Consider the following 46198-nt stretch of genomic DNA (forward strand, 5'->3'; position numbering starts at 1 on the left):
ATGAGGCTGGCATCGCGATCAAAGAAATCACCTCTGCAATCTCCGACATTAATGAGAGAAACATGCTGATTGCCACGGCGTCAGAGCAGCAGGCGCAAGTCGCGCGCTCGGTTGACCAGAACCTGGTGAGCATCCGCGATCTGTCTTCACAAAGCTCATCAGCGGCCAGCCAGACCTCATTGGCCAGTAATGAGCTGTCGCAATTGGCCGTAGGCCTTAATCGCCTGGTAGCGAGGTTCTCGGTGTAGCAACTGCAAGAAAAGCCCGATCAGCTCCGAATGCGCTGATCGTGAAATTCAGCCATAACAAAAGCGAGTCATTATCGTGCTGAAACATATCTCTGTGACCGAGCTGCGGCTTGGCATGTACGTACACGAATTCTGTGGCTCAGGGATAGAGCAGTCATTCTGGAAACACGGGTTCATGCTCTCTAACGAGCATGATCTACAACGCATCCTTGATGCCAGAGTCGCTGAACTCTGGATTGATGACAGCCGAGGCGCCAGCCCCATACCCGCCACCTCGTTCCAGCCGGACCCAGCGCTGCCCACCAGCCTGCGGAACATCGCCAGCCGACCGATTCCGCACCGTGTTGCACTCAATCAGGAAATCTCCAGATCTCTCAAGCTTTGCGCTCACTCCAGGGCGGCAGTCGAGAAGATGTTCAGCGATTTGCGCATGGGCCGGGTCATTGAAATGGAGCAAGTCAGCGAACTGGTCGAGGAAATCTCCGACTCGATTTCTCGGCATCCTGATGCTTTGATCAGCCTCGCCCGCCTGAAAACCTGCGACGAATACACCTACATGCACTCGGTCGCGGTCTGCGCACTAATGATCGCCCTTGCCCGCCAGCTTGGGCTACCGCCTGCACTGGTTCACGAGGCGGGTATCGCAGGCCTGATGCATGACATTGGCAAAGTGGTGATCCCGTTGACCATCCTGAACAAGCCAGGCGCGCTCAGCGATGAGGAATTCGCGACCATGCGCAGCCACTCCGAGTGTGGCGCCAATATGCTGATGCAGAGCCAGCACTTCAGCTCGCGCGTCATGGACGTCTGCCTGCATCACCATGAAAAGATCGATGGCACCGGTTACCCGCACAGACTGGCAGGCAGCCAGATCAGCCTGTTCGCCCGAATGGGCGCGGTATGCGATGTCTATGACGCCGTCACCTCGGACCGCCCCTACAAAGAAGCCTGGGGGCCTGCCGAAGCCATTCACCGCATGGCCCAATGGCAAGGTCACTTTGATGAAAAGGTCTTCCAGGCGTTCGTCAAATGCGTCGGCATTTATCCGGTCGGCGCGCTGGTTCGCCTGCAAAGCGGAAGAATTGGCGTGGTCACCGAGCAGCATGAGAAGTCGTTGCTCACACCCAAGGTCCGGGTGTTCTTTTGCGCCAACAGCCATGAGTACATCGCGCAGACCACCCTCAACCTCGCAGCGTTAGTGGGTCAGGACCGCATCGTGGGCCGTGAATCAGCGAAGGAATGGGGATTCAGCAATCTGGACGAACTGTGGTTAGAGACGAGCGTGAGGACTCAGTCGAGTTGTGGCTAGCGCACAGAGCTTGTAGGCGCTGACAAAGGCTGCGAAGCCATTTTCCTGAATCGCGCCAGTCCTGTGGGACCGGATTCATCCGGGAAAAGGCCAGTACAGCCGACACATTCGCATCGTCATGAACGTCGCTTTCCCGGATGAATCCGGTCCCACAGGATTTATGTCGCACATCAACTCAAGGGCAGCCTAAAAGCTCCATTGGGTTTTGCATTCACATCAGAACTTGAACGCCTGACGTCCGATCAGCAGCCATTTCCCGCCCTGCTTCTGCCAGATCTGGAAATTCTCGATTTCGGTAGGGACAACCTTGCCACTGTTCACTGCATCGGCGGAAAAGTGGTTGCGAACCAGCGCGGTATCACCCGACAGGGTGACGTGCTGCTTCTGCATCTCAAGCCTGTTGAAAGCGCTCTTGCCGGTTTCGATATCGGCAATAAAAGCTTTCTTGTCCTGGATGTTTCCACTGGAGTGCCCATAAGTGAGGTTCTCAGCGGTCAACGCCTGCAGTTGCGCAATATCTTTGTGCCACATGGCTTGGGTAAGTTGATCGACAGCCTTTTCTACATCAGCCTGATCCGACGCCTGGGCAGTTGCAATGTAGCCACTGAACAGGCAGAGAAATGCAGCGAGCAGTTTGAAACTCTTGGTCATGGTTGTTCCTTGTTATTGTTTATTGGTGACGCGTACAAGATCGAATTATCTTATACGACGTCTTACAACATAGCTTATTTATCAAGCCAGGCAAACGTGATTTTCAAGCCTGAGGTTTTAGTCGATTAAACCCATACTTATATGTGGTTATTAAGCAGTCGCTTTTTTAAAAACCTCGGGACCTGAAACGCAAAAACCCGGCAATGCCATTAAGGCAGTGCCGGGTTTCTGGTTCGGGTTTCAAGTGGCCATTGCTGACCGCTTTACCCGGTACCTCTCAAGATAAGGCGTGTTACAGCGCCATATCAGCAGCAGGGTTGCTTGGCTGCGGTTTGGCCGGTTTGGCCGGTGCAGCGCTGGCAGCAGGATACGCCGCAGGGTCGATTACCGGCGGCTTGGTCAGCTGCAGGACTTCAGCGGTGTAATCCCACGACTGCTGAACGCGCTCAGGCGAGCCATTCAGCTTGGTGCCGTAGCTCGGAACGATCTGGCGCATACGGGCTTGCCACTCTGGAGTAGCAACCTTGTCCTTGAAAGCCTTCTCAAGCACGTCGATCATGATCGGAGGAGCAGTCGATGCACCTGGGGAAGCGCCCAGCAGGCCTGCAATAGAGCGGTCCTGAGAGAAAACAACCTCGGTACCCAGCTTCAACACACCGCCTTTTTCAGCATCGCGCTTGATGATCTGCACGCGCTGACCGGCTTGCCACAAGCGCCAGTCTTCTTTCTTGGCGTGTGGGAAGTACTCTTTCAGTGCGTTGAAGCGATCGTCATCCGACATCATCAACTGACCAGCCAGATACTCGATCAGCGGATATTGCTCAACACCAACCTTGGTCATCGGCCACACGTTATGAGTCGTGGTGGTCGACAGCAGGTCGAGGTAAGAACCTTCCTTGAGGAACTTGGTGGAGAAGGTCGCGAATGGTCCAAACAGGATCATGCGCTTGCCGTCCAGCACACGGGTGTCCAGGTGCGGCACGGACATGGGTGGCGCGCCAGTCGAGGCGATACCATAGGCCTTGGCCATGTGCTGAAGAGCGAGGTCTTGATTCTCGGTCACCAGGAACGAGCCGCCGACCGGGAAGCCGCCGTATTCGCGAGCCTCTGGGATGTCAGCTTTTTGCAGCAGCTTCAACGCACCGCCACCCGCACCGACAAACACGAATTTCGCATCTGTGCCGTGCGTGGTGCCGTCTTTCAGATTTTTGTACTCGACGTGCCAGCTGCCGTCTTTGTTACGCGTAATCGCGTTGACTTCGCTCGACAACTTCAGGTCGAAGTTGGGCTTGGTCTGCAGATTGGCAACGTATTGACGAGTCACTTCGCCCCAGTTCGCATCGGTACCGAGCGGCGACCAGGTGGCAGCGATTTTCTGGCTTGGATCACGGCCTTCCATCATCAGTGGAACCCACTGCTTGATTTGTGCCTGATCTTCGCTGTACTGCATGCCGGCGAACAGTGGGCTGGTTTTCAGCGCCTCGTAGCGGGCCTTGAGGAATTTGACGTTATCGTCACCCCACATGAAGCTCATGTGCGGGGTAGAGTTGATGAACGAATGCGGATTCTTCAAAACGCCGTTCTTGACCTGCCACGCCATGAACTGACGGGTGACCTGGAACGCTTCGTTGATCTCGATGGCCTTGGCGATCTCGATCTTGCCGTCTTTACCGTACGGGGTGTAGTTCGACTCGGCCAGGGCAGAGTGACCGGTACCGGCATTGTTCCAGCCGTTGGAGCTTTCTTCGGCAACCTTGTCGAGACGCTCGACCATTTCCATGGTCCAGGTCGGCTCCAGCTCGTTGAGCCATGTGCCGAGCGTGGCGCTCATGATGCCGCCGCCGATCAACAACACATCGACTTTCTTGGCTTCTTCTGCATGCAAAGGCGTAAGTCCCATCGACAGCGCCAGGCCCAGAAGGGCTGTGTTCACTTTTTTTAACATACTGTGATTTCCAGGATAGAACGTCATCCCTCCGTCAATCTACGCATCTGATAACCGGTTACACGCATGCGACGTGGCATCGTGAACATCGGCAATCGGCAGGACCGACGGCTGGACATACAAGGCTGATTTACTGCTATCAACCTCACTCTCTTGTCTCTCCTGAGCTGACTTCTTGTTTGCCATTGTTTTCAGCTGCTGAGTGACATTGAATCTCTTGGTACATCGTCGGAATAAACAGCCCCGACAACCTTGTTACAACCAGCACCCAGGCCTTTCACGGAACAACATCTGATATTTGTCACACCAGAAGATCATGCGATGTTAAGCACATATGTACACGTGTTTCGGGAACCGCGAACGGTAATTGTAATCGGATACAGGTTGCGGAGCGAACTTTTACCGATAATCAAACGTGCGTATTAATCAATAGTGTCATTGGACGCTGGTCTTTGACGCGCCTCAACAAGGGCTTTGGCTTGTCGCGTCAGTTGATCCAGATGCCGATCACGCTGTTTCTCAGCCTCTATCATCGGCCGTTTTCCGTGCTGCTGAAGTAGATAGGCGTGAATTTGCCGAATCTCCAGCGAATTGTAGATCGGCGCAACGTCCAGCACTGCCACCAACCCCTCAGTGCCGTGATCCCAAGTGTTCATCAGGACCTGTGGACCGCGCGCGGCCAGAACCTGAAACCCCATTGCTTCGAAGCGCGGCACGGCGGCGGCGCGACAGGCTAGTTCGGCGTGCGGGTAGCGTCCGGTCATCTCCTTGAGCATGCCGCGCGCCACGCCTTTGCGGCGCTCGCTGGCTTGCACGACCATAAACGCTACCGCGCACGCATCCGGATCATCCTTGACGGGCAAATACAGCAGAAAGCCGATAACTGTGTCCGGCTCATCAGCGTCCAGCGCGACGATCAACTCCACAGGAATCCCTTTGGCCCCGTCCATGGCCTCGATATAAAGGTGAACCTCGAAGCCGACGCCATATTGATAGAGGCTGTACAACGGATTGCTGGGCGCGATGTTGACCATGCTGATGTCAGTGACGTAATCCACCACCATCTGCATGATCTGGCTTTTGATGGACTCGGGTGGCGGGTTTTCAAAGCGGGTAACGGTGAACATCGAGATGGTGGCTCCAGACTTTAAGGCATCCCCGGACCGACGTCATCGGTCCGAGGTGGCGCCATCATACCCGCTATTGGTATCAGAACAGAGCGCGCAACGCCGCACTGCTCTGTAGCGGTCAAAGGCACTGAATAGACAGGATTTTCATGTGGGAGCGGTGCTTGCCCGCGATAGAGGCGACGCGTTCTGAAGTACAAACCGCGGTGTTCTTATCGCGAGCAAGCACCGCTCCCACACGAAATCGAGTTTGATCCGCGATAGCGGTGTGCCAAGGACAGTTCCCCAATGCCCATTTGCCTCACCGGTAAAGACTGCTTTAATCAGCCGACTGACCGAAGAAGGAGCGAATAGATGGAGCGTCTTACCGCGAAAGATTTTTCCCCGGAACTGCTTGAGTTGTACGACTACTACGCCCACGGCAAGATCAACAGACGCGAATTTCTTGATCGCGCCGCTGCCTTTACCGTATTCGGCCTGACGGCGAGCGCAGTGCTCGCCTCGTTAAGCCCCAACTACGCGCTGGCCCAGCAGGTGGAATTCACCGACCCGGACATCGTCGCCGAATACGTCACCTACCCCTCGCCAAAAGGTCATGGGCAGGTCCGTGCTTATCTGGTGCGCCCGGCAAAGGCCACCGGCAAGCTACCTGCAGTGGTTGTTGCACATGAAAATCGCGGACTCAACCCCTATATCGAAGACGTCGCTCGCCGCGTGGCGAAAGCCGGTTTCATCGCCCTCGCCCCCGATGGCCTGACCTCAGTGGGCGGCTACCCGGGTAACGATGACAAAGGTCGCGAGCTGCAGCAGACCGTCAACCCGGAAAAACTGATGAACGACTTCTTCGCTGCCATCGAGTGGATGATGAAGCACGACGCGACCACCGGCAAAGTTGGCATCACCGGCTTCTGTTATGGCGGCGGTGTTGCCAACGCGGCAGCCGTTGCATACCCCGAACTGGCTGCCGCCGTCCCCTTCTACGGACGTCAGGCCAACACCGCAGACGTGCCACGAATCAAGGCACCGCTATTGATCCACTACGGCGAACTGGACACCCGCATCAATGAAGGCGCAGCGGCTTATGAGCAGGCATTGAAAGCGGCTGGCAAAACGTATCAGGCATACGTTTATCCGGGCGCCAACCATGGTTTCCATAATGACTCCACTCCGCGCTACGACGAAGCGGCCGCCAAACTGGCCTGGGACCGGACGCTGGAGTGGTTTAACAAATACCTGGTTTGAGATAAATCGCTGTAGTCAGTCGGTCGATCTCCGGCTTGAATGCCTGGGAATCTGGCCGACTGCCAGCCAGTCAGAATGACAGCAGACCGCAGGTGTCAGTAATAACGGTCTTCAGCCTTCAAAATTCCGATGCGTCTGATCGTCCACAGCGAGATCAATAGCGTCAGCAACGCTAGCGATAAGCAGCCAATCATGATGAAAAAACCAGGCCGATGACTGTTGAGTTTGCCTGAAAAAGAGTTTTTCGACGGGAACCAGCGCGAGTACAGAACCGGCACCGTCTGCCCCACTTCATACGATTCGCTCTTCTCGGGCCAGTCACGAACGTAAGCGTCATCATGGGTTTGCTCGTTCTGATCGACGTACCGGTAGTGGATCAGCTTCATGTCGGAGGTTCTCGAAATGTCCTCCACTTGCGTCACGGTCGCGTTGACTTCAACCGCGCCTGTCTTGATCGCGCCGTAAATCAAACCGCTGCTTCGCGCCATGGCGGCGAGCACCAACATCACGCAACAAGCGATGATCAACAGAATGACCCGATTGTAGAGATGGTCTTTTTCAGCCTCACGCGGGTAATACATTTAACGGTCCTTCGTATAGAAACAGTGATGGGTCTGACAGCGGACGGCACCGTAACAGCGGGCAGAATACGTGTCAAAAAGCCATCAATGCAGCAGGCATCTGACGAGAGCCCGGCCCTTCTGCGTTGCGAAAAAAGCAACAGAGCTATCACCCCATGAGGATTGATAGCGCCCCCTATGCCTGCCCATACTCGGTCGACCCCAAAAAGGAGAAGGCCATGGATTCCCTTTGGCAGCGCCTGCAGGATCAAGCCCGTCAGTTAGCCGAGCGCAATCCCGTATTGAGCCAATATGTGCAGCAAGGGATTGTGTCGCAGCCCTCCTTCGAAACAGCGCTGGCAGCGAATCTTGCCCGGCAGCTCAAAGGCCAGGCCAACAATGCCGACCTGACGGACTGGTTCACCGACATCATTCGCGCCCATCCCGATATCGCATCAGCCGCAGCGGCAGACATCAATCATCTGGTGATCGTCAATCCGGCCTGCCCCGATCACTTGACCGCATTTCTGACCTTCCGGGGTATCCAGGCGGTGCAGGCCTATCGTATTGGCCACGCCTTGTGGAATGAAGGTGATATCCAGAGCGCAGTGCTGGTCCAGAACTGGGCAGCCAACACCTGGAGCATTGATATTCACCCGGCGGCCAGATTGGGCAAAGCGCTGTTCGTGGATCACGGCATTGGCCTGGTCATTGGCGAGACTGCTGTGGTTGAAGACGAAGTCAGCCTCTGGCATGGCGTAACACTGGGCAGCACGCTCGCGGAAGTTGGCGACCGTCATCCCAAGATCCGCCGAGGCGCATTGATCTGTGCGGGTGCCACCGTACTGGGCAACATAGAAGTCGGCGCCAAGGCCATCGTGGCTGCCAATGCGGTGGTGCTCAAGCCGGTACCCGCGGGCGCAGTAGTCGCGGGCACACCGGCAAAAATCGTGGGTAGCGCACCGCATTCGCTGGCGACCCTGACCTCGAAAACCATCACCGAACGGGAGCAATGATCATGGCCGCAGCCGCTCAATCCCCACAAGGCGTTGACCACCCGTTGGTTACCGTACGCAATCACCCGCAAGCCCTGGAGCTGTACCGCAAGATGGGTTTTGCGCCCTCGCCCGTCAGCTATCACCCATGGGGCACCGTCACCACTTTAGTGATGTTCCCGAGCAACTTCATCGAGATCATCGCCGTGGATGACGCCTCGAAATTTGGCACTAATTCGGTGAACGGCTTCTGCTTCGGTCGCCAGTTGGGCACGTTTATTGATCGCGGCGAAGAAGGTGTTTCGCTGGTGGCGCTGCACAGCAAGGACGCAGATGCCGACTACTCACGGCTGACAAAAGCGGGTCTGGCGAGCCAGGGTCGTATCGACTTCCGACGCAAGATGACCTTGCCCGACGGCAGCCCGGATGAAGCTGTAGTGTCGCTAGGGCTGTTCATGGACGAAAAGCATCCTGACGTGTCCAACTTCATCTGCCATCAACACCGCCCGGAATTGATCTGGGTGCCGGAATGGCAAAATCATCCCAACGGTGCCGATGGCATCCTTGCAGTGACTTACCTTGCAGAACCTGCGCAACTGGAGCTCCGCTGGAAGGCACTGTATGGCGATGCCGTTCGCTATAACGGCGATGTACTGGAGGCTGACACCGGCTGTGGCGTATTACGCGCCATGTCGCTGAGCACGGCGAAAACCGAGTTTGCCGGTGTCAACTTGCCTGAAGCCGCGAACGAGCGACCTCACGCGATTGCCCTGCAGATCAATAGCAAAAATCTGCACGCCGCGCGGGCGATTATCGAAAGCAACGAGGTGCCCCATCATGCTGACTCAACACGCCTGTTGATTGAGCCATCGGCCGCCGGAAACGTGATTCTGGAGCTGGTTCAGACACGTTGAGGGCGGCGCAAGCAGCCCTCAGGCGTCTTCGCTAGCCGGAACGTCCAGCGCCTCACCAATCGCATAAAAATGCCCGCCCGCGATGTAGTGCAAGCTGCGCCACGCGGGATCGGCACTTTCGAAATGCCAGTGCCCGTCATTGAACACACGCGTATCGGCCCATGCCCCAACAACTTCACCGATGAACAAGTCGTAGCTCGACTGGTTATGCGGTTCGGGGATCAGGCGGCACGCCAGCCAGGCTGAACATCCAGCCACAAATGGCTGATCATGGCCGGGAACCTCAAACAGTTCCACGCCGGAGCGCTGAAGTTTGTCCGCCTCATCGAACAAGCTTCGCGTGCCCACTTCATGGGTCAGTCGCAATTGCGCGGCCGTCGGCACCTGAATCACGAACAGCCCGCTTTTCTCAACCAGCTCACGGGTTTTGGCAATTTTGTCCAGGACCACGGTGAGCTTGGCAGGCATGAAATCCAGCGCACAGGCCCAAGCGGCCGCCATGACGTTGTCGACCCCTTCGTGCCTGGCAGAGACAAGCACTGTAGGGCCGTGATTGAGCAAGCGGTAGGCCTTGGCCGGATCAACGGGGGCAATAAATTCGTTCACGGAAATACCTTATTCAAGACTTGTCGAGCGTCGTCACGAACGACTTGATTCGCACACAAGCGCGGGCCAGTTGCTCATCGCTTACGGTGAACGACAACCGCACAAAACCCTGCGCGGGCTCCCCGAATGCGGCGGCGTCCAGCACCGACACACCCGCCTCGCGGAACAGGCGCCAGGCAAAGTCCAGCGAGCTCAGGCCCGTATCACGCACGTCCAACAGGACGAACATGCCGGCGTCGGGGCTGCGTACCTCAATACCGGGGCACTCACTCAAACCGCTGACCACCAGATCGCGTCTGCGTTGATAGATATCGCGCATGCCCACCGTCACTTCTTCGTGGGCAAGCACCGCTGCCAGCGCCCCCGCCATGACGAAACCGGGCAAGCCGTAAAGCATGCTCAACGAAAGATTTTCCGCGTGCCTCACTAACTGCGGGTCGGCGATGATCCAGCCAAACCGCCAGCCGGTCATTGCATGGGATTTGGACAAGCTGCCAACAATCACGCAGCGCTCAGCCATGCCCGGCAAACTGGCCAGACTGGTGTGTTCACGCTCGTAGCAGAGGCTTTCGTAAACTTCATCGACGACGACCCATAGATCATGGGCGATGGCCAGCTCGGCAATGCCCTGCAGCTCTTCGGCAGTGAGCACAACGCCGGTTGGATTATTGGGATTGGAAAAAAAAATAGCGCGAGTACACGGGGTAATAGCCGCCTTGAGACGCGCGATATCCGGGCGAAAACCAGCATCGGCCTCACACTTGACACGCACCGGCGTTGCCCCACTCGCCTTGAGGGTTGCCTCATAAGTGACGTACATCGGGTCAAGGACAATGACTTCGTCACCCGCTTGCAACAAGCACATGGCGCTTACAAACAAAGCATTTTGCGCACCGGCCAACGTGATCACGTTTTCCGCCTGTACAGACCGTCCAAGACGATTGGAATAGCGCTCGGCAATGGCCTCACGCAATGCAGGACGGCCAGCGATATCGGTGTAATGGGTGTCCCCGGCGTGCAGTGCGCCGACGGCTGCCTCGGTAATGAAGTCCGGGGTCGCGAAATCAGGGTCACCGACACTGAGAATGATCACATCCTCCCCATTACGCTGGGCTTGCCAGGCAGCGAAGTGAATATCCCAGGCGGCAACGCCCTGCCCGGCTATCCGTTCGACAAAGGGGGAAAAGCGCATACCACGGCCTCTTGAATACGAATTGAATAAACCACCACCTTACCGCGACGCTCTTCACAAAGGCCAGTGTGGATCGAAGCAGAGGTCTACTGGCCAACCATCGCACAACTATCTGTCATGAATGGTTTCTATTGGAGCGAGGCTTGCCCGCGAACCAGGCGACTCGGTTGATCAGCAACCTGGCGTTATCGTTCTTCGCGGGCAAGCCTAGCTCCAACAGAATCGCCGTTTTCTCAAAGCGTCGAGCATCAGGCGGGCCCAGCAGAACGCTACGACTACGCCTTGGCAATCTCCGGCACCAGCAGCCACTCGGCGCTGTCATTCCAGACGTCCATATGAGTGATCTTGCCGTTGCGGACCTCGAAGCGATCCAGATAACGATTGCCCGAAAAACTACGACCGTCCGGCCATTCGCCGTAAAGCGTGCCGTTGGAATACACCACGGTATGATCACCGCGATCCATCCAGTCGAAGTTGCCCAACGCCTTTTTGACCCAGGCGTAGCGCGAGCCATTGAACGCAGTGATGTCCTGCGGGGTGGGCATCACGCGGCCCCCTGTGAAAGTGATCTTCACGTCCTCACTCATGAACGTTGCGGCCCGAACCGGATCAGGCGCCATGGACGCTTCCAGAAAATTGCTAACAATCTGTACATCTTTATTAACTTCCGACATCGCTTTATCTCCCGCCCTTGGACTTGGTTAAAATTGCCATCACGCATCCCCATGGTGCATGCCGCTTTAATTTGGCGCGTGATCGTTGAAGATCCACTGGAAAACCCAACGTTTTGCGGGCCGTTCCGACTGGCATCCTACTTGCTAGCAATAAATATGCAACTGCTAGCAATCAGGAGAACACACTATGGCCATCCGGCTTCCAAACCTGCAACGTCTGCTGTTTCCCGTGGCTGCGGCAGTCACGCTCAACATGGCTATGTTCGGTGGCGCGCAAGCCGCTGAGCCGCCGATCAAAGTCGGACTGGTGGCAGCCCTGTCAGGGCAGTCAGCCAAATCCGGCGAAGCCCTGACCCGCGGCCTGACCATGGCCATCAATGAAGTCAACGCCAAGGGCGGCGTACTCGGACGTCAACTGGAGCTGGTGCGCCGCGACGACGAAAGCAACCCGTCCAAAGGCATGCTGGCCGCTCGCGAACTGGTCCAGCGGGAAAAGGTCACCGTGTTGTTTGGCGGCCTGGATACACCGGTGTCTCTGGCCATTGTGCCGCTGGCCAATCAGATGAAAGTGCCGTTCATGGGCATCTGGGCAGCGGGTACCAAAATCACCGAGAACGGCGCTGCTGATAACTACGTGTTCCGGGTTTCGGCAGTCGACGAACTGGTGGACGAAGCGCTTGTGAAATACGGCGTCGATAACGGCATGAAAAAGCCGGGCATGATCCTGATCAACAACCCGTGGGGCGAGTCCAACGAAGCCGGATTCAAACGTGCGCTGGAAAAACGCGGCATGGCCAACGCCGGGGTTGAACGCATTCAGGACAGCGACCTCGACGTCGTACCGCAGCTGACCCGTCTGAAAGACGCTGGAGCTGACACCCTGCTGATGGTGGGCAACGTCGGCCCTTCGGCACAGGTCGTCAAATCCCTGGACCGCATGGGCTGGGATGTACCAGTGGTGTCCCACTGGGGTCCGGCGGGCGGTCGTTTCGGTGAGCTGGCCGGGCCGAATGCTTCCCGCGTGCACTTCATTCAGACCTACGTGTTCACCGAGCACAACAGCGCCAGGGGCGATGCCCTGCTGAGCGCGCTGAAAAGCGCTTATCCGCAAATCAAGACCCTGGCTGACGTTACGCCTGCCGTGGGTATCGCCAACGCCTACGACGCGCTGCATCTGGCCGCACTGGCCATCGAGAAAGCTGGCAGTACCGACGGCAAAGCGGTCCGCGACGGTTTCTACGCCATCAGTGAATACGACGGTTTGATCAAGCATTACAAACAGCCGTTCACCGTGCAGAAACACGATGCGCTGGGGCCGGACGACTATCTGTTCACGCACTTCGTCAACGACCAGATCGTACCGTTGAAGCCTTAAAGGAGTCGCCATGTTCACCGCCGCCACTATCACCGGCCTCGGCCTGGGCAGCATGTACGCGCTACTGGCGTTAGGTTTTCACCTGACCTACATCGTTTCGCGCACCGTCAACTTTGCCCAAGGCAGCGCCATGATGGTCGGCGCGGTGCTGGGCTACACCTTTTGCATCAACTGGGGCTGGTCGCTATGGCTGGCCTTGCCTCTGACGCTGATCCTCTGCGCGCTTTACGGCCTGGTGATCGAGCGCTGGCTGGTGCGACCATTCCACAGCCGGGGGTCACAAGCCTGGCTGATGGCGACGGTGGCAGGCGGCATTCTGGTGGACAATCTGGCGCTGTTCACATTCGGCAAGGAGCCGCGCCAGTTCGAGAGCAGCCTGATCAACCTCAACGTCGAGCTGTTTGGCAGCAGCGTTGGCGCGCTGCAGTTATTGATTCCGCTGGTCGGCGCAGCAATTGCCCTGGCCTTGTATCTGGTCCGGCGCTACACGCGGCTGGGCAAGGTGCTTGAAGCCTGCGTGCAAAACCCGCGTGCGGCGATGCTGATGGGGATCAACGTCAATCGGGTGGTGGCGATCGCTTTTGCGATTTCCACCGTGTTCGCGGCCGTGGCGGGCTTGTTGATTGCGCCGCTGTTCAGCGTCAACGCCGAGATGGGCATGTTGTTTGGCCTGAAGGCTTTTGCGGTGGCGATTCTGGGCGGCATCACCAGTGCCGGGGGCGTGTTTGCGGCCGGACTGCTGTTCGGTCTGGCTGAAGCGTTGATCACGCTGTATTTCGGCTCGGCGTTTACCCAGATATTCACCTTTGCGCTGGTCATTCTCGCCTTGGCGATTCGTCCCAACGGTCTGTTCGGCAGCAAGGCTCTGGTGAAAGTATGAAAGACATCAAAACCCTCGCAGCTCCGGTTTTCATCGGTTTGCTCGCAGTCGCGTGCGGCGTCATGGCCTTCACGCTGGACAGCTATTCCCTGCTGGTCTTCACCCTTTGCGCCCTGGCGGCCGTAGTCGGTGTCGGCCTGAATATCCTGATTGGTTTGAGTGGGCAAATCTCGTTTGGCCATATCGCGTTTTACGCCATTGGCGCTTATGTATCAGCACTGCTGACCATGGCGGGCTGGCCGTTATGGCTGGCGTTGCCGCTGGCGGGCATTGTTTGTGGCCTGATCGGCGCATTGCTGGCCATTCCTGCGTTGCGGGTCAGCGGCCCTTATCTGGCGATGATTACCATTGCGTTCGCTTTCGTGGTGCATCACAGCCTCATTGAATGGCGTGACGTAACCGGTGGTTCGAATGGCCTGATGGGTATTCCTCTGCCTGAGTTCGCAGGTCTTGATCCAGCCATTCTGCTCGCGCTACTGGCGGGTGCGCTGATGATCGGCGCATTGCTCTTCTATCAGCGCTTGAGCCACAGCACCTGGGGCAAAGCCATGCGTGCCGTGAAGGCATCTGAGATTGCCGCGCGTTCGCTGGGCTTCAATCCGGTCTTGAGCAAAACCCTGGCGTTCGCGCTGTCAGCAGCCTTGACGGGCCTGGCAGGCGGTCTGCTTGCGCCCCTGCTGATGTTTATCAACCCGGAGTCCTTTCCGTTTTCGCAGTCGATCCTGTTTGTGCTGGCGGTGATTGTCGGCGGCAGTGGCATGCTGTTCGGGCCGCTGATCGGTGCATTACTGATTGTACTGGTGCCGGAGTTGCTGTCGGACTTCGCCGAATACCGCCTGCTGATTTTCTCGGTGCTGTTGCTGCTGGTGCTGTGGGTCGCGCCGAACGGTTTGCTGGGCGCCCTCGCCCGTCGCTGGATCAAGCCAACCCGCCTGTTGCCGCCCACCACGATCAACACCCAACGTATCGCCGCGCACCTGCAAAGCCGTGGCCCGTCCACCGGTTTGCGGGTGACCGATATCGGTATTCGCTTCGGCGGTGTGCAGGCGGCGCAACACGTCAGCCTGCATGCACCTGCCGGAAGTATCACCAGCATCATCGGCCCCAATGGCGCGGGCAAAACCACGGTGCTGAACATGATCAGCGGGTTCTATGCCCCGGACAGCGGTCAGATAGAACTGCAACAGTCATTGGCTGGCCTGCCTGCGTGGAAAAGCGCCCGTGCCGGTATCGCCCGAACCTATCAGACCACCCTGTTATTCGGCGAGATGTCGGTGCTGGATAACCTCTTGGTGGCGATGCAGAAAGGTCGCCTCGGCTTGCCTTTCAACCTGTCGACCTCCGGGCAACGCAGCATCGCGCTGGACCTGTTGGCACTGGTGGGTTACCGCGGGGAAGTGAATATCGCCGCCGAAGACCTGCCCCACGTTGACCGTCGCCTGGTGGAAATCGCACGGGCGCTGGCCACCGCGCCTGCGGTATTGCTACTGGATGAACCAGCTGCCGGCCTGAGCCGCCGCGATACTGACGACCTGGCGGTGCTGCTGCGCAAGCTGGCGGACTTCGGCCTGACGGTAATCCTCGTCGAGCACGACATGTCGCTGGTGATGTCAGTGTCTGAGCACTTGCTGGTGCTGGATGCGGGCAAGCCCATCGCGTCGGGGCCTCCTGCCGAAATTCGCCAGAACCAGCAGGTGATCGCCGCGTATCTGGGCGGCACCGATTATCAGGCAACGCCACGCGATCAAGCCTGGGATGGAAGTCGCGATGCGCGGCTTTACGTCAAGGATCTGGTCATCGACTACGGCGCCGCAGCAGTGGTCAACAAAGTCAATTTACTGGTTAATCCCGGCGAGCTGGTGGCGATTCTGGGTGCCAATGGGGCGGGCAAATCCAGCATCCTGCAATGCCTGGCCGGCCTGCATCGCGCAACCGATGGCAGCATCCTGCTGGACAACGAAAGCATCGACCAGGCCAGCGCCAGCACCATCGCAGGCAAAGGTCTGGCATTGGTACCGGAAGGCCGTCAGGTGTTCCCGTACCTGAGCGTGCGCGACAACCTGTTACTGGGCAGTTACTCGCGACGCGAAGCCTTTGATGCCGAAGCTGAAATCGAGGCGATCCTCAAGCGCTTTCCGCGCCTTCGCGACCGTATCGATAACCCGGCGGGCATGCTCTCAGGTGGCGAGCAACAGATGGTCGCGGTAGGTCGTGGCTTGATGGCCAAACCGAAAATCCTGTTGCTGGATGAACCGTCGCTAGGCCTCTCGCCCGCCATGATCGGCGAACTTTACGATGCGCTGGCAGCGCTTCGCGACGAAGGCGTGACGATTTTGCTGGTGGATCAAATGGCCAACCTTGCCTTGCAAGTCGCTGACCGCGCCTACGTGCTGGAAACCGGTTGCATTGTGAAATCTGCCAGTGCCGCCGAGTTACGCGACGATAAAGAACTGGCGGCGGCTTATCTGGGTGAAAGCGCCAGTAGCGAAAACACCAACAGCATTCCAGGAATGAGCGTATGACCGCCCTGAAAATCATCAATGCCCGACTCGGCGACGGCGGCGCGCAAAGCGTGCTGTACGTGGAAGACGGCTATTTCGTCGAGCGCTTCAGCGAGGCGGCAGTCGACCGGCAGACTCTGGATCTTGAGGGCCGATTACTGTTGCCGGGGCTGATCGAGACCCACATCCATCTGGACAAGGCCTGCATCATGCAGCGTTGTCATCTGCATGAAGGCACTCTCGCGGAGGCGGTGGCGCAGACCCGCGCGGCCAAAGCTGAATTCACCGAAGCAGATGTCTATCGCCGCGGCGCGCTGGTGCTGGATAAAGCCATTCTTCAGGGCACAACGCACATGCGTACCCATGTGGAGCTTGACCCGCAGATCGGCCTGACTGGTTTCAATGCCATTCGCCGCTTGCAGGCGGATTATGCCTGGGCGATCAGTCTGGAAATCTGCGTGTTCCCCCAGGAAGGCTTGCTGAACAATCCGGGCACCGAAGCACTGCTATGTCAGGCGCTGGAAAACGGCGCAACAGTTCTGGGTGGCTGCCCTTACATGGACAGCGATCCGAACGGACAGATACAGCGCCTCTTCGAACTGGCCGTGAAATACGATTGTGACCTGGACCTGCATCTGGACTTCGACCTGAACCCGGAAGGCATGACGGTCATGGAGGTGGCGCGCTGCACGCAACTGCATGGCTGGTCGGGACGCGTGACAATCGGCCATGTGACCAAGCTGTCGACGTTACCCAAAGAGCAAATGACCGTGCTGGGCCTTCATCTGGCGAAAGTCGGTGTACAGGTGACCTGCCTGCCGTCTACCGATCTGTTTCTGATGGGCCGCGAGTCATTCCACAACAAGCCTCGCGGGCTCGCGCCGCTGGAGCACTTGCATGCCTGCGGCGTAACCTGCTCGGTGTCGACCAACAACATCGGCAACCCGTTTACGCCCTATGGCGATGCGTCGCTGATCCGGCAGGCCAACCTGTTCGCCAACGTCAGTCAGATGGGGACGGTGGCGCAATTACTGCAATGCCTGGCGTGGGTATCCAGCGAGTCTGCGCGAATGCTGCGCTTGCCCGACTACGGCCTGCTGCCCGGTTGCCGCGCCGACTTCATCGTCTTCGACGCGCCCTCACCTGCTGCAGTAGTCGCCGAGATCAGCGCGCCGTTGATGGGCTTCAAGGCAGGGAGACGAACCTTCAACCGCCCGGTTGGGAAGCTGTTGGGGCCAGATGATTAAGCACTGTGGAAACCTAGTGCATTGTCCCTGTGGGAGCAGAGCTTGCTCGCGATAAGGCTGGACGCGGTTCACTGCAGATCACGTCGTTCTTATCGCGAGCAAGCTCTGCTCCCACTGACTCTGTGAAGTCCCGCAGGACTGATGGGCTGCGGCCCTCTCAATCACTCAACGCCTGCCGCAAGTTGAACTCTTCCGGCGCGCTTTCTTCAAGGGCAAGCTGCGCTTCCAGCTCATCCAGATGTTCAAGCATGACCGCAACGGCACGTTCGTTGTTGCCGTTCTCCAGTGCCGTAATGATCTCCTGATGCTCGTCCGACGCACAGGACGGCACGTCATTACGCTGATACAACGCGACAATCAGCGAACTGCGCACCATCAGATTGGCAAGGATGTCACTGAGTACGGTGTTGCCACTGATCTGGCCGAGCATCAAATGAAACTCGCTCAGCTCACGCACGATGGCCCGACGATCAGTATCGCTGGTGGCTTTGCGCTCATTGTTCATGTGCGTTGCAATACGCTGGCGCTGTTTGCGCATGACCGCAGGCGTAATGCCTTCGACGATTGCCCGCTCAATGGCACGCCGGGCGCTGAAAATATCCCGGGCTTCCTTGGCGGTAGGCTGCGCAACCATAGCCCCGCGATTGGCCTCGATGGTCACCACTTTCTGCATTGCCAGGCGCTGCAAGGCCACCTGCACATGATTGCGATTGGCTTGCAGGGTTTCGACGATTTGCGCTTCGATCAGTCGCGTGCCGGGCGGCAAACGATGTTGGGCGATAGCCTTGAACAACGCATCGGCGATGCGCTGAACCTCAAGCTGTTTGGCAGTGACAGTGCTCAAGCCCATTCTTTCCTCTATTTTTCGTAAAGCCAGGTGCCGCCGCGCAAACGAACTGCGCACAGCGGACAATCGGCGGCATTATCCGCCAGCCGTCCGGCACCGGCAAACCCCCTGTACAAAGGCTTTTTCGATCAGTTCGGTTGCCCCAGTGCGAGACCTTCGCCGCGAGGATCATGCATGGCGCTGCGACGCTCGTCGGCATCGATGGCGATGATTCCAGCATGCCCGGTCATGGGGCTGCGTGCGGGAATGATTTCCACCTCATGCCCCATGGCAGCCAGCCCTTCGAGGGTCGCGGCGCTCATGTCAGCTTCAAGTTTGAGGTTGTCGGTGCTGTCGAAGAAACTGCGGCCCAGCAAAAAGCGCGGGGTTTCCAGCGCTACATCGATCGGCTGCTGATAGTCCACCAGTTGCGTAGCCAGCACCATCTGCGTCTGTGGCTGGCCATCGCCACCCTGGGTGCCGAAGAACCAGCGGCGGCCGTCATCGGCCAGATAGCAGGACGGATTCAAGGTGTGCGCAGGCCGCTTGCCGGGAGCCCAGCCATTAACGTGAGCAGGATCGGCATTGAAACCCGCAGCACGGTTCTGCCACAGCACGCCGGTATCACCCAGGATGCAGCCCGAGCCGAAATCGTGAAACAGGCTCTGGATCAGGCACGCCGTCCGACCTTGTGCATCGGTGGCCGCCATCCAGACAGTATCGGCAGGTCGACCCGGTTCATTCCAGGGCGCAGCTCGCTGATCGTCGATGGCATCGGCATAGGCCTTGATTTGCTCATCCTCCAGGCTGGCAGCGAAATCCCACGCTGACCTCAGCGGATCGCACAGCTGCGCATTACGCCGCAGCAACCCCTGCTTAATGGCTTCCACCAGGTAGTGGTAATACTGCGCGCTTCCGTTATCGACTTGCGCCAATGACTTGTGTTGCAGCGCGGCCATTGCCTGCAAGGTATAGAGACCCTGACACGGCGGCGCCACGTTGTAGAGTCGACCCTGACGATAACGCACCGAAATCGGCGCGATTTCAAGCGCACGAGTAGCCGCCAGATCGGCTGCGGTCAGGCCACAACCAAGGCGATCAAACGCCGCACCGAATGCCTCGGCCAACTCGCCACGATAGAAATCCTCAACACCGTGCCTGGCCAGATGCCGCAACGTATTGGCCAGCTCGGGCTGACGCAGCGTGTCGCCCTCGCCCAGCCAGCGCCCGTCGGTCTTGCACAGCCGATGCAGGTCAGGCAATTGCTCGATCAGCGGCTGACGCATCGTCTGCCAGAACAATTGCGACTGGGACACCGGCGCACCACGATCGGCCATCACAGCGGCGTCTTCCAGCAAGTCCCGCCAACCCAGCCTGGAGCCCCACTCAAGACGACTGATATTCGCTGCAGTCTGCCAACTGGCCAACGCACCCGCGGTGCTAGCAACCGAAGCAGGTCCGCGAATGGTGATTTTTCCACCCTCAGGCAAGCGCTGACCGGCGTGACCAATCCCCACGATGGTGCGTACCTTGCTGTCATGGATCATCCACAGGGCATCGCCGCCTAACCCGGTCATGTGCGGAAAAACCGCCGCAAGCATGGCGCTGGCGGCCAGCATCGCATCGATGGCCGTACCTCCTGCGTCGAGAATACGCAGGCCGGCGGCACTGGCTTCGGCATGAGGTGTGCAGATGACGGCGCGAGTGGAGGTAGCGATCATGATCAAAGGCTCTCTATTTTTGCTAGCTATCAATAGTTTTATTGTTAGCAGAGCAAGATATGTGCCTCTCGCCCTATTTGTAGCAAATGCCGAACATCATGCGAATCCAATGATTGAATCAGTCTTCTTGGAGGAGTGACCGAGCGTCACACCCGCTTCATTGCCTCAAATATCTGCGCGACCACTGCCGCACCCTCGCCTACTGCTGCAGCCACCCGCTTGGTCGACTGCGCCCGCACATCGCCGATGGCAAAGACACCCTTGCGGTTGGTCTCCAGGGGCAAAGGAATCCAGTCGTCCACCGCGACACTGCACACCGAGCGGCCAGTGATGACAAAGCCTTTAGCGTCGGTATCCACGCAATCACGCAACCAGTCGGTATTGGGATCGGCGCCAATGAACAGAAACAGATGCCGCAATGGGCGCGTGTCGCGTTGCAATGTGTCGCGATTCTGGAATACAGCGCTTTGCAAGCCGCTGACCTCATCACCTTGTAGCTCAACGATTTCAGTACGGGTATGGATCACTACGTTGGGTAACGAAGCAATGCGCTCGATCAGGTACTGAGACATCGACGCTTCCAGCCCTGCGCCGCGCACCACCAGGTGCAAACGCTTGACCTGCGGAGCCAGAAACGCCACTGCCTGCCCTGCGGAGTTTCCCGCGCCCACCAGAGCAACTTCCGCTCCCTGACAGATCTTCGCTTCTATGGGTGACGCCCAGTACGAAACGCCCTTGCCCTCGAACACATCAATATTGGCCACGGGTAACTTGCGATAACGCGCACCGGATGCAATCACCACCGCCTTTGCATGGATACTTGCGCCCGTGGTCAGTTCGACACGCGGCAGGTCGGGCAGCGTGCAATCGAGATGGGAAACCTGCAACGGGATGGCCATCTTCGCACCGAACTTCTGCGCCTGGGTGAACGCGCGACCGGCCAGTGCCTGGCCAGAAATCCCGGTCGGGAACCCCAGATAGTTTTCAATCCGCGCCGACGCGCCGGCCTGACCGCCATACGCCCGCTGATCCAGCACCAGCACCGACAAACCTTCAGACGCCGCATACACCGCAGTGGCCAATCCCGCAGGCCCGGCCCCCACGACAGCGATGTCGTAGATCACATCAGGGTCCAGCTGCGGGGTAATCCCCAGGCAAACCGCAGCCTCGGCGTTATCGGGATTTTTCAGAACGGTGCCGTTGGGACAGATCATCAGCGGCAGGTCGGCCTCGGCAACACCCAGACGAGCAATCAGCAGCTTTGTTTCTTCATCTTCCGAGGAGATGTCGAGCACCGTATTCGGGTAACCATTGCGAGTCAGAAAACCCTGCAATCCGGCCAGCCGCCCCTCTCCGGAATGGCCCACCAGAATCGAACCGACCCGGTCAGACTGGATCATCCCGACCCGACGCAAAATGAACGCACGCATGACCATTTCACCCAACTCTGCCGAGCCGATGATCAACGCCCGTATGTGCGCGACGTCGTAAGGCAGCGCCACACAGCCGTCCAGCCCGGCACGACCCTCCACCAGCGAAGCACGATCCCCTAAAAGGCCCGACTCGCCGGTGATCTCCCCCGGTCCCCCCTGAGTGATAACCGCCTCACGACCCAGCCCGTCACGCCGAATCAAGTCCACCGTACCTTCAAGCACCAGCCAGATGGCAATCCCGCGTTCGCCCACGTTGAACATGGTCGCTCCCGGCTCGAAGCGCTGCGCCGGACCACTCGCAAAGCGCCGGGCAAGCTCGATCTGGGCGGGAGTGAAAACAGGGAACATTTGCGGGCGACGGGTATCAAGCAAGCTCATGGCTAGTCCTTGGGCGGCCGTGCCGCACGCATGTGAAAGTCCTGGCCTTCTTGTTAGTCCTTTTTTACCCGGGCGGATAGCAGGTTTGTGCTGCGCACGACGAACTGACACGCCTTGACTCAAACTGCGCAGAGCAAAAAGCCCCGCATCGCGAGGCTTTTTTTGTTTTCCATGTCCTGTCAGACCGCCACAGCCTGTGCCCTTTTCATGCTCCACATCGCGACCACAGCGATCAGCGCAACAATAGCGCTGAACAACTCGCCCACATGGCGCAAGCCAAAGACCGGCACGCTGACGCCAACGGCAATCACCGGCAGTGACATGGAGAGATACAGCACCACGAACAACGCCGAGGCGACTGCAGCTTTCTGATGCGCAGGACTGGCAGCGGTCACAGCCCCCATGCCCGCGCGGAACACCATGCCCTGCCCTATGCCTGCCGTGATGCCGGCAATGATCAGCAGCAGGATTTGCTCGGTGGCAATGCTGAGCCCCAGGGTCAGCATGCCGATGATCAATGCGACACAGCCCAGGGTCATATGCTGGCGGGACGGCAGCCATTGCAGCAGCGCCTGGCCAACTACTGAAGCGGCGAAGAACGAACCAACCACCGCGCCGATGACGATACCGCTGGACTGCTCCATGACCTGACGCATGATCGACGGGACCATGCTGGTGAACAGCCCTGCGACGCTGAAACCTGCCAGACCGGCAATGGCCGCCGGTATGAACAGGCCGCGCACTTCAGCAGGGATGGAGGGACGCATGACTCGCAGACGTGGCACCGCAGGGCGCGTGACCGTTTCACGAGCGACCACGACGCCCACCAGTGCAATAGCCAGAAAACCCAGATGCAGCCAGAACACCAGTTGCAGAGGGTGCGGTAAATGCTGAGAAGTCAGCCCCGCGAGCAAAGGCCCCAGCCCAAGGCCAAACATATTGGCGGCCGTCGCGACAAGCGTTGACCGTTTACTCCAGGACTTTGGGGCCAGTTCGATAACGGCCACCGTCGCGGTGCCGGTCATGATCCCGGCGGAAAACCCGGAAAACAGTCTCCCCATCAACAGACCGCCGATGGAGTCGCAATACAGGAAAATCACTGCGCTGATCGCGCCCATGACCAGACCGGCACACAACATGGGACGACGGCCTACCTGATCCGACCAACTGCCAACTGCCAGCAACGCCGCAATAACCCCGGCCGCATAGATCGAGAAGATCAGCGTCACCCAGGTTTCACCGAAGCCCATTTGCTGTTGGTAATAGACATACAGCGGCGTCGGCAATGTCGTACCGACCATCACGATAAGCAGCGCGCAGGCCACCAGAATGAAATCTCTGCTGGAGGTTGAAACAGAATCGGTCATGCGGGGCACCCGGTGAGGAAATTCATGGTCATGCGCCCGGCGTCGAAAGCCGGGGTAGCCATACTACAGAGGGGTGGGATGGAGCGGCAGAGAAGGTTTCAAGAAATTTCAGGCAGGCAAATGAAATTACGCGGCAATTTTCTTCATGGAACGACACTACTCGGTAGGAGCGAACTTGTTAGCGAGGCGTCGGACCTGAACTACCGCGTCAACCTCTTCGCCAACAAGTTGCCTCCTACCAGACAGCGTACGCCACACGGTAGGAGCGAACTTGTTCGCGAGGCGTCGGACCTGAACTACCGCGTCAACCTCCTCGCCAACAAGTTGCCTCCTACCCGACAGCGCACGCCACACGGTAGGAGCGAACTTGTTCGCGAGCGTTAGACCTGAATCACCGCATCAAGCCTTCTCGCCAACAAGTTGCCTCCTACCCGACAGCGCACGCCACACGGTAGGAGCGAACTTGTTCGCGAGGCGTCGGACCTGAACTACCGCGTCAACCTCCTCGCCAACAAGTTGCCTCCTACCTGCTCTGCGTCTTCGCCCAATTATTCCTTACGAAAGAAAAACGTCACCTGCCCCAACTCCACACCTAACTTGCTCATGTACGAGCGATTGGCCAGGGTCTTGTCGTCGAGCAGCCACATCCAGTCATCGAAGTGCACTTTGTAGGTCGTGCCATCCACAGGCAGGTTCAGCACATAGCGCCAATGGAAGGCATTGCCGGAAACCTCGCCGAAAGCTTCGCCGTCAACGTCACCAGCCGTACCCTTCCAGCGGCCAGGGCCATCAGGGCGAAGCGTCCATACCCGGGTTTCTTTTTTACCGTCGCTGTAGGTGAAGTCCTCGTGCAGGATCAGCGCTTCGCCTTCGCTACGGCCGTTAATCACAACGTCCATGCGCTTGGTGACCTCTCCCGAGCGCTTCTGGAAGATGCCCTGCGCCACAACGCGTCCGTTGAAATACTCTCGCAGATCCAGCCTGGGGGTTTCCTGACTGTATTGCTTCACGTCTACGCCGCTGCAGGCAGTCAAACCGATACATGCAGCGATGATCAAGGCCTTCAACATGTGGCTGCTCCCAACAAAATAAATTACTTGGCGGTGCGTCCCATCAGTTGCTCACGCAGCTCGGGGTTGCGGGTTTTCGGGCTTAGCCAAATATCAAAGAACGCTTTTGCAAACTGCGGATCCTGTACAACGTGCTGCAGTTTGTCACCGACGTAAAAGCGCGCTTCGCGGCCCGGGAAATACACCCCGGTGATTTTCATGCCCTCTTCAACATCGACAAACGCCTGGGCCATTTGCTCACGCCAGCCGACCAACTGCTTCTCGGGGACCGCCTTCGGTGAAGTGCGCTTGATCTCGACAATGCTGGCTTCGACCAGATCATCCCTGGAAATTGTCCGGTGATAGGTCAGCTCCAGCGCAAACGGCTGATCGGCCTTCAAAGGCTTGCCAACACTCAGCAATCGCGCGGTATAGACACGGAAGCCGAACACGCGCAGATCGCCGCCGCCGATGACCTGAGCATTGGGCAACGCTTCCTGCCACGAGGCACTTGCCACTTGACCGAACACCTGACTAAACAGCAGAAAAACCACTAAACAAAGCCGTGCCATTCGACGCCTCCCGTCCGGGTCTTCAAAACCAGACCAAAAAAGGGTCAGCATCCAGGTGCAAGGTCAAAGACCACAACAACACCGGGATGCTGACCCTTCAGACTTAAAAGCTATACGACGAACAGGAGTTTGTACAATTTTTATCGAGGTTTTTATTCAAACACTCGATTGGCTGGAAAGCCGCGCCTACTCACCTTTGTAGACGGGTTCGCCAAGGTTGAGCATTAGACGATTGGCCCAGGCGAAAATCGAAATCGCGTGGATCAGGTCCAGAATCTGCGCGTCATCCAGGCCTTGCGCACGCAGTGGCTGAATGTGTTGAGCCCCCAGCGCTGCCGGATCAAGGGTCAGGTCGATGGAAAAACGCACGATGACTTTTTCCCTGTCGGTAGTCCCGGCTGTTTCAGGGTTCGTGAAGATCTCGGCAATCACGTCATTGCGCTTGGCCAGTTGCTCAAAACGCTGGGCATGCACCGAGGCGCAATACACACACTGATTGATACGGGAAACGACCGTGCTGGCCAGCTCGCGCTCAGCCCGTGACAAGCCGCCAGGAGCGTACATGATCGCGTTGAATGCAGCCGATCGCTGGCGCAAGACTTCTGGCTGGTGTGCCAGGGTCAGGTAGTAATCGGAGACCTTGGCCTGAGGATGACTCTCCTCCAGCACAGCCACTTGTGCAGGCGTCGCGTTCTCAAGCTTGATGGTCGGCAGCCAGGCCTTCCAGCCCAGCACTTCGCTGGTGAAACCATTAATGCGGATCGGCTCACTCATCATGCGGCTCCTGCGGCAGACAATGCGGCAATGCCGGCAGCCAGCCGGACCTGATAAGACAGATAGGCAATCAACTGCGCCAGCACGACGATTTCTGCCGTGGACAATCCGGCCTGCTGCAAGACTTGCAACGCTTGCTGATCACCTTCCACCGGGCGCTCGATCAAGGTCCGGGTAAAACCGAGAATAGCTTGCAGGCGTGCGTCTTCAAGCCGATCAAGCGAACCGGTTTCAAGCGCGGCAATCATCGCCGGGGCGACATCCAGCGCCTGTAATTGCTCAAGATAGTAATCCGCCAATAACTGATTGGGGGTCAGCCTGGTGGCGAAATACGCCACCAGCAGCCGCTCGCTCAACGACAGATTGTCTGCAAGCTGCGGATCGAAAAACTGCTCATGACTGCCCTGAGTAGCGGCCAGTACTTTGTCACGAGCGTGGCGAACCTGATGCAAATGAGTACCGGGCGCGAGGCCCAGCAACCCATCCAGCACATCAGGCGATTGAACGGTGGAATTCATCACACATCCTCTGAATACATCGTGCTGAGCCCGTCGCCAGCAAGGCGTCAGGCTCAGGGTTTAAGTCTTCAAAGCTCAAGGCAGTTTGGTAACCATGCTGGCGGCGGTACGGTCGCTGACCAGAGGTTCAACTTTCAGGTCTTTGCGCGCAGCCCAAATGTTCTGGTAATGGAACAGCGGGATGATGCCGACGTCGTCAGTCACCACTTTCGCGGACTCTTCCAGAATGGCCCGACGCTTGGCTTCGTCGAACTCGGCGGTGGCTTTGGTCAGCGCCTGATCCACCAACGGATTGCTGTAGTGGCCCCAGTTGGAAGCGCCCAGACCTTTGGTGCTGTCGACGGTGGTCAGAATGTTGGTCAGCGCATAAGCCGCTTCGCCAGTACCATTACCCCAACCGATCACGCTGATCGCCAGTTCGTTCTTGTTCGCCTTACCGGCGTAAACCGCCCACGGCAGGACTTCCAGCTGTACTTTGACGCCGATACGCGACCAGAACTGCGCCACTGCCTGCATGGTTTCCGGCGCTTGCGGGTAGCGGTCACCCGGGACGTGCACGGTCAGTTGGAAGCCATCCGGGAAGCCAGCTTCCTTGAGCAGCTCCTTGGCCTGTTTCGGGTCGTACGGGATGTTTTTCAGATTCGCGTTGTAGCCAAAGGTATTGGCTGGCATCCACTGGTTGGCCTCGGTCACGGTGCCTTGCATGATGCGCTCGACAATCGCCTGACGATTGATCGCCAGCGACAACGCTTTGCGCACCTTCACGTCACGCAACGGGTTTTGCTCCAGCGGTTTGCCCGCGTTATCGCGGATAAACTCGTTCGGGCCTTCGCGGAAGCTCGGCTGAACAATCAGCGCACGCAGCCCGGAGTAAGCGTAAACCTTCACGTTCGGGCTTTGACGCAGACGGGCCACGTCCGTCGGCGAAACCTTGTCGATCACGTCCACATCACCCGCCAGCAAGGCTGCGGTGCGGCTCGCGGCATTGGCGATGTAACGATAGTCAACGCTGTCCCACAGCGGCTTATCGCCCCAGTACTCGTTGTTGCGCTCGAAAATCGTGCGATCCCCTGGCACAAAGGAGACAAACCGATAAGGCCCGGTACCGACCATGGCTTTGCCGGAGTTGTAATCGGCACTCGCAGCACCTGCACCGACGTGGCGGCTGACGATGTAAATCGAATCGACGTCCGGCAGCAGGTTGGCGTTAGGCGTGCGGGTCTTGATGATCAGGGTGTGATCATCCTTTGCCTGGATCGACTCAACGGTACGCATGGCACCGGCGTAAGACGCTACGGAGCCTGGCACGGCGCGGGCGCGCTCGAAGGAGAACACGAAATCGTCAGCGGTCAGCGGTTTGCCGTCCTGCCATTTAACGTCATCGCGCAGGCTGAACTCCCAGGTCTTGTCGTCCAGCACTTTCCAGCTTTTGGCCAGACCCGGCAGGGTCTTGTCGTCGTGACGATTGACCAGCGATTCGAAGGCGTGCAGCGCTACCGAACGATCACCGGCATAGTTGTTCAGTTGCGGATCGAGGGACGAGACCGGGTCGGCGTAACCGATACGCAAGGCTTCAGCCGAGGCACTACCGCCAGCCAGAATCAGGGCCGAGGCCAACAGTGAACGAACAAGAGGTTTCATGTGTTGTTTCCTTGTACGCAATGGCAATAAGAAAGACGGACGATCAAGCGCCCGTTCAGGCTGTTTCGTTGAGGTGACAAGCGCTCAGGTGATTCGGCGAAACCTCCCTGAGCGGTGGAACTTCCACGCGACAGCGCGCCATGGCGTGCGGGCAACGAGGATGGAAATGACACCCGGCAGGCGGGTTCAGCGGGCTGGGGATTTCCCCTTTGATCGCGTCATAGCGGGCACTGCGAATATCGAAACGCGGGATCTGCGCCAGCAAGGCCTGGGTGTATGGATGATTGGCACGACTGAACAGATCGTCGACGTCGGCGCTCTCCACGACCCGCCCCAGGTACATGACAACCACGCGATCGCACAGATGCTCAACCACGCCAAGGTCATGGCTGATGAACAGATAGGTCAGGCCCAGCTCGTCGCGCAGGTCCATGAACAGGTTAAGAATCTGCGCCTGAATCGACACGTCCAGTGCCGCCACTGATTCATCGCACACCAGCAATTCAGGCTGTACCGCCAACGCACGAGCGATACCGATGCGCTGACGCTGACCGCCACTGAACTGATGCGGATAGCGCTGGCGCAGTTGCGGGCTGAGCCCGGCACGTTGCAGTTGGGCGCTGACGTAATCGTCGAACCCGGCTTTGTCGGTCAGGCCATGCAGCAGCGCGCCCTCCCCGACGATGCGGTCCACCCGAAGGCGCGGGTTGAGGCTCGCGGACGGGTCCTGAAAAATCATCTGAATTTTCAGTCGCGCAGCCTGACGCTCTTCATGGGTGAAATCCTCAATGGACTTGCCGTCAATGAAAGCCGTGCCGGAAGACACCGGCAGCAAGCCCGCGACCATTCGGCCAAGGGTCGACTTGCCACAGCCGGACTCGCCCACCAGCCCGACCACTTCGCCCCGCACGATGCGCAGGTCTACCCGGTCAACAGCGTGAGTCACCGAGGTCGGCCGAGTCAGTTGCAGACGCTGCAACATATGCTGCAGTCCGGTTTCAGGACTGGCTTTGCCGAACGTCTTGCTGACATCGCGCAGCTCAATGATTGGCGTCGATTCATTGCTCATCGGCGGCTCCCGGATGAAAACAGCGGACCAGTCGGCCCGGCTCTATCGCTTGACTGGGCGGTTCCTGTTCGCACACCGAAGTCGCTCGGGAGCAACGGGCAGCGAAGGCACAGCCCGCTGGCATCGACAGCAAGTCCGGCGCCATGCCCGGAATCTGCCGCAGACGCTGGCCGCGTTTGTTGCGGCTTGGCAGGCTGTCGATCAGGCCTTGGGTATAGGGATGTTGCGGGCGATCCAGCACGGCGGCGACACTGCCTTGCTCAACGATCCGTCCGGCATACATCACCGCAATATCGTCGGCCAGCCCGGCGACGACCGACAGGTCATGGGTTATCCAGATCAATGAAGTGCCCTGCTGGCGGACCAGCTTCTGCACTTCACTGAGAATCTGCGCCTGAATGGTCACGTCCAGCGCGGTGGTCGGCTCATCGGCAATAATCAAGTCCGGCGAGTGCAGCAACGCAATGGCAATCGCTACCCGCTGACGCATGCCGCCAGACAACTGGTGTGGGTAGGCGCGCAAACGCTCATCAGGGCTGGCAATGCCCAGCAGCCCCAAGGTGCGACTGGCATGCTCCCGAGCGTCGGCACGGCTGAGCGGCTGATGCGCTTGCACTGCCTCGATCATTTGCGTGTCGACCCGCAGCACCGGGTTGAGGGTCATCATCGGGTCCTGGAAGATCATCGCGATCCGGTTACCCTGCAGGTGACGCAGCTCTTTGGCCGACAGACGCGTCAGGTCACGGCCTTGAAACAGCACTTCCCCGCCGCTGATCCGCCCCGGTTCATCGACCAGCCCGAGGATGGAGAAACCAGTGACTGACTTACCGGAACCGGACTCGCCCACCAGGCCAAGGATGCGCCCCGGCTGAATGCTCAGGGATACATCACGCACTGCAGGCAAGACCCCGGCGCGGGTGTAGAAAGACGTGCACAGCCCACGCACATCCAGAGTCGGCTGCACGTTTGCCAACGGCTCGGCAGAGATGTCGGGCAGGCTCATCGTTGCAACCTCGGGTTCAGCACATCACGTAAACGGTCGCCCACCAGGTTGATGGCGACGATGGTTATCAGCAGCGCCAGCCCCGGGTAGAAACTGATCCAGTACTCATCACTGAGCATGTACTGAAAACCGTTGGCAATCAGCAGGCCCAGAGAAGGTTCGGTAATCGGCACACCCAGGCCCAGGAACGACAGCGTGGCTTCCAGGGTGATCGCCCGGGCGATCTGCAATGCGCCAATGACGATCAGCGGCGGCAGGCAGTTCGGCAGAATGTGCCCAACCACGATGCGCCACGAACCAATGCCCTGCCCGCGTGCGGCATCAACGTACTCGCGGCGACTTTCAGTCAGCGCCTGACCCCGGGCAGTCCGTGCGTAGTAGGCCCACTCCAGCACCACCAGCGTCAGCATCACATTACCGACGCCCTTGCCCAGCCAGGCAAGAATCATCAACGCCATGAGAATGACCGGGAACGACAGCAGCAGATCCACCAGACGCATCAACAAGGCATCGACCCAACCGCCCGCATAGGCAGAAAGCAAACCGAGCATGGTGCCGAGTACCGCCGCGATCAACGCAGAACCGATACCTACCCAGAGACTGATACGCAGACCATAGATAATCGCCGACAACAGATCGCGACCCTGACCATCAGTCCCCAGCCAATAGGTGTAGCCGCCGTCGACGTTCTCCGTGCCTGGCGGCAGGCGCGCATCAAGCACGTTGAGTTGCATGAGGTCATAAGGGTTCTGATAGACAATCCACGGCGCCAGCGCCGCAACCCCGACAATGAACAACAACACCAGCAAACCGAGCATGGCCGTAGTCGATGTTTTGAACTCCGACACACCGCGACGCCATGGAGACTGCGCCTTGAAGGTCGCTACAGGAGCCTGGCTCATCGTTTCGCCTCCACACGCACACGCGGGTCGAGGAAGTAATACAACGCATCGACAATCAGGTTGAGCACTACAAAAATCACCACGACCACCATCAGATAAGCCACCACCACCGGACGGTCGAGCATGTTGATGCTGTCCAGAATCAACTTGCCCGCACCAGGCCAGGCAAAAATACTTTCAGTCACCACGGCATAAGCGATGGTCGAACCCAGCTCCATGGCCAACACGGTGACCAGCGGGATCATGGTGTTGCGCATCACATGCATGCACATCACCCGCACCGGCGACAGGCCTTTGGCCCGGGCAAACTTCACGTACTCCTGCGGCAGCACTTCACGCACTCCAGCACGGGTCAGACGCAGCACCAGGGATATCTTGAATAACGCCAGATTCAGCGCAGGCAAGATCAAATGCTGCAGGCCATCCAGCGTCAGGAATGACCATTGAATGCCGAGCAGCTCGCGCGTTTCGCCACGGCCACTGGCAGGCAACCAGCCGAGCTTGATGGAGAACAGCATGATCATCATCAGCGCGACCCAGAAGGCGGGAAGCGAGAAACCGACGATGCTTGAGGCCATTAGCACGCGTGACAGAGGATGATCGGGATAGCGGCCCGCGAACATGCCCAGTGGCACGCCCAGTACGACCGCCAGAAACATCGCGCTGAACGCCAGTTCAAACGTTGCAGGCAGACGCTGCACGATCAGGCGCATGGCGTCTTCGTGATAGACAAAACTTTGCCCGAGATTGCCTTGCACCGCGCCTTTGAGAAACAGCAGGTATTGCTGCCACAAAGGCTTGTCCAACCCCAGATGCGCGATGGCCGCGAGCCGTTCGGCCTGATTCAGGTCTTCGCCGACCAGAATATCCATGGGGTTGCCTATGGCGTTCAGGCCAATGAACACCACCAGCGTCATCAGCAGCACCACCAGCAGCGACTGGCTCAGACGCCGCACCAGCCAGCCGATCATCCGCGCAACTCTTGAGCCGTAGGCTCGCTGGCAACCCATTCGTCACCGAGCAGTTCAGGCTCGGCATAATTTTGCATGGCCGCGAAATGCAGCTCGATATCTTCATTGAACAACTGCCCGGCGAGACCTTGAGCGAGACGCTTGGCGCCTTCGCTGATGGCCGGAATATCACCCGACACCGCGCCGTAGCTCAGGGCTGCGGGGTAATTGAAGCAGTGGATCTGACCGATGCCAGGGCATGCGCCAGGGGTCTTTTCCTGAAACTCGAAGCACAGGCCCAAGTCCGGTAAATCCTCCAGTTCGTTATCCGGCTCTCCCCCTGGCGGTGTGAAGCTGTCGCTCCAGGCACGGACATGTTGGGCGAAGCTGGCGAACTCGGGACGCAGCTGGAAATTAGTCCGGAATCCGGTGGCAAACACCAGGAAATCCACCTCGATCCGCGCTTTCGGCGTATCCAGCCACAGGCCACCCGCCGGGTTTTGCTGAACGGCAACCACCGGGCTGTTCAAGAGGAAGCGTGAGTTGGGTGAGCGCGAGACGCGCTGGGTGCTGCCGCGTGGCGGCGGGACTTGCTGAGTGTTCAGGTATTTGCGAATTCGCCATTTCCAGGCATCCGGCAGGCGCCAGTAACCGTGGGTCATGCCGGGATTGCCAGCGCCCTTGCCTTTGTTGACGCGCGGCAGTTCGGCCCGACGAATCAACAGATCGACACGCTGCGCACCGGCTTCCAGCGCCGTGGCGGCACTGTCCATCGCCGACGCACCACCACCGATCACGGCAACGCGCTTGCCGACGAACCAGTCATCCTGCAGGCCATCAGCCGAATGCGCCCAGACATGCCGGGGCAAGCCGTGCGCGAAATCAGGCACCCAAGGGCCGCCCAACCCGTCACGCCCGGTCGCCAAAACCACATGGCGAGCCAGCACGTGCTGAGTCTCCGTCGGGCTCTCAATGTCCAGTTCCACCAGCCCGTCAGCCCTAGGCTGTACGCGGCTGACGCGATGCTCGTTGCGCACGTCGAGATTCAATGCCTTGCGATACCAACGCAGGTAATCAGCCCATTGCAGACGCGGAATCTTGTCCAGAGCGTTCCAGGCCTCGAGGCCGAACTGGGCCTCGAACCAGGCACGGAAGGTCAGTGCGGGCAACCCCAGTGCAGGCCCGGTCAGCTGCTTGGGCGAGCGCAGGGTTTCCATGCGCGCCGTGGTCGCCCAAGGGCCTTCGAAGCCGGTGGGCGATTGGTCGTAGATGCGCGCGACCACGCCCATATTGCGCAGCTCGGCGGCCAGTGCCAGCCCTGCCATACCGCCGCCGATGATGGCCACGTCCAGTACCGCCTGGCCGTCATTGACCCGTGGTTTTACCCAGGGCGCTGCGGGCAGATCCAGCCATTGCAAATCCTGCTGCAGACGAGCTTCCAGCGCAGCAAGACCGCTGACGGTGTTTATATCGGACATTTTCAATACTCGGCGCTCGAGGAAAGGTGGTCACTTGCTATACAAGAAGCGTTCCACACTCATACATTTTCGAATTCATAAGCGGTATGAATTCATATAACGAATAGTAAAAGCCGCCGAATATTCCCACAATGATGATTATTGAATATTGATATTCCATAAAGGCATTAGAGCAATCAGAACCCTGTGGGAGCCGGGCTTGCCCGCGATAAGGTTCAGGTAATCTGCCTGGCAGACCGCGGTGTCTGTATCGCGGGCAAGCACCTACATAGAAGCGGCATTCCAGATCAGGATGGAGTGAGGCAGGCGCACCGCCACCGCTCAGAACCTTCGGCTACCCCGCATATATGCTCTGCAGCAAAGCGTCGTGTTCGCTGGGGTCATGCATGATCATGGTCGGCAGCAGCGCTTGAGCGGATCTGGCGAGTTCTCCTACCAGTGCCACCGACACCTCGGAAAGCGGGCTGGCAAAGGCAGAAATCAAGCCGAAGAAGAACGGGATGTTGCACTCGATAGGGCGTACTACAACACCACTGAGCGGCACGCCCAACGCGGTGAACGGATCCACCAGTGCGATTCCCAGCCCGACACGAGCCATCTGCATCGCGACCAGCGAGGTATTTGTATCGAGCATATGCGGAGCCTTGCCGCCAGCATCCTGAAAGGCCTTGTCGATGCGCCGACGGAAGCGGAACGGGTTGGACATTGTGATCAAAGGGTGCGCGGCCAGCACCTCCATGGGCAACACATCGTAACGGGCCAGTTCTGAGTCTGCGGGCAGCACAGCGACACACGGCGACTCACCAATCCAATGGATATCCAGACCACGATGTTCAAGCGGCAGGCTCACGGCCCCCAGATCCATGGTCTTGGAAAGTACCGCCTGGACTACATTTTCCGGAGACATGCTGTGCAACTGGATATGCTGCGGCTGCAGCGCTTGTGGCAACCGGGACAAAGCCAGCGGCAGCAAACCGGCAGCCAGCGCGGGGATCGCCACAAGTTTGATCTGACGGTTCTCGTCCTGAGCAATATGCTGAGCACGCTGGCGGATATTGCGTATGCCCAACAAGGCACTTTCTACCTCGGCATACATCATGAAAGCCTTCTGGGTAGGCGTGACCTTGGGTCCGCTGCGCTCGAACAACGCAAAGCCCAGCTCCTGCTCAAGCTCCTGAATGACCCGCGTCACCGAGGGTTGTGAACGACCAAGCATTTTGCCTGCCGCCGTAACACTGCCAGCCGACATAACCGCCGCGAACGCTTCCAGTTGCCGCAAATCCATACGAACGCCTTGTTATGAACGATGAAGATCAGATACCGCCCGGCGCTAACCCACACTGGGACGCGGCCAAGCCTAACCTATCGAACACAACACGCCTACTTGGGGAATGTGGATGCGAGAGATCCTTGTTGGGGAATGGCTTTATACAGACCCAAAAACAAACGGCCCTCTGAATACGTCCAGAGGGCCGTTGAAAACAACTTACGGATTAGCACTTCTTACGAGCACTCTTACAATAAAACACGTACGCCATTAATAATGGAGATGCTCTTTCTGTGGGAACTGCCGAAGGCTGCGACGCATTCTTCCTGACCTATCGCCATCGCAGCCTTCGGCAGCGCCTGCAGATCAATCATCCGGGATCACATCAACTTAATAAGAGCGCTCAACAACCCGAGCCTCCGGCTGACGCTCGGCCTGATTCCACGCATCGCGCAGTGTTTGCAGGACATCGCTCATGAACTGCTTGTCGGCAGCGGCCTTTTTGCCGACCCAGCCGTGACCACGACGGTACATCGACAACCGGGCGCGCAGGTTCGGATGGCGATGAACAAACTCTTCTTCAGGTACGCCTGATGCAAGAGGGTCAATACGCACCTCGCCCTCTTCGCAGACCCACAATATGTGGTTATCGAGGCTGTCTTTACGCGCAGCGAACAGCTCGGCAAGTTCATTAATCGTTGGTTGGTTATTCAAGTTCATGTGTAACTCCTTGACCGCTCGTCATCTGATTAATTAGTCAGCTCAAACACATCATCAAATCGGCCAATGGGTTCATGTCGCTGCAGATAAACGAAACACAGCATTCGTTCATACGTCTGCAGAGTCGGCCCTTGACTAGATGCATGTAGCCTTGATGAAAAGCCGCTACAGAGCAGCGTCACAACGAGAGGAGAGTTAGCGAATATCCGAGACCAACAGCGACTCTGACAGCAGTCAACCACAAGCCTCATGAGGACGTATCGCCAGCACCTTCACGTCAAATAACGCTCATGCCAGGTCAGCTTCATCAATCTGCCTTGTGGGCAGCACACATCCGGGAACATCACGACGGCTCGTCGTGCATGTCAAGAACACCCTTTCCAGTTCTCCCGATCAGGGAGACAGCTGCATAATGCAAGTCGAAACGGCATGCGTCAATGATTATGTAGTGATTATTTTAGAGCACTACATATTTCTGATTCTGACCGACCGGTCACCGAAACGTGCCGGTCTGTCAGGCTTCGCGGGGATTTGTCTCAAGCATCAAGTCGACTTTCTCAAGCAATGCACCCAGCTTGAAGGGTTTGATGATCATGTCCATGCCCTGCCCCAGGAAGCTTTGCCGGTTAACGGCATTCTCTGCGTACCCGGTCATGAACAGCACCGGCAGGCACGGTCGCCAGGCCCTGGCGCGATCTGCCAACTCGCGGCCATTCATATGTGGCAAACCGACGTCTGTGAGCAGCAGGTCGATCGATGGATCGTTTTCCAGTATCGAAAGCGCCGTAGGAACGTCCGATGCCTGGGTGCAGCGATAACCTGTATCGATCAATAACTCGTTGACGAACATTCGCACCGAGGCTGTGTCTTCCACGATGAGAATGTGTTGCCCTGCACCCTCTCGTGGCGCCGCGGCGGGTGGCAGCTCGACCGGCACAGAGTCGATTCCGGCAGGCAGCATCAGGGTGACTTCAGTCCCGTGCCCCGCAACACTACGGATCACGACATCGCCCCGCGACTGCCGGGCAAAACCGTAAATCGTTGAGAGTCCCAGCCCCGTGCCTTCACCGATGGGTTTGGTGGTGAAGAACGGGTCAAATACTTTATCGATGACGCTGTGTTCGATGCCAATCCCGTCGTCTTTAACGGATAGCGCGAGGTACGGACCGTCCGCCAGCCTCGCGTCGCCCTTGGAATGAGCAGCGAAAGTGGTCACACGGATCGTGCCGCCCTTAGGCAATGCGTCGCGGGCATTGATGACCAGATTCAGCAAAGCGCTTTCCAGCTGGCTGGAATCCACCAGCGCGATGGCCGACTGCGAAGTAAGGTCCAGTGTCAGCGCTATGCGTTTGCCGATGGTGCGCCGTAGCAAGTCTTCCAGGGACCGGATGTGTTGGTTGATATCAATCGGCCGGGCGTCCAGTGGCTGCTGACGGGCAAATGCCAGCAGGCGGTGAGTCAATGCAGCGGCACTTGACGCCGACGCCAGCGCTGCCTCGGCGTAACGCATGATTTTCTCGGGACGGTTTTCCTGGGTGCGCTTCTTGATCAACTCGATGCCGGTAATGATTCCGGTCAGCAAATTGTTGAAGTCGTGGGCGATGCCACCGGTCAACTTGCCAATCGCATCCATTTTTTGCGCCTGAAGCAACTGCGCCTCAGTGCGCGCCCGTTCGGCAACCTCGTGGGCAAGCCGGGTGTTGACGTTGTCGAGTTGCTTGAGGTGTGACTGCTCACGCTGCCGGTGCTCTGTCACGTCCTCGATAAACACCAGGCTCAACTGCGGCGTGCGATAAGGCGATATCTGCCACTCGGTCTCACGCAGCTCGCCTCTGACCAGCATGCGCAATGTGCCTTGCCAGCGTTCGCCCGCCAGCAAGCCAGCGCGCAGTTCCTGAATAATCTCATCCTGACCCTCAGCCAGGGAGCCGAGCATTGTTGGCTGTGCCACGCTTTGCTGAATCAGCACTGCGAAGGCGTGGTTGCACTCATGAACCTTGAGCTGTGCATCCATGACTGCAATGGGCGCGGAAATGTTGACGAAGATTTCCCGGAAGCGCGCCTCACTTTCGCGCAAGGCGTACTCGGTGTCTCGTACCCGCAGCAAGGTGCGTAATGTAGCCAACAGCACATCCGGGTCTACCGGGTGCACCAGATACGCATCAGCCCCTGCCTCCAGCCCGGTGACAATGTCCGCGGTCTGAATAGACGCAGCAGAGACATGCACCACCGGCAGCAAAGCAGTACGTGGCTCGGAACGCAGCAGTCTGACAATGTCAAAACCGCTCATGTCCGGCAGGTTCACATCAAGGATCAATGCATCAGGGACCTGTGCAGCGATCAGCTCCAGGCCCTCGGTGCCGGTGCCCGCTTCCGAAACGATGAAGTCGTGACGTTCCATGCGCCGACGCAACGCGTAACGCGTGGCGGCGTTGTCATCGACGATCAGTAACCGCAGCTCACGTTTCATCGGGATGCCCTGCCGCAATGGCCAGCGGAATGATGACGAAGAATGTTGACCCCTGGCCCGGCTCGCTCTCAAGCCCTACCCGCCCGCCAAGCAATTCAGCGAAACGTTTGCATAAAGACAAGCCAAGGCCCGTACCACGCAGCCGTTTCTGCAAGGGCGAATCGATCTGGGAGAAGTCTTCGAAAAGCGCGCCGTGCATTTCCTGAGGAATGCCTACGCCGGTGTCACTTACCGCGAAGCGTATTTCGTTCTCGCCTTCCAGCCGGGCCGAAACCCGCACCTCGCCACGCTGAGTGAACTTGAGGGAGTTGGAAACGAAGTTGCGCAGAATCTGTGCAAGCTTTTTGTCGTCAGTGTACAGCCGGGGCAAGCCCACTGGCTCTTCGAAAATGAGGTCAACAGAGGAGGCGTTCACGATCGGTCGAAACATCCCGCGTAACGCCGAGAACAAGTCGAACATGTCGAACCAGGCAGGGGAAATCGAGATGCGCCCGGCTTCAATCTTGGCCAGGTCCAGCAAGTCATCGACCATGTCGCTCAACTCACGGGCCGCGCCACTGACGAATGCGACCTGCTTGTGTTGCTCGTCACTCAGCGGCCCGTCGATTTCGTCCTTGAGCAAGCTGGTGATACTCAGAATCGAGCCCAACGGAGTACGGAACTCATGACTCATGTATGAGAGAAAACGGCTTTTCAAGTCAGAGGCCTGACGCAATTCATCTGCCTGATTGTCGAGCTCGGCATACAACGCCAGTACACCCTGATTGGTCTCTTCAAGCTCGGCACGCAAGGCATCCGCCTCAGCGCGCAGTTGCTGTAGCTCAAGGGACTGATCGGTAACAGTCGAATCAGGCATTGAACGCCTCCAGGGTAATGACCAAAACAGTGACATCGTCGCGCCCGCGGCAAAAATCGCGATGCAGCACAGCAGCGATAATCGCTGGATGACGATAGATCAGACCCGGATAGTCACGCAGGTTCCAACGAGATTGCAGGCCATCGCTGAACATCACCAGCAACTGGCCTTGCGCGCCCGCATGCTCGAACGCCTGAGCCTTTCGGAACTGCAGACCGACGATGCCCGGATGCGATACCAACCCTCGGGTCTTTTCACCCTCAATCAGCGTTGCGCCGATATTGCCGATTCCCACAAAACGCAGCCCACCGCTACCCGCGTCGAACTGAACGACTGCCGCCGCGCCGCCACGCGTGCCCCTCATGGTGTGGTGCATATCGTCAAAAATCTGCTCGGCCGAATCGAAAGGCCGTAACTGAAACTCCACCTCGCCCGCACGGGCAGCGACTTCAGCGTCTTCACCATGACCCAAGCCATCGATGACCAGTACGCTGATCCGCGGCCCGTCTATCGCCAGCGACCAGACGTCACCGCAGGCTGGATCATCATGCAGTGAATGCTGACTGATACCGATGCGCAGATCCCGGACCTTGTTTTTACGTGGATAAAACCGGGTCAGAACCACTGAGCCACGGGCATCCGCATGGACATCAAAGACGTCAGCCTGTCGCGACATTGCGCCAAGGCCGATACCTTGCGTGCCACCGGTCGAGAAACCGTCGCGCAGACAGTCATGCAGGTCGAAGCCCGGGCCGCGATCCACGGCAATAATCTCGATGCCCGACAGCGCCGGCGAATTGAACACCCGCAGGTGCAATTCGCCACGCCCCACATGCTTGAGGATGTTGCTGGCCAGTTCGGTAGCCACCAACGCAACACGTCCGGCATCCACCTCATCGAACGCAAGTGCTTGCGCCAACTGCTGAGCGGTACGTCTGGCGTGCCCTACCTGGCTGCTGTCTTCGATCAACAAAACCTGCGTCAGGGTGCTGCGCAGATTCAAGTCCATCGGGTAATCGTTATTCGGGTACCGGCACCGGGCGCGGTGTCCAGTTCAAACTCTTCCACCAGGCGTTTGGCGCCCGTCAAACCAAGCCCCATGCCGTTGCCGGAAGTCCAGCCATCGGTCATCGCCAGTTTCAGATCAGGGATGCCCGGCCCTTCGTCGCGGAAGGTAATACGCAAGCCAGTGCGCAGGCCATCTTCAATAATCTGCCAGTCCATGTCGCCGCCGCCACCGTAGACCATGGTGTTGCGGGCCAACTCGCTGACAGCGGTGACCATCTTGGTCAGATCAATCAAGCGCATGCCGCACTCCTGAGCCAGCTTGCGCGCGGTCTGGCGCGCAAGTACGACATCCTGTTCGATCAGCACAGGTTGCGTGCCGCTGCTACGCACGGTCATTGCGCGTGTACTCGCTCTTGCAGCAGTTTCATCCCGCGCTCGACGTTCAACGCGGTGCTCACGCCCGGCAAGGTCATGCCCAGTTCAACCAGCGTGATGGCCACAGCGGGTTGCATCCCCACCAGCACGGTCTCGGCATCCATGATCCGCGACAAGCCGGAAATGGTGCCGATCATGCGCCCGACGAACGAATCGACGATGTCCAGCGCGGAGATATCGATCAAGACACCCCGTGCAGAGGTTTTGCTGATGCGCTCGGACAGGTCGTCCTGCAGGGTCAGCGCAAGCTGATCATGCATGTCGACCTGAATAGTGACGAGCAGATAAGCCCCCATCTGCAGAATAGGAATACGTTCCATGAACTTATACCGCCTTGGTGACGGTCAGCCCCAGGCGCTTCAGCGACAGAGCCAGCGCATCGGCGAGGTTAGCCTTGGTCACGACGCCCTGCAGGTCCAGGCCCAGGTGCACGATGGTTTGTGCAATTTGCGGACGCACGCCACTGATGATGCAGTCGGCGCCCATCAAACGGATAGCGGTGACGGTTTTCAGCAGGTGCTGGGCGACCAGCGTGTCAACGGTTGGCACCCCGGTGATGTCGATGATCGCGATTTCCGAACCGGTATCGACGATGCGCTGCAACAAAGACTCCATGACCACCTGAGTCCGCTGCGAATCCAGGGTGCCGATCATTGGCAAAGCCAGTACGCCGTCCCAAAGTTTGACGACCGGGGTCGACAGCTCCAGCAACTCTTCTTGCTGACGCTTGATCACGCTCTCACGCGACTTCTGGAAGGTGCGGATAGTGTGCATGGCCAGCGCGTCAAGCAACTCGGACAGCTCCAGCAACTGCTCGGCATACATCACCGGATCAGCGTGGTATTCACGCTGCAGCAAAGCAAACAAAGGCCCTTTGAAGGAAAAAATAAAACTGGCGGTCTGCTGTGAGTCCTGACCGATCAGGGCGCGGCTTTGAGAAAGCTTTTCGAGGAACTGGCGAATTTCATCCCAGTCACTGCCTGACAGTGATTGATGACGCCCCTTCTCTGCCACAGAAACAACCAGGTGGAAGAAATCTGCCATCTGTTGTTTCAGGTCATCATCCTTGATGTTGCGAGTTGCACCGTTTGCTTCCAGTGCTGCACCCCATGCGGCTGTCAACTCGGACTGAGACTTCTTGATCGCTTCAACGGTCTGCTGCACTGCTGCCATATTGTTTGAACTCCGGACCGATGTCGGCAAACCTGATCACTCAGGCATGCAACATAAAGATGAAAAAAAGGGGGGCGAGGCTCGCCATGCGGCGATTCTCTACCATTTGCCTTGAAATGCAAGCGGCCGATAATGGCACATTGGTTAATGCTCGTCGTCAAGGTGTAAAGACGCCGATTTTCGAGGAAAAACAACCGTAAATCGGTTTTATGATGTCAAAAGCATCCATTCGAGTGTAAGCACTGTAAGCCTCATCCAACCTCGCCAAATACGTCGACAATCTGCTCAATCACCGCCCTGACCCGCGCGGTATGCCGCAAATCTTCGTGGGTCACTAGCCAGACGTCATAGGTTTCCTGCCGTTGCCGGTCAGGCCACAGCCGGGTCAGCCCGTCCCGCTCACCCAGGCACACCGGGATTTCGCCAATGCCGATTCCTGCAGCGATTGAACGTCTCATCATCAAGCCCGAATTAACGGTTGCAACCAGACGCCCTTGAGTGACCGGCTCAGAAACGATAGTCGCTTCACGGCCACTTTCCAGATAGGGCTGAAACATGATCACGTCGTGCCCGGCAAAGGCTGCACCTTGTTCAGGTGAACCGCGACGTTGTGCATATTCCGCCGAAGCGAACAGCCCCACCGGCCAGCGGGCGATGCACCGGGCGATCAGGTCAGGGTTTTCCGGCTTGACGTTTCTGATTGCAATGTCGGCTTCGCGCCTGGACAGGCTGAGCATTTGAATCGAAGCATCAAGCCGGACTTTCACATCAGGGTGCTGCAGATGCAGGTTGGCGATGGCGGGAATCAGAAAGTCGATGGCTAACGAATCGGTAGAGGTGATGCGCACCTCTCCCTTCAGTCGATCATCAAGCCCCTGAACCTGACGCTGAAGCTCCAGTGCCGAACGCTCCATTTTTTCCGCCGAGCGAAACACCGCCTCCCCCGCGGCTGTCAGCACGTAGCCTTCCGAAGTCCGTAAAAATACCGTGGTGCCCAGGGCCTTCTCCAGCGCCGCGATTCTGCGCCCGACAGTGGCCTGATCCACATTCAGCACGCGCGCCGCGCCGCGCAACGTGGACTTCCTGCATACAGCCAGAAAGATTCGCGTGTCGTCCCAATTCAAAAATCGCCTCCGTGATGCATTTTTGCATCTCAGCCAAGAGAATTAACTGCAATATTGCATCAATCATCGCCGTTACTATGGACGCAGCCAAGCACTTTGCAGTGCTCACTTTGATTTCCAGAATTCATGGGTAAGGACATTCCACCATGCACACCACCACTGACACCCTTGCACCCCGGCGCAATAGCGTCTGGCTGCATATTCTTGCGGGCCTTAGCGCTAGCCTGGTCAGCATTGGCCTGGCGCGATTCGCCTATACGCCGTTGATTCCTTCACTGATTCACGCCCAGTGGTTCTCCGCATCGGATGTGATTTATCTGAGTGCAGCCAACCTGATCGGTTATCTGATCGGCGCGCTGACCGGCCGCCCTATTGCCGCGCGACTGTCCAACGCGCATTCACTGCGGCTGATGATGCTGATTGCCACCGCCTCGTTCTTTGCGTGCGCGTACCCGCTGTCCCTCGCCTGGTTCTTCAGTTGGCGCTTGCTGTCCGGTATCGCAGGCGGCGCAATCATGGTGGTGGTGGCCGCAACCGTGACTCCTCACGTGCCCGTCGCTCGCCGGGGGCTGGCCAGCGGCGCAATTTTTATCGGTGTCGGCCTCGGCATCGCCGGTTCCGGCACGCTGGTACCGTTCCTCTTGTCCCTGGGCTTGCGCGATGCCTGGGTTGGCCTCGGCCTGGTATCCCTCGCACTGACCGCAATCAGCTGGTTCGGCTGGCCATCGGCAAGTGCTACCGCAGCAGCGTCGGCCTCAAGCCCAGAGCCCCATCAATCGCAGCACAGCCGCATGGATCCAGGGATCTACCTGTTGTTCGGCCAATACGCGCTGATGGCCATCGGTCTGGTACCAGCGATGGTATTTCTGGTGGATTACGTGACGCGGGGGCTTGGTCTTACTGCGCACGCCGGTGCAGTGATCTGGGTCATGTACGGCGTCGGGGCGATTCTGGGGCCTGTGGTTTATGGCTTTCTGGCGGACCGTCTGGGCGCGCGCGCCTCAATTCGTGTGGTGTTGGCAGCACAGGCAGTGGCTGTCGCGTTGTTGTGCAGCACCAGCAGTTTCGCCCTGCTCGCGCTGCTGGCTGTGATCATTGGTTCGTTCCCGCCCGGCATCGTGCCACTGGCGCTGGGCCGGATCCACGAACTGGTACCTCGCCACGACATGCAGCAAGTCGCCTGGAGCCGTGCGACCGTTTCCTTTGCGACGTTTCAGGCGCTGGGCGGTTATGGGTATTCAGTGATTTTCAACGCCAACGACGGCCACCACGTCATGTTGTTCGTGATCGCCGCATCGGCTATTGCGGTTGCTTTGGTGGCTGATTTTGTTGCTGCGTTGATTGCTCGAAATTGAACCACTTACCGGATGTGAAATGTGCTCCCCTTGTGGGAGCTGAGCTTGCTCGCGATGAGCGACGACATCCCATGCCTGATCCATCAAGGGCTGAGTCCTGAGCAAGCCTCGTACACAGGCTGCGGATGCACCGCCCCCATCGCGAATAAATTCGCTCCTACCGGGGTTTGCGTTTGCAGGCCAACACAGAATTTCCCCCAAGGTAATCGCATTTCAGGCAACGTCAAAACGCCTTGATCACCTGCCGCTGCTGCCCAAGCCCTTCGACACCCAGCGTCACCACATCGCCGGGTTTGAGAAACAGCGGCTCAGGTTTATGGCCCAGCCCAACCCCGGCGGGGGTACCGGTGCAGATCAGGTCGCTGGGCTCCAGCTCGATGAACTGCGACACATAGCTCACGACAGTCGCCACATCGAAAATCTGGTTAGCCGTATTGCCGTCCTGATGGCGCGTGCCGTTAACGTCCAGCCACAACGCCAGCTTGCTGGAATCAGCCACTTCATCCGTGGTTACCAGCCAAGGGCCAACAGGCGCAAAGCCTGGGAAGCTCTTGCCTTTGGTCCACTGCCCGCCCCGCTCCATCTGATAACTGCGCTCGGAAAAGTCATTCACCACGCAGTAACCGGCGATATGCTTCAGGGCGTCAGCTTTGTCGATATACAAGCCCTGAGTACCGATGACGATCCCCAGTTCAACCTCCCAGTCGGCCTTCACCGAGCCGATCGGCAAGCGAATATCGTCGTTGGCGCCGGTGGGATGGCAAGCCTTGAGGAACATCACCGGCTCGGCAGGGATCGGCAAATTGGTTTCAGCGGCGTGATCGGTGTAATTGAGCCCGATGCAGATCACCCGCCCGCCTTTACTGACGGGTGGGCCAACACGCACATCGGCAGCAACCAACGGCAGCGACGCGCTATTGATCGCGCTCAAACGCGACAGGCTTTCGCTGGAAAGTGCAGCACCGTCGATGTCATCGAGGTGAGCAGATAGGTCACGAATATCACCGTTGGAGTCGATCAGACCCGGTTTTTCAGCACCCGGCAGACCATAGCGAACCAGCTTCATAGGGGTATTCCTTGTCTGTAGATAGGCGCAAGCACACTGTAATCTCAAGGCGTCAATGGCTGGGCGCTGCTGGCGATGGCGGGCCTGCGCACAAGGACCACCAGCAAAATCGCAAACAGGCTCAACAATGCGAGTGCTGCACAGCCTACATCAATCGCCAGATCCAGGCCCCAGCGTGTCGCAGCCCTGCCCAGCGACATCGCCACCACGCCCTGCATCAGATACGCCACCAGAAACAACGCAGACAACGTGCCAGCCCGATGATGAGCCGGTGCATGGGCATTGATCAGATTCAGGCCGCCCATGAACAGCAGGCTGTAGCCAACACCACTGCTGGCGCTCGATAACAGGAACACCGCAAGTGCATGGTCAGAGGTTGCGAGGATCAGCAACAACATGCCCATGCAGGCGAATGCACCACCAATGATGATCGCGACATGGGCAGACAGCCGCCGCGCGACAATACCGGTCGCGCCAGTAACAATCGCAAACACCGAAATAGCGGCGCCGTTGACCAATGCATTGCTGGAACCGATCAGGTCGTGGGCAATCTGCGACCCTAACGAGAGCATCGTTGCCCCCAGTGAATAGCCGCTGAGCACAGCGGTGACTGCCACCAGAAACACCCTGCGCAGCGGTTTATGGATGCTCGGCAAGCGCGGTTTCCAGGCCTGCCTGCTTTCTGCGCGTGTATGCCGGGGCAGGAACCAGGTACCGAACAGCGTTGCAATCAACACCAGCGCTAACAGCAGGAAACTCAAGCGGGTCGGCAGCGGCGCGTACTGAATCAACGCGCCGCTGAGGATCAACGCTGAGGCCAGCCCCAATGCCTGCGCTGCAGTGGTAATCGAACCGGCCTGTTTAGCCTGCCCCGGCGCACTGAACTCCACCACCGCAGCGGCTGAAGGCCCGGCAGACAGTCCGACGCCGATACCCATGAACGCCCGCCCGATCAGGAGCCAGGTCACGTCGGGTGCCACAGCGAACAGCAACACGCCCAGCAATGATGACCCCAACCCCAGCAGCATCGCAGCACGCCGTCCGATGTAATCAGACAGATCACCGAGCACGATCAGTGTCGCCACCACAGCGATGGGGAACACTGCGAAGATCAGCGTTGTGACGGTCGGTGTCAGCGACCATTCCCGGGCATACAGCGGGTAGGTCATGGCAGGCGCAGCACTGGTCCACAACGTGTGCATGACCACCGCAGCAGCCACCCAGAAAGAACCCCGGCGACCCAGCGTGTAATGTCGAAAATTCATGGGGGAGCCTCAATGATCAATGCGCTTATAAAACAACGAATAGCATCGAGCGGGATTGTTTGGCCGTGCTAATAAGTCAGCGCAAATCCGGTAGGAGCGAATTCATTCGCGAAGGCGTCAGTACAGCCAACAAACCTGCATCGTCACAAACACCGCCCTCCCGGCTGAGGCCGGTCCCACGTCCATCTGCTCAAATCCCTGTGGGAGCCGAGGTTGCTGGCCGTAAAGGCCCTGCGGACTAACAATTATAGCCAGCCGCCCGATTGCCAGCAACCGCGGCGCCCCCCAAAAGGGTTTGGGGGAGGGGGGCGA

General features: G+C 58.3%; 42 protein-coding genes and 1 pseudogene (1 of these 43 cut by a window edge). 10 read left to right on the forward strand and 33 right to left on the reverse strand.

Annotation, left to right across the window (positions count from 1 at the left end):
- Together ACYASS_RS01955 and ACYASS_RS01960 are read left to right on the forward strand one after the other, a co-directional pair.
- Nucleotides 1-248 carry the final stretch of a methyl-accepting chemotaxis protein gene (locus ACYASS_RS01955; protein WP_463584843.1) on the forward strand. 1375 nt of this gene lie to the left of the window's left edge, so only the last 248 of its 1623 coding nucleotides appear in the window; the start codon falls outside the window, past its left edge; it ends in the stop codon at nt 246-248.
- A 76-nt stretch (nt 249-324) separates the two neighbouring features.
- Entirely contained in the window at nt 325-1557 is a 1233-nt protein-coding gene (locus tag ACYASS_RS01960) for an HD-GYP domain-containing protein (RefSeq protein ID WP_463584844.1), read from the forward strand.
- Between the two features lie 216 nt (nt 1558-1773).
- On the opposite strand, the gene ACYASS_RS01965 is transcribed toward ACYASS_RS01960, so the two are convergent.
- The 3 genes from ACYASS_RS01965 to ACYASS_RS01975 all read right to left on the reverse strand — a co-directional run bounded on the left by ACYASS_RS01965 (nt 1774) and on the right by ACYASS_RS01975 (nt 5280).
- Entirely contained in the window at nt 1774-2208 is a 435-nt protein-coding gene (locus tag ACYASS_RS01965) for a nuclear transport factor 2 family protein (protein ID WP_243247432.1), read from the reverse strand.
- A 292-nt stretch (nt 2209-2500) separates the two neighbouring features.
- Nucleotides 2501-4153 (reverse strand): malate dehydrogenase (quinone), encoded by a 1653-nt coding sequence (gene mqo, locus ACYASS_RS01970; protein WP_243247431.1) that lies wholly within the window; start codon nt 4151-4153, stop codon nt 2501-2503.
- Between the two features lie 422 nt (nt 4154-4575).
- Complete coding sequence (locus ACYASS_RS01975) at nt 4576-5280, reverse strand: GNAT family N-acetyltransferase (protein ID WP_463584845.1); 705 nt, start codon at nt 5278-5280, stop codon at nt 4576-4578.
- A gap of 354 nt (nt 5281-5634) precedes the next feature.
- Between ACYASS_RS01975 and yghX the strand changes: the two genes are divergently transcribed.
- Nucleotides 5635-6522: a YghX family hydrolase gene (yghX, locus tag ACYASS_RS01980; protein ID WP_463584846.1), complete on the forward strand. Its 888-nt coding sequence runs from the start codon at nt 5635-5637 to the stop codon at nt 6520-6522.
- Between the two features lie 95 nt (nt 6523-6617).
- On the opposite strand, the gene ACYASS_RS01985 is transcribed toward yghX, so the two are convergent.
- A complete protein-coding gene (locus ACYASS_RS01985) occupies nt 6618-7103 on the reverse strand; it encodes a hypothetical protein (RefSeq protein WP_463584847.1) in 486 nt (161 codons plus the stop codon).
- 218 nt (nt 7104-7321) lie between these two features.
- On the opposite strand from ACYASS_RS01985, the gene epsC reads away from it, so the two are divergent.
- Both epsC and ACYASS_RS01995 read left to right on the forward strand, forming a co-directional pair.
- Nucleotides 7322-8098: a serine O-acetyltransferase EpsC gene (epsC, locus tag ACYASS_RS01990; protein ID WP_463584848.1), complete on the forward strand. Its 777-nt coding sequence runs from the start codon at nt 7322-7324 to the stop codon at nt 8096-8098.
- Nucleotides 8099-8100: 2 nt separating this feature from the next.
- Nucleotides 8101-8991, forward strand: coding sequence for a VOC family protein (locus tag ACYASS_RS01995; RefSeq protein WP_463584849.1), 891 nt, complete (start codon nt 8101-8103; stop codon nt 8989-8991).
- Between the two features lie 18 nt (nt 8992-9009).
- Here ACYASS_RS01995 and ACYASS_RS02000 read toward each other — a convergent pair whose 3' ends face one another.
- The 3 genes and pseudogenes from ACYASS_RS02000 to ACYASS_RS02010 all read right to left on the reverse strand — a co-directional run bounded on the left by ACYASS_RS02000 (nt 9010) and on the right by ACYASS_RS02010 (nt 11463).
- Nucleotides 9010-9597 (reverse strand): flavin reductase family protein, encoded by a 588-nt coding sequence (locus tag ACYASS_RS02000; protein ID WP_463584850.1) that lies wholly within the window; start codon nt 9595-9597, stop codon nt 9010-9012.
- A gap of 25 nt (nt 9598-9622) precedes the next feature.
- Nucleotides 9623-10789, reverse strand: a pseudogene (locus tag ACYASS_RS02005) (pyridoxal phosphate-dependent aminotransferase); the annotation flags it as partial.
- Between the two features lie 275 nt (nt 10790-11064).
- Nucleotides 11065-11463, reverse strand: coding sequence for a nuclear transport factor 2 family protein (locus tag ACYASS_RS02010; protein ID WP_122663681.1), 399 nt, complete (start codon nt 11461-11463; stop codon nt 11065-11067).
- Between the two features lie 187 nt (nt 11464-11650).
- Here ACYASS_RS02010 and ACYASS_RS02015 point away from each other — a divergent pair, with 187 nt between their 5' ends.
- The 4 genes from ACYASS_RS02015 (at nt 11651) to ACYASS_RS02030 (ending at nt 17466) form a co-directional block, all read left to right on the forward strand.
- Nucleotides 11651-12838, forward strand: coding sequence for an ABC transporter substrate-binding protein (locus tag ACYASS_RS02015; RefSeq protein ID WP_463584851.1), 1188 nt, complete (start codon nt 11651-11653; stop codon nt 12836-12838).
- A 10-nt stretch (nt 12839-12848) separates the two neighbouring features.
- On the forward strand, nt 12849-13718 hold the full coding sequence (locus ACYASS_RS02020) for a branched-chain amino acid ABC transporter permease (RefSeq protein WP_463584852.1): 870 nt from the start codon (nt 12849-12851) through the stop codon (nt 13716-13718).
- 62 nt (nt 13719-13780) lie between these two features.
- Complete coding sequence (locus tag ACYASS_RS02025; protein WP_463584897.1) at nt 13781-16240, forward strand: branched-chain amino acid ABC transporter ATP-binding protein/permease; 2460 nt, start codon at nt 13781-13783, stop codon at nt 16238-16240.
- Nucleotides 16237-17466 carry an amidohydrolase family protein gene (locus ACYASS_RS02030; protein ID WP_463584853.1) on the forward strand — a complete coding sequence of 410 codons (1230 nt, stop codon included), beginning with the start codon at nt 16237-16239 and terminating at the stop codon, nt 17464-17466. Before ACYASS_RS02025 ends, ACYASS_RS02030 begins: the two co-directional genes overlap by 4 nt.
- A gap of 157 nt (nt 17467-17623) precedes the next feature.
- Here the strand turns inward: ACYASS_RS02030 and ACYASS_RS02035 are convergent, their stop codons facing one another.
- From ACYASS_RS02035 to ACYASS_RS02150, 24 genes are all read right to left on the reverse strand, one after another.
- Complete coding sequence (locus tag ACYASS_RS02035; RefSeq protein ID WP_243247421.1) at nt 17624-18316, reverse strand: GntR family transcriptional regulator; 693 nt, start codon at nt 18314-18316, stop codon at nt 17624-17626.
- Between the two features lie 125 nt (nt 18317-18441).
- Nucleotides 18442-20013, reverse strand: a complete 1572-nt coding sequence (locus ACYASS_RS02040; RefSeq protein ID WP_463584854.1) for a gamma-glutamyltransferase family protein — start codon at nt 20011-20013, stop codon at nt 18442-18444.
- Between the two features lie 146 nt (nt 20014-20159).
- Nucleotides 20160-21824, reverse strand: coding sequence for an FAD-dependent oxidoreductase (locus ACYASS_RS02045; RefSeq protein WP_463584855.1), 1665 nt, complete (start codon nt 21822-21824; stop codon nt 20160-20162).
- 179 nt (nt 21825-22003) lie between these two features.
- Nucleotides 22004-23191: an MFS transporter gene (locus tag ACYASS_RS02050; protein ID WP_463584856.1), complete on the reverse strand. Its 1188-nt coding sequence runs from the start codon at nt 23189-23191 to the stop codon at nt 22004-22006.
- A gap of 548 nt (nt 23192-23739) precedes the next feature.
- Nucleotides 23740-24261: a DUF3833 domain-containing protein gene (locus tag ACYASS_RS02055; RefSeq protein ID WP_463584857.1), complete on the reverse strand. Its 522-nt coding sequence runs from the start codon at nt 24259-24261 to the stop codon at nt 23740-23742.
- A gap of 23 nt (nt 24262-24284) precedes the next feature.
- Nucleotides 24285-24812, reverse strand: coding sequence for a chalcone isomerase family protein (locus tag ACYASS_RS02060; protein WP_463584858.1), 528 nt, complete (start codon nt 24810-24812; stop codon nt 24285-24287).
- A gap of 186 nt (nt 24813-24998) precedes the next feature.
- Nucleotides 24999-25586 (reverse strand): peroxidase-related enzyme, encoded by a 588-nt coding sequence (locus ACYASS_RS02065; RefSeq protein WP_463584859.1) that lies wholly within the window; start codon nt 25584-25586, stop codon nt 24999-25001.
- A complete protein-coding gene (locus ACYASS_RS02070; protein WP_463584860.1) occupies nt 25586-26104 on the reverse strand; it encodes a CMD domain-containing protein in 519 nt (172 codons plus the stop codon). The genes ACYASS_RS02065 and ACYASS_RS02070 overlap by 1 nt, the downstream gene beginning before the upstream one ends.
- Before the next feature lie 75 nt (nt 26105-26179).
- Entirely contained in the window at nt 26180-27745 is a 1566-nt protein-coding gene (locus ACYASS_RS02075; RefSeq protein ID WP_463584861.1) for an ABC transporter substrate-binding protein, read from the reverse strand.
- A 55-nt stretch (nt 27746-27800) separates the two neighbouring features.
- Nucleotides 27801-28814: an ABC transporter ATP-binding protein gene (locus ACYASS_RS02080; protein WP_463584862.1), complete on the reverse strand. Its 1014-nt coding sequence runs from the start codon at nt 28812-28814 to the stop codon at nt 27801-27803.
- The gene (locus tag ACYASS_RS02085; protein ID WP_463584863.1) at nt 28804-29817 is read right to left on the reverse strand and encodes an ABC transporter ATP-binding protein; all 1014 of its coding nucleotides are present in this window, start codon (nt 29815-29817) and stop codon (nt 28804-28806) included. Before ACYASS_RS02085 ends, ACYASS_RS02080 begins: the two co-directional genes overlap by 11 nt.
- Complete coding sequence (locus tag ACYASS_RS02090) at nt 29814-30719, reverse strand: ABC transporter permease (protein WP_463584864.1); 906 nt, start codon at nt 30717-30719, stop codon at nt 29814-29816. The genes ACYASS_RS02085 and ACYASS_RS02090 overlap by 4 nt, the downstream gene beginning before the upstream one ends.
- The gene (locus tag ACYASS_RS02095) at nt 30716-31690 is read right to left on the reverse strand and encodes an ABC transporter permease (protein WP_463584865.1); all 975 of its coding nucleotides are present in this window, start codon (nt 31688-31690) and stop codon (nt 30716-30718) included. The genes ACYASS_RS02090 and ACYASS_RS02095 overlap by 4 nt, the downstream gene beginning before the upstream one ends.
- Nucleotides 31687-33147: an FAD-dependent oxidoreductase gene (locus ACYASS_RS02100; protein WP_463584866.1), complete on the reverse strand. Its 1461-nt coding sequence runs from the start codon at nt 33145-33147 to the stop codon at nt 31687-31689. The genes ACYASS_RS02095 and ACYASS_RS02100 overlap by 4 nt, the downstream gene beginning before the upstream one ends.
- 334 nt (nt 33148-33481) lie before the next feature.
- Entirely contained in the window at nt 33482-34432 is a 951-nt protein-coding gene (locus ACYASS_RS02105; RefSeq protein ID WP_463584867.1) for a LysR family transcriptional regulator, read from the reverse strand.
- 230 nt (nt 34433-34662) lie between these two features.
- The gene (locus ACYASS_RS02110) at nt 34663-34788 is read right to left on the reverse strand and encodes a hypothetical protein (RefSeq protein WP_463584868.1); all 126 of its coding nucleotides are present in this window, start codon (nt 34786-34788) and stop codon (nt 34663-34665) included.
- A gap of 16 nt (nt 34789-34804) precedes the next feature.
- On the reverse strand, nt 34805-35134 hold the full coding sequence (locus ACYASS_RS02115; protein ID WP_463584869.1) for a hypothetical protein: 330 nt from the start codon (nt 35132-35134) through the stop codon (nt 34805-34807).
- 514 nt (nt 35135-35648) lie between these two features.
- Nucleotides 35649-37604, reverse strand: a complete 1956-nt coding sequence (locus tag ACYASS_RS02120; protein WP_463584870.1) for a response regulator — start codon at nt 37602-37604, stop codon at nt 35649-35651.
- Complete coding sequence (locus ACYASS_RS02125; RefSeq protein WP_463584871.1) at nt 37594-38460, reverse strand: sensor histidine kinase; 867 nt, start codon at nt 38458-38460, stop codon at nt 37594-37596. The genes ACYASS_RS02120 and ACYASS_RS02125 overlap by 11 nt, the downstream gene beginning before the upstream one ends.
- Entirely contained in the window at nt 38453-39469 is a 1017-nt protein-coding gene (locus ACYASS_RS02130; RefSeq protein ID WP_463584872.1) for an ATP-binding protein, read from the reverse strand. Before ACYASS_RS02130 ends, ACYASS_RS02125 begins: the two co-directional genes overlap by 8 nt.
- Nucleotides 39460-39864: an anti-sigma regulatory factor gene (locus ACYASS_RS02135; RefSeq protein WP_122662009.1), complete on the reverse strand. Its 405-nt coding sequence runs from the start codon at nt 39862-39864 to the stop codon at nt 39460-39462. The genes ACYASS_RS02130 and ACYASS_RS02135 overlap by 10 nt, the downstream gene beginning before the upstream one ends.
- The gene (locus tag ACYASS_RS02140; protein WP_122662007.1) at nt 39861-40223 is read right to left on the reverse strand and encodes an STAS domain-containing protein; all 363 of its coding nucleotides are present in this window, start codon (nt 40221-40223) and stop codon (nt 39861-39863) included. The genes ACYASS_RS02135 and ACYASS_RS02140 overlap by 4 nt, the downstream gene beginning before the upstream one ends.
- A 4-nt stretch (nt 40224-40227) precedes the next feature.
- Entirely contained in the window at nt 40228-41076 is an 849-nt protein-coding gene (locus ACYASS_RS02145) for an STAS domain-containing protein (RefSeq protein WP_463584873.1), read from the reverse strand.
- 251 nt (nt 41077-41327) lie between these two features.
- The gene (locus ACYASS_RS02150; protein WP_463584874.1) at nt 41328-42200 is read right to left on the reverse strand and encodes a LysR family transcriptional regulator; all 873 of its coding nucleotides are present in this window, start codon (nt 42198-42200) and stop codon (nt 41328-41330) included.
- A gap of 146 nt (nt 42201-42346) precedes the next feature.
- Here ACYASS_RS02150 and ACYASS_RS02155 point away from each other — a divergent pair, with 146 nt between their 5' ends.
- Nucleotides 42347-43555 (forward strand): YbfB/YjiJ family MFS transporter, encoded by a 1209-nt coding sequence (locus ACYASS_RS02155; RefSeq protein WP_463584875.1) that lies wholly within the window; start codon nt 42347-42349, stop codon nt 43553-43555.
- A 223-nt stretch (nt 43556-43778) separates the two neighbouring features.
- Here ACYASS_RS02155 and ACYASS_RS02160 read toward each other — a convergent pair whose 3' ends face one another.
- Complete coding sequence (locus ACYASS_RS02160) at nt 43779-44621, reverse strand: fumarylacetoacetate hydrolase family protein (RefSeq protein WP_463584876.1); 843 nt, start codon at nt 44619-44621, stop codon at nt 43779-43781.
- Between the two features lie 44 nt (nt 44622-44665).
- Nucleotides 44666-45886: an MFS transporter gene (locus ACYASS_RS02165; protein WP_463584877.1), complete on the reverse strand. Its 1221-nt coding sequence runs from the start codon at nt 45884-45886 to the stop codon at nt 44666-44668.
- Between the last annotated feature and the right edge of the window lie 312 nt (nt 45887-46198).

Source organism: Pseudomonas sp. HP_14 (assembly GCF_055283875.1).

Coding starts and splice junctions, on each gene's coding strand:
- ACYASS_RS02050 (WP_463584856.1), bottom strand. CDS start 23,191: ATGACCGATTCTGTTTCAACCTCCAGCAGAGATTTCATTCTGGTGGCC.
- ACYASS_RS02030 (WP_463584853.1), top strand. CDS start 16,237: ATGACCGCCCTGAAAATCATCAATGCCCGACTCGGCGACGGCGGCGCG.
- ACYASS_RS02130 (WP_463584872.1), bottom strand. CDS start 39,469: ATGGACTTGAATCTGCGCAGCACCCTGACGCAGGTTTTGTTGATCGAA.
- ACYASS_RS02015 (WP_463584851.1), top strand. CDS start 11,651: ATGGCCATCCGGCTTCCAAACCTGCAACGTCTGCTGTTTCCCGTGGCT.
- mqo (WP_243247431.1), bottom strand. CDS start 4,153: ATGTTAAAAAAAGTGAACACAGCCCTTCTGGGCCTGGCGCTGTCGATG.
- ACYASS_RS02110 (WP_463584868.1), bottom strand. CDS start 34,788: ATGATTGATCTGCAGGCGCTGCCGAAGGCTGCGATGGCGATAGGTCAG.
- ACYASS_RS02125 (WP_463584871.1), bottom strand. CDS start 38,460: ATGCCTGATTCGACTGTTACCGATCAGTCCCTTGAGCTACAGCAACTG.
- ACYASS_RS02040 (WP_463584854.1), bottom strand. CDS start 20,013: ATGATCGCTACCTCCACTCGCGCCGTCATCTGCACACCTCATGCCGAA.
- ACYASS_RS02010 (WP_122663681.1), bottom strand. CDS start 11,463: ATGTCGGAAGTTAATAAAGATGTACAGATTGTTAGCAATTTTCTGGAA.
- ACYASS_RS02045 (WP_463584855.1), bottom strand. CDS start 21,824: ATGAGCTTGCTTGATACCCGTCGCCCGCAAATGTTCCCTGTTTTCACT.
- ACYASS_RS02085 (WP_463584863.1), bottom strand. CDS start 29,817: ATGAGCCTGCCCGACATCTCTGCCGAGCCGTTGGCAAACGTGCAGCCG.
- ACYASS_RS02060 (WP_463584858.1), bottom strand. CDS start 24,812: ATGGCACGGCTTTGTTTAGTGGTTTTTCTGCTGTTTAGTCAGGTGTTC.
- ACYASS_RS02160 (WP_463584876.1), bottom strand. CDS start 44,621: ATGAAGCTGGTTCGCTATGGTCTGCCGGGTGCTGAAAAACCGGGTCTG.
- ACYASS_RS02105 (WP_463584867.1), bottom strand. CDS start 34,432: ATGGATTTGCGGCAACTGGAAGCGTTCGCGGCGGTTATGTCGGCTGGC.
- ACYASS_RS01975 (WP_463584845.1), bottom strand. CDS start 5,280: ATGTTCACCGTTACCCGCTTTGAAAACCCGCCACCCGAGTCCATCAAA.
- ACYASS_RS02025 (WP_463584897.1), top strand. CDS start 13,781: ATGGCCTTCACGCTGGACAGCTATTCCCTGCTGGTCTTCACCCTTTGC.
- ACYASS_RS02070 (WP_463584860.1), bottom strand. CDS start 26,104: ATGAATTCCACCGTTCAATCGCCTGATGTGCTGGATGGGTTGCTGGGC.
- ACYASS_RS01985 (WP_463584847.1), bottom strand. CDS start 7,103: ATGTATTACCCGCGTGAGGCTGAAAAAGACCATCTCTACAATCGGGTC.
- ACYASS_RS02035 (WP_243247421.1), bottom strand. CDS start 18,316: ATGGGCTTGAGCACTGTCACTGCCAAACAGCTTGAGGTTCAGCGCATC.
- epsC (WP_463584848.1), top strand. CDS start 7,322: ATGGATTCCCTTTGGCAGCGCCTGCAGGATCAAGCCCGTCAGTTAGCC.
- ACYASS_RS02090 (WP_463584864.1), bottom strand. CDS start 30,719: ATGAGCCAGGCTCCTGTAGCGACCTTCAAGGCGCAGTCTCCATGGCGT.
- ACYASS_RS02100 (WP_463584866.1), bottom strand. CDS start 33,147: ATGTCCGATATAAACACCGTCAGCGGTCTTGCTGCGCTGGAAGCTCGT.
- ACYASS_RS02165 (WP_463584877.1), bottom strand. CDS start 45,886: ATGAATTTTCGACATTACACGCTGGGTCGCCGGGGTTCTTTCTGGGTG.
- ACYASS_RS02135 (WP_122662009.1), bottom strand. CDS start 39,864: ATGACCGTGCGTAGCAGCGGCACGCAACCTGTGCTGATCGAACAGGAT.
- ACYASS_RS01965 (WP_243247432.1), bottom strand. CDS start 2,208: ATGACCAAGAGTTTCAAACTGCTCGCTGCATTTCTCTGCCTGTTCAGT.
- yghX (WP_463584846.1), top strand. CDS start 5,635: ATGGAGCGTCTTACCGCGAAAGATTTTTCCCCGGAACTGCTTGAGTTG.
- ACYASS_RS02140 (WP_122662007.1), bottom strand. CDS start 40,223: ATGGAACGTATTCCTATTCTGCAGATGGGGGCTTATCTGCTCGTCACT.
- ACYASS_RS02065 (WP_463584859.1), bottom strand. CDS start 25,586: ATGAGTGAGCCGATCCGCATTAATGGTTTCACCAGCGAAGTGCTGGGC.
- ACYASS_RS02155 (WP_463584875.1), top strand. CDS start 42,347: ATGCACACCACCACTGACACCCTTGCACCCCGGCGCAATAGCGTCTGG.
- ACYASS_RS02055 (WP_463584857.1), bottom strand. CDS start 24,261: ATGTTGAAGGCCTTGATCATCGCTGCATGTATCGGTTTGACTGCCTGC.
- ACYASS_RS01995 (WP_463584849.1), top strand. CDS start 8,101: ATGGCCGCAGCCGCTCAATCCCCACAAGGCGTTGACCACCCGTTGGTT.
- ACYASS_RS02115 (WP_463584869.1), bottom strand. CDS start 35,134: ATGAACTTGAATAACCAACCAACGATTAATGAACTTGCCGAGCTGTTC.
- ACYASS_RS02020 (WP_463584852.1), top strand. CDS start 12,849: ATGTTCACCGCCGCCACTATCACCGGCCTCGGCCTGGGCAGCATGTAC.
- ACYASS_RS02080 (WP_463584862.1), bottom strand. CDS start 28,814: ATGAGCAATGAATCGACGCCAATCATTGAGCTGCGCGATGTCAGCAAG.
- ACYASS_RS02095 (WP_463584865.1), bottom strand. CDS start 31,690: ATGATCGGCTGGCTGGTGCGGCGTCTGAGCCAGTCGCTGCTGGTGGTG.
- ACYASS_RS02145 (WP_463584873.1), bottom strand. CDS start 41,076: ATGGCAGCAGTGCAGCAGACCGTTGAAGCGATCAAGAAGTCTCAGTCC.
- ACYASS_RS02075 (WP_463584861.1), bottom strand. CDS start 27,745: ATGAAACCTCTTGTTCGTTCACTGTTGGCCTCGGCCCTGATTCTGGCT.
- ACYASS_RS02120 (WP_463584870.1), bottom strand. CDS start 37,604: ATGAAACGTGAGCTGCGGTTACTGATCGTCGATGACAACGCCGCCACG.